This window comes from Runella sp. R0.1_18 (genome assembly GCF_057652155.1).
Window position 1 is genome coordinate 1 of record NZ_JBYFCK010000008.1, and the last position, 57,671, is coordinate 57,671.

Consider the following 57,671-nt stretch of genomic DNA (forward strand, 5'->3'; position numbering starts at 1 on the left):
GAACAGAGAAGTTAAGCCCCACTCCGCCGATGATACTGCAATAAAATGTGGGAAAGTAGGTAGCCGCCACAATATTAATCCGAGAGGAGCTCAAAAACGAGCTCCTCTTTTTTTGCTATACGTTACTCCCCGCCAGTGCCTCGGGTGCCGTTTGTAAGAGCCAGGGGGGGGACACTCAATGAAGATCCATTGTTGTACTGGTCAGCGCCAATATCTATTTTAGCACCCCGCGCTTTGCCGTCATAATCCTTTTCTACTAAGCTTTGCAGTATTTTCCCCGCTCCGATGCACGGGCTACCGTCGGCTAAATGATAAGAATTATCAAGTTTAGGGTTGGTAAGAAAACTGTTACTATCAAATTTACTTTTATTCTTCCAGTTATCGAACCCTAAAAACTCTTCATATTCGTCGTCATTTTTATCTATGCGATACGAAACTTGGCTGGCTTTGTAATAAACATTGTAGCCTAATTCATTTACCCCTTCGGGCAAACCTCGTAAACGCGCCATGTGTCCTTGAGCCGAAGCGGCTTGCACAAAAATATTATTAGCCACTTTGATGTCCTTAGACTTTGGAAATTTATCACCTTTTGGAGTGCCGTATATCTCACCCCGTGCAATCAGCAATGCCGCACTGGCATTTTGTGCTACATTGATAAACGTGTTATTATATACCTGCGCATTTTGGGCAGCATAAAGCCCCACTCCTTCCCATTTTGTATTCACAACAATGTTATTTCGGATGATTATATTGATACTTTCGTAATAATTGGGGTTACTATCGGTGTCAAACCACTCGGCGTCAGTGTCGAGATAACCTGCAACTAAACCTCCTTCGCCACAATTCATGAGTAAATTTTGCTCAAAAACACAATCTTTGGCGCCTCCTTTGGCATAAAGACCGTTGGTGGCAATATCATGAATGTAGCAATTACGGACGGTCATATTAGATCCATTAACGTTATCTATTCCTTCCGCATTTTGAGCCGAAATATTGGCAGGCCCAATTCCCGAGCGATAGATTTCGCAATTAAGAACTTGAATGTATTGGCAGCCTGGCGCAATTTTAATGCAGTCCCGACCTGTGTCGTGGATTTTACAATTCAAAATTTTTACATTTCGTACGCCTCTTCGTTTGGTGAAAGGTATGCTACGGTCGTCTTCCCAATTGCTTTCAAACTTTACCCCATAAAGATAACCACCAACTATTTCGAGGTTTTCGATGGTGATATTTTCAGTGGTCGGTTCGCGAAACCACAAACAGCTTGTGATGTCTTCAACGGTCGTGGATGCTTTAATGACGGCCCATTCGCCAGGATAGGAGTGAAGATAAATATTGGACGTACGGAATTTAATTTCTTTGCTTTCGTGTGTTCCGCCTCTCAGAACGATTTCTAAGGCTTTGGAAGGGTCAGCTTCGTCTGCGGCTTTTTGAATCGTTTTAAACGGCTTATTTTCGCTTCCGTCGTTTGAGTCGTTGCCCGATGGGGAAACGTAAACAATGCCACTAAGTGCGCCACTGCTACCATCACAATTGGGCGGAGCTTGGGAACACCCACAGGATGTAGGGTCAGTGTCGCATTCATCGGTTTCGATGTTTTCTTTGTTGCATCCAAAAATACCTAGCAACAAAAAAATGGTGATGTAAAAACAGGGGCGATTCATTAATGTATGAATTAAAATGAGTGTCGATGTATGAAAAATAAAGACAAAAGCAATCCTAACGAAGCCAAAAACAGCTTCGCAATCGATAAAAAATGTCCTTAAAAAGGGATTATTGGGGAGTTCGGCTCAGAGTAGTGGCTACTTTTTTAGAATGGCGTGGGTCAGAACTTCGCCAAGTACTGGAACCATCGGTATTGTGATACGCAAATGAGAGTGTCAGGGTCATACCATCTTCTTGCCAATTTCCCTTGTTAGCTTCTACTAAGGTAAAATTAGGAAGAACGCGTTTTTTCTCATCTTCAGGGCGGAAATTAAAGTGAAGATGATGGAAATCATCTTTTTCTACGGCTCCATAAATCTCGTATGTTTCGGTACCTAATCGGCTTTTAGCAATGGCTTTGCCGTCAAAAGCACGTTTGTTGTCTCTTCTTCGGCTACTACGTTTCCGAGCTGCGCTACGTTCACGTTCTTCTTCCGTTACAGGTTCATAAATTTCGATTTCGAGCGTTTTTTTTACATTATCGGGGTCGATAAAGCTTCCTTGCCATTTGCCAACCAATAATTTTGCGTTTTCATCAGAACTGTAAGCCCACGGTCGGTCGAAAGTATCAAACCAGTAGCTTGTATAGTACTTACATTCATAAACAAGCCAACTAAGGAGTACCAACGAACCAAGGGCGAGCACTATTTTTCTTTTGTTCATAATCTCAAAATTAGAAAACCTGAAAAAGTACCATTCAGATTGTTTGCAAGTAAAATTACGCTTCTTTCCGAAATTATATCTTCTTAAAGTTTTGCATGAGTGTCATTTCTGGATACGTCGATAGCTTAGTGACATCGACGACCAAGGCCATAAAGTTAGGGGTTGTAGAAATTTGTAAGGTAAGGTCACCCGACTGGCCAATGGATTGGGCTAACTCTTTTTGCTCTTTTCCAATCTGGATAAGTTGACCTTCTAAAATCCCATTAGCGTCAGATTTATTTACTTTCAGTGTCCAGCGAATTTCGGTAGTGGTGTTTCTTTGCCCATCGGTCACTACTAATCGCCCATCGCTAAAAAATTCATACACGATATTGATACCTCTAGGCTCGGTATCGAAGGTATCGTTGACTTTTGAGCCGTCAGATTTTGTGATATAATACCCTGTTTTGATTAGTTTCCATTTTCCGACGATTTCAGGGGAGTTCTCGGGTTGTGGGTCAGTGGTTTGAGAGCTGCAACCCGCGCCCATATTTACGCAGAATACAACCAACAAAATGCCGTAAATGAGGAGTTTTTTCATGGTTTGAGAGATTTGTTTTAATCCTTTTTATAGATGATTTTTATTGATTTTGCCCCTTTGGGTACATACTTTTCTTGTGGACTATACGCGTGTGTAGTGGTCATGGTGTTGCCAGAGATGCTCACTTGATCGGTATTTGTAAGATCTTTCATGCGAGTAGTGAGGGTGGAGCCGTTGAGCTTCCAAGTAGAAAGTACAGCGGGGATGGGGCAGCCTTTCGGGACGCGCATACTCAAATTTCCGTTGGCTTCAAAAACATACACAATATCGGCCGTACAAGGCATTGCTTTGGTAAGTTCTGCCATATCGTCGGTGGTTTTACCGTCCGAATAGATAGTAATGATGGCGGTTCTCTTCCATTCTCCCACTATGCTTTGGGCTGATAGCGAGTGATAGAGGGTCATTAAAACCAGTAGTGTAAGCAAATACTGGGCGGGTAGTTTTTTCATGTGACGATTTTATTATTTGACAAGTTGGGTGGAAATTCCAGTAATAGGGCCTGTGGCAGTGGTATTGTACATTTCGTCGTTGTTTCGATAAATAAATACCCTACCTGGCTGAAGAATTACGGTTTGAAACCGCTGTATGGCCTGCTTGCCCGTTACAGTTTCAAAGTAGCTGTCATTAAAGTTGTCTTTTTTAATGATGATATAATTTCCAGCATAGGGGTAGTTCCACTTGACATTTTCCATTTTACTGGCTTTAGATACATCCGATTGCTCCATGTTTGAGGCCGTCCATTCGTCGGGAGCCCCCGTTAGATTTTTAAATGTAAGTGTTTGGTTGTTAGGGTTATAGTCGAATTTGAGTACGTTTTTATTGGTTTGAGTAATCGTAATTACGTTGTCTTCACCCAAAATCCAAGTGCCTCCCGATTCGCCCAACGCTTCATAAAACTTAAAAACGCCATTGGGCAAAAAAGAGACGGCAAAACACTGCGAGAGCACCAACTGTCTGTTGTCGTTTTCTCGAACGGGTTTATATTTGAAAAAGCCCGTCCAAATACTGTTTGTGAGTTGTTCAGCAGGGGCTATTTCTGCTTTTTTGCAACCCGTTACCAATAAGATGGTTATTCCAAAAATGAGTAGTTTTTTCATGTTGTTTGGCGGAGATACTTTTTAACCAACGTTTTTTTTCGACGCGACACTTCTACTTGCTGTCCATTGTTTAAAACAAGCGACAGGTATTTTCGGGTATCGGATTTATGAACCGATACCTCGCTGATTCGGATTAAAAAAGAACGATTTACCCTTACAAAAACTTCATTGGGGAGTTCGCGAGCAAAAAGCGCTAGGGTTTTAGAAGTGAGAATGCTCTTCCCGTTCCGAAAATGAATGGTGGTATAATTACCTATGCCTTCCAGCCACGCAATTTCTTCAATGTAAAAAGGCTGTTTCAACTGTAATTTTGGACAGAGTTCAATGGTTTCTTTCATGGTGTTTTGCGATAAAAGCTCTTCATTTATTTCCGCAGCCATCTAAAAAGGCGCTAAAAACAGCCCCTTTTTGCACTTCAAAACCTGCTTTAAGTAGCACATACGTACCAGCATCATACGTGGCTTTTCCCGTAGGAAGTACTTTGTTGGTAGCCGTAATAGGCCCGTTGGTTTCGAAACGTTGGTTGTTGGTAATAGTAGAGGGTAAATCGGTAGGTGAAATGTTGGATACGCAGGGGATAATGCGTAACCCCGTCCCGATAATTCCTACAGGTGGGGGAACCGTAAGCGAATTATCACCCCATTCATCCGCTCCTATATCAAGTGGAAATGTACGGTTGGTGCCATCATAATCTAAGTTCACGCTTTGTAGCGGCTTCCCTGTATTGATACATATACTATTGGAGTTGAGGTGGTATTGGGGAGTAAGAGTAGGGTTTCCTTCGCTGCTATGGGCATCAAATCCCGAGGAATTACGCCATTGGGTAAAGGTGAGATTGGATGCTTGAAGATAGGTGTAAGTCGGGGAGTTGGTATTTCGAAAATACCGATTGTAATCTATCTCGTTGTTTGTCCCCGAAATGCCACTCGCTTGGTAATCTTGGTGGAAACGAATGCGCACCATCGGTAAAGTGCTGGCTTCGTTTTCAACAAAAATATTGTTGATGACTTTTACATCAACACAAGGCGATGCAATGGTCGTGGTTTCACTGACCCATACTTCATTGGGGCCAATGTACAAGGGGGCTAAAGCTTCGCTCCCTACGTTGGCAAAGGTATTGTTAAGTACCTGAGGGCGTACCGCTGCGATAAGCCCGACGCCGCCATGTTTAGTATTGGCAACGATGTTGTTGCGAATAACCCCATCGAAATTTTCGTAATAATAGGTTTGATTATCGGGGTCAAAAAGGTCGTTGTCGGTGCCTCCTACGCCCAACATTACCCCAAATTCACCACAATTGACAATAAGATTATTCTCAATAACTGTATTTTTGGCTCCTCCTTTTGCGTAAAGCCCCGTCGTTGAAATGTCGTGAATATAGCATCCTCGAACAAGCATCTGGTCGCCGTTGACGTTATCAATTCCCTCGGCGTTTTGGGCAGAGACATTGGCAATGCCTACACCCGAATGGTGGATTTCACAATTGAGAATAGCGATGTTATCGCAGTAAGGAACCAGCTTAATACAATCGCGGCCTGTGTGATGAATTTTGCAGTTTCTGACGGTAATGTTACTCGTGCCGTGCACAATCGGCTCGTCCCAGCCTAAATTATTTTCAAATTTAAGGCCATAATAATAACCACCAATAATTTCTAGGTTCTCTATCATCCCTCCCATAACGCAGGGTTCGCTGTACCAAATCGTACTGCTAATGTCTTCGATATGCGTGGGGGCTTGGATAATGGCCCATTCGCTGGCATACGACCGTAGGGTGAGGTTTGATGTCCTGATTCTGAGTTCATTGTTAAGGATATACGTACCTCCTCGCAATTCAATCGTATCGTTGGGGCGGGCGGTATCAATGGCTTTTTGGATATTCCGAAAAGGCTGTAAAACAGTTCCTGCGTTGGCATCGCTACCATTGGTGGCCACGTACCAAGTCGTAGGAGTTGCGTTAGGCGTTTTATCACATTGCGCCTTGAGCAAGGTGGGAAAAACCAATAACAAAAGCCATGTTCTCATACGCTGTGAAAGTTTATTTTCCTGTACCCGTAGGCAAATTTAAAGCAGCTTCAATGGCGCTAAGGCGGGCTTCTAATTGCTCATTTTTTAGTTTGAGCGACTGTGTAGTACTTGATTGTACTTCGTTTTTCTCTTGAAGTTCTTTGATGGCTTCCAACAAATGAGGAATCAAACCCGTGTAATTGACGCTCAAAAAGCCTTCTTGGTCGGTTTCGACCAATTCAGGAAAAATTTTCTGGACTTCTTGGGCAATGAACCCCGTTTGGAGCGATGTCTCTGGGTGTTTTTTCCAGTGATAGTTAACGCCGTTTAGTGCCTGAATTCTGGTAAGAGAACCTTGAATGGGCGAAATGTCGGTTTTGAGGCGTATATCGGAGCAGTTAGTGATGGTAGAATAAGAGCAAATGCTACCTACATTGACGTTAAACCGCATGAGCCATTGCGCCATACCTTGGCTATAAATACCAAACTCATTGTCGTCACGCATTCCAATAAACGCACGTAATTGGTTGTTGAGGTTGTTGTTGAACCATACTCCCGCGCTGGTTTCATTGCTTCCACCACTACGAAGACGAGCTCTCCCGCCGACATCCAGCGTGAAATCTGGAATATTTCCACTGATTCCTATTCCAAGGCGCTCAGAAATAGTGACATTTCCCAAAAAAGATCCAGCAAACCCAACCCCATAACTAATTCCTTGTACCCCAATTCCTCCTGTATTCGAAATTCCAAGGACACCCGTGTGCCCGTCGCCATAGACACCGAAGCCAAACGATTCGCTGGATTTTCCAAAAAGCCCATGTTTTCCAGAACCAAAAACACCGACGTTGTATGCGCCATTTCCACCAAGGGAAGGGGCGTTTTTTCCTAGTCCGACTACTCCTATAAATTGATTTTTTGGGTTGCTTGCGTCAGGCGTAATTTCTCCGTGCAGTCCTTCTTGGGAATAAACGCCCGTACCAGATGCCTGTGAAAAAATGGGAATGTAAGGAGAGGTGGTATAAAGTGCGTGAAGTGAGGCTTTGGAGGTAATGGCGGTACTGCCCGAAGTGCGTATCTCTACGACGGGGTTTTGGGCATGCAACATTCCGTAGCCAATCGAACAAAATATTAAAAATAGCTTTTTCATAAAAGAAATTGTAGGGTTTATCGTCCTGCGTTGTAAATGCTCATTAACAGCGCTTTGCTGATGCGTTGTCCTGCTTTTTTGCCAATGTGGCCTTGGCCATCAGACGTATCCACGCCGTTTACGTCGCTTGGGTCAGAAGAGGTGTTTCGGTTGTCGGGACAGATACGCCATACGTTGCTTTGTTGGCAGCTACCGTCGTTGGCTTCTAAAGCTTGCAAATCAAAAATGACATCAGTACTCTTGAACGTATCTTTCATCCATTGCCCTACTTTCATTTTGGCGGCGTTGCCTTCGTACGATGAAGTGGAATACACCAACGGCGGGGTTACGTGGACAAAACGTAGCGAAGGCGATTGGGTACGAAGGGCATCAATCATGGCTTTGTACTCAGTTTGTACTTTTTCGTAGTTATCGTCCATGATGTCGGCGTAGCCAAACTTAAAAACCATGATTTGGAGTACATCCTTGTTACGAGTTGCATTTTCACGAAATACCCTGATTTTTTCGGAAGGGTTTCCGTTTGGAATACCACCCACATCTACAAAAATCCCGCCTTTTAGCCCTTTACCCGAGGCGGCACCGTCGGTTTTGTCGCCTTTGCCGTAATAATCAAAAGGATAGCCGTTGGCTTTGCAGCCTTCTTCCAAATCTTGCCCGACGGATTGGTGTAAAAACAGGGCGTTCCAGCCCATGATGCGGCCTTTTTCGGAAGTCGAAAGTTTGTCCCAGTCGGCAACGCCCGCCGTACCAACTACGCCAGGTTGACCTTTGCCCATGACATTGCCTCCTGTGGGGTTAGAGGGATTACTTGTGTTATCGGGGTCGGGCGTTTCGGAGGTGCTGGAGCAAGATAGCATTCCCATCAATGCCCCTAAAAGCAGTATTTTTTTCATCACTCAATGTTGTTTTAGTAAAGCAGCTTCTAATTTTTCGATACGTGCCGAAAGGCTTTTGTTGGCTTCTATCAAGTGGGGAATAAGCCCTACGTAATCCACCGAGAGCATACCTTCATAGTCGGTTTTGACCAATTCAGGAAAGATTTTTTGCACTTCTTGGGCAATAAGACCTGTCTGTAAATCAGGGCTTTTTTCGTTTTTCCAGTAGTACTGATACCCTTGCAGTTGATTGAGTTTTTGGGAGGAGTGGGTAAGCGGGCGAAAATCTTTTTTGAGGCGTATATCCGAACAAACAGTAGGAGTCGTAGCATAGCAAATACTTCCTGTATTGATGTTCCAACGTTGGATATAATTATTGTAGCCATATCCGTAAACAGCTAACTCAGTTGTTCCACGCATACCGATGAAGCCCAGACTACCTTTAGCAACATCATCTCGAAACTCTATTCCACCCTCCAAGGAACTATTGGCACTTTTACCTATAATCATTCTTCCACCAAACAAAGCACTGTACCCCCCATCACGTGTTTTTGCAGAAAGAGCATAACTATTTGATGAATAAGCATCAATGGCAGTTTTAACTGCTTCAATAAAAACTCCCTTATCTTTTGATGCAACTCCTAATCCAAAATCGGATTCATTTCCAATATTGTATATGCCCACTGTAGATGTGAAAAAAATATTATCAGGTACCGCTATCCGTATTTTCGTTCCAGTATTTTCTATTAAATTAGAGCTTACCCAATTGCTGCCATCATATCGGAGGGTTTGATGAAGTGCCCCAGCAGGAGGGAGGGAGGATAGATTGCGCCAAGCACTACCATCCGAATATTGATGCGTGCCGTTGGTGGAGTTGAAAAGCATAGTGCCTATTCCAACGGTATTAGGCGCAGGGCGAGTTGCCGCTGAAAAGCGCGGAACCTCAACTCCATAAGGGCTTAATAGCCCCATTTGAGCGTAAAGGTTATGGACAAACAGGAAAAACAATAGTAACTTTTTCATCTCTCATTCACTATTTTAATCCATACTGCTTTACAATAGCTGCCCGTTCTTCGCCTGAGTTGGCACCATAAAAAAGCCCAAACTTTTCATTGAGAACATCACGCTCCCGACTCAATGCCGCCGAACCACGCGGAAAACCGTTTTCGGGGGTGAGTTGGTGGAAGATTTTTTCTAAAAACTCCTCAAAAGGCTGGTTGAAGTACATATCTACGAAGCGAAGTGGCTTGTCGGAGGCATTAAAAAAGGTGTGCTTAATCATGCGTGGGCGCAGATGCCACCCGCCTGCTTCTACTTGAACTACTTCATCACCTATCAATACGCTGGCTGTGCCTTCAAGAACAAACATCAACTCGTCGAGTTCTTTGTGCCAATGTGGGGCGGGGCCCATGGTTTTGGGAGCTACGGCACATTCCACGCTCGAAAATAGCCCGTTGGTCATCGAAGTCCGAATCCAAACCCGTATGTCTGAGCTGCCTTTGTGGTCGAGTGGAGGTAAAGATGGTAGCAAAACGGGCTTGATACCATCTGGTAAAATTCCATTGTTGCTTTCTCCAAAAGCCGTTTGTGATAATCCAGTAAAGGCAGTCAAAAGGGCTGAATTGAGTAAAAAATCTCGTCGTTCCATGGTATCGTTCGTTTTGAATAATTGCTTTGTGAACTAAGCAAGTCAAAACTATACAGAAGAAGGTGGGGTATCAATCGGTACTCGACCAACAACAGTTTTAATAGACAAAAGACAGAATGGAAGGGAAAATCAAGCGTACCGAAAAGTAAATAAATCCTGATAGACGCATACTTCTATCCCAAAAGCATCTATCTTTAACTGGTCAAGTGCTACTATTACATGAACCTGGATACTACTTATAGCTGTGTTATCATTGACGATAATGAAATCGATCGTCTGACGGCACTGATGTATGCCAAAAAATACCCGATGCTGCGCGTGGTTGGGGTTTTTGAATCGCCCCAAGCGGCGATTCCCGTGTTGCAACAAGGACAAATAGACGTGTTAATCAGTGATATTGACATGCCCGAAACCTCTGGGCTAGCGCTTCGAGCGCAGTTTAGGGCGATTCCCGTGTGCATTTTTATCACGGCCTATCCCGATTATGCCGCCGAGAGTTTTGACGTCGATGCGTTTGATTTTTTGGTAAAACCATTGAAAGCCGACCGTTTTGACCACAGCATGATGCGTTTGCAGAGTTACCTGTCGCTCAAGCGAAAAGCCGAACTTTTTGAATACAGTTTGGGAGGAAATACGGTTTTTATCAAAGATGGTCACCAGCAAGTCAAGCTGAACTTGCACGAGATTTTGTACTTGGAAGCCCTCAAAGACTACACGCGGATTGTGACGCCTACCAAAAAATACAGCGTGTTGGCCTCGATTGGGCTGCTACTGCAAGAACAAGCCTTTCGGTCGTTTGTCAGAATTCACCGTAGCTATGCCGTGCAAAAACACTACATCGAGCGGGTATCGGCGCAGCAGGTACAGATTCGGGAATATGCGTTGCCCGTGGGAAGAAGTTACAAAGAGGCTTTACTGAACTTAAAATGAAGACGTTAAAAAAGGGGTGCGGGATTATTTTGTTTCTATTGGGACTAATCAACGTCACGCACGCCCAAAAACAAGGACAGGCCCTGGCTGATTCGTTGGTGAAAGTTTTGCCTACGATTAAAAACGATACCCTAAAAGCCCGTACGTATAAACGCATTGCGGAAGAATACTTCTTTATTAACTCAGACAAAGCCCTTTATTACAGTCAATTGGGGCTAAAGCACGCGCAAAAAATGCCGTGGAAGCGGGGAATTGGTGTGTTTACGGGGGCAATAGGGCGGGCTTATAGTGACAAGGGGATGTACGATTCTTGCCAATTGTACCTTCAACGGGCACTGGCAGTGTACCGCGAAATAGACGATAAATGGAATATGACCTCGATTCTGAACAATCTGGGGGCAGCAGAACAAAACATTGCGTCTAATTATCCAAAAGCCATCGACTATTACTTAAAAGCATTAAAAATCTCCGAAGAATTGGGGGATGCTTACCTGAAAACGGTGGCATTGGGCAATGTTTCTACCACATTTTTAGCCCAAAAAAACTACGAAAAAGCACTAGCCTATGCGCTTAAAGGGCTACAGGAAGCAAAAAAACAGACCAAGGAGTCGGAAGGCGAGGCCCAACGGGAAGTAGGGCAGTCGATGATGAAGGTAATTGCGGTTTATATCGCCAAAGAAGACTACACAAATGCCAAAAAATACCTCTTTCAAGCCATTCCTCTCTTTGAAAAAACGGGAAATTTGGAAGGTTTAGCAAATGCGTATGGTAGCTTAGGTACGATTTCGGACAAGGACATAGATAGTAAAATTCGCTATAACCTCAAGGCATTTGAGGCGTGGTCGAAAGTGAATCCCATGCAGTCGGATGCAATTCAGAACGTGGGAAATCTTGGTGAAGCCTACATTGAAAAAGCCAAAAGCTATCCTAGCCAACAGAAAGAACTGCTACAACAAGCCGAAAAATACCTTCAAATCGCCATCAACCGAAGCAAACAGAAGGGGGAGGTGAGTAGTCAATCGTACTGGACGGGCATTTTGGCAGAATTACAGGCGGAACGAGGAGATTATAAAAACGCATACATCAACTTCAGAGAGTTTCAGTCGGGTCAAGATTCCATTTTTTCCCAAGAAAATAAAAACAAAATAGCCGAAGTAGAAGGCAAACGTGAAATAGAGCTGCGAGACAAACAGCTTGAAATCAATCGGTTGGAGTTGGAAAGTCAGAAAAAACAGCGAGTAGGTTTTGTGATTGGGCTGGTGCTGTTGGGAGTGATTGGGGCGTTGCTGTACTGGCAAAACCAGACGCGGAAGCGTACCAATACGACGCTGTTGCACCTCAACAACGAATTGGACGAAGCCAACAAAGTAAAAGCTAAGTTTTTTGCCATTTTGAGCCATGACTTACGAAGTCCCGTATCGAACCTTATCAGTTTTTTGAACCTCCAAAAAGAAGCCCCAGATTTGCTTTCGCCCGAATTGGCCGCCGCGCACCAGCAACGCATCACAACCGCTGCCGAAGGACTGCTCGATACGATGGAGTCGATGCTGTTGTGGAGCAAAAGCCAAATGGAGAACTTTCGGCCACAGGTAAAGGAAGTGGCAGTAAATGAGTTGTTTGAGTATTTGCAGAAGTTCTTTTCAGGAAATACAGGGGTGGTGTTTCAGTTTGAAAACCCCAATCATCTAAACGTAATAACGGACGAAGATTACCTCAAAGTAATCATGCAAAACTTGACTGGAAACGCCTTGAAAGCGCTCAAAAACGTCCCCAATGGCAACATTCATTGGGCAGCGCGTGAGGAAAAAGGGCAGGTTATCTTGGCCATTACGGACAATGCAGGTGGGGTTTCGGAGCAGCAATTGAGTGCACTTTACTCCGAAACGGCCAATGTAGGTGGAAAATCGGGTCTTGGCTTGCACCTAATTCGCGACTTAGCCAAAGCGATTTCCTGCAAAATTACGGTGAACCCCACGCCTAACGTTGGAACGGAGTTTCGGTTGGCGTTTGGGTAAGTCAGTAAGACCGATGCACCCCCAACAACTTCCCTTCCACGGCTTCCCACGTGTAACGTTGGCTTAGATTTTGGTCAAAAACAAAGGTTTTCTTTCGTGAAATCAATGCTTCTAGCAGCTTTTGGGTATCAGTTACGTAGTATGAATCCGTGACGTAGCCCAAATTTTCCTTTTCGACAAAGGAAGCGACTTTAATTTCGGCATTGATGATGACGGGAGTTTGTGCCTGCACCGCATCGTAGATTTTGTTGGGGCTGGCGTTGAGGTTGTTGTCGTTGATGGGTTCATAGACCGACAAAATATAGTCACATGCTGAGGCCAACCGCATGGTTTCTTGCTGGGTTTTTACCCCCAAAAACGTCACTTGAGGATGTTGACACAGTTGACGGGTAGGTTCGTCATACACCCAACCAATGGCCCAAACGCGTACTTTGGGAGAAAATGTCACCAAGTCGTTCAGCAGTTGGGTTCCGCGCGTTACGCCCAACGAACCGCTGTACAAAACCAGTAATTCGTCATCGCTGGCGGCTTTGGGCTGGACGTCAGTAAAGGCATAAGGATAATTTTCTACGACGACTGTTTTCTTCCGAAAGCCTTCGGGTACTAGCTGTAAACGATTGTCGTCGGTAACAATGATGGCCGAAGGAAGGCGGTACACCCACGATTGTAACGAGCGTACCAAAGCACTGCTGGAGCGCAAAAAGATAGAATCAAAAATATCGGCCACCAAGCGACGGCGACTCCACCACAACAATGGATAAAAAATCACCAAAAGCTGTTCGTTGATAACGTGGATGCTGTCGTATGATTGGGTAAAGTATAATTTTAGAAACGCTCCTACGTACCGAATCAACGTTCCGATGGACTTATGATGGCCTTTGATCAAATGAAACTTGTGGCAAAGCGGTTTCACAAAAGATTGAGATTCATCACGGCCAATGCCCAAATAGATAATATCAAAGTGTTTCGATAACGTTTTGATTTCTTTGTTAATTCTAGTATCTGAGCCGTCGTTGATACAGAGATAAAGCAAATAGGGCATTGGTGCGTTTTATAAAAGTGTTTTTACTGCAAACTAAATTTAGATTGCCTTAAATTGCTACTAACACCCTCTAAGTTTTTGAATGGCCTTGTTACTTATGTCGTTTGTTACTTCATCAACGGACAAACTCTGTACGATTTCGGACACTGATTCTTGAAAATAACTTCAACAAAGGTGGTTTTTGTTGTGGCACGATTATTTCATCTAAAAAATTGTATCTAATTAATCCCCGACCATTTTATGAGAAAAACAATACTGGGAGAACTTGAAGAATTGGTGCTACTGGTGGTTGCCGCTTGCAATGAAGACGTATATGGCGTACCCGTTATGGAGGAGCTTCAGCAGCAAACGGGCCGCGATTTTACCATCAGCGCGGTACACACTACGCTGTATCGTTTGGAGGAAAAAGGCTTTTTGTCGTCCTCGGTGGGAGGGGCAACGGCCGAACGAGGGGGGAGGCGCAAGCGATTATTTGCGCTGACTGCTGCAGGTGGTGAAGTATTGCTGGAAATCCAACAAACCCGCACCCGACTTTGGCAGTCGATTCCGCAAGCTAAACTTGAACTCATGGGTTTATCAGCCAATCCGTTTTAAATGCCCGCATGAAAAAGTCAACCAACCCTTTACCAAACCAACCTCCCCGCTGGGCCGATCAGCTTTTGGAGTGGTTTGTTGCACCGCATTTACTGGAGTATATTCAGGGTGACCTGCACGAAAACTTCCATAAGCGAGTAGCAAAAGTAGGCATTGCTCGCGCCCGCCGAGAGTATCTGTGGGCTGTATTCCATTGCCTTACTCCCTTTTTTACCAAACGACAGACCGTCCAATCCAGTTATTCCAATCAACCCTCTACAGTCATGCTATCCAATTATTTAACCATCGCTTTCCGCAACTTGTGGCGACAAAAGGCATTTACGGCCATCAACATTGTCGGTTTATCGGTAGGACTTGCATCTTGCCTGCTGATTGTACTCTATGTTTTGCACGAATTGAGCTACGACAGCTACCATGCGCACGCCGAGCGTATCTATCGAATGACCATGCACGCTCGAATGGACGATAAGGATATTGATTTGGCTTACTCAAGTGGCCCCGCAGGGGAAGCCCTCCTTCGCGAATCGCCTGGTGTAGAGGCCCTTACTCGACTGCGTAAAGAAGGGGCGTTTCTAGTAAAACATGGTCAAGACATCATAAAAGAAGAAAAAGTTGCTTTTGTTGATTCCAACTTTTTTTCCGTTTTTACCATTCCAATGGTCAAAGGAAATCCCAAAACGGCACTTGTTGAGCCCAATACGCTGATCCTTACAAAAACAATTGCTCATAAGTATTTTGGCACACAAGACCCAGTTGGTCAATCGCTTTCGCTGGGAAATTTAGGGCTTTTTCGGATAACGGGGGTTTGTGAAGATGTTCCCTACAACACCCATTTTCAATACAACATGTTTGGGTCGTTTGCGTCCGTCAAAACGGGAAGCAAATGGCTGGCGAGTGGCGCTTACACGTACGTACGACTTCGGGAAGGACATTCCCTTGCAGAGGTAGAAACCATCAGTCGGGGGTTTGTTAGTAAATACATTGCCCCCGAAATCAAAGAGTTTTTCGGCATGGATTTTACCGCATTTCAGAAAAAAGGCAACCGATTTGGGTTTAAGTTTCAACCTGTCACCGATATTCACTTACATTCTGATTTGGGGGATGAATTGGAGGCCAACAGCGACGCGAAGTATGTCTATATCTTTTCGGTCATTGCGTTTTTTATTCTGTTACTGGCCTGCATCAATTTTACGAATTTATCGACGGCAGGTTCGGCCAGCCGTTCCAAAGAAGTCGGAATACGTAAAGTATTGGGCTCGGTACGGACGCAATTGGTCAGCCAATTTTTGACCGAATCGGTCTTGCTTACTTTTTTTGCATTGGTACTGGCACTGGTTTTGGTCTTTTTGCTTTTACCCAGTTTCAATGTGTTATCGGGCAAACAGTTTACCGTTAGCGACCTGTCCAATGGACGGCTCCTGATGGGAGCTGTAGGGTGTTCATTGGTGATTGGTTTGTTGGCAGGAAGTTATCCCGCGTTTGTACTGGCCTCTTTCAAGCCCATTACGGTGTTAAAAGGCAAGCTACAAATTGGTGGGCGGGGTGGTTGGTTGCGCAATGCCTTAGTAACCACGCAGTTTGTGGTTTCCATTGGGATGATTGTTGCGACCATTGTGGCCAATCGTCAAATACAATTTATGCAAAACAAAAAAGTGGGGTTTGACCGAGAGCAAGTACTGGTGCTGCACGATACGCAAGTGTTAGGTGCCAAAGCTGAGGCATTTAAAGTCGAACTGGCGAAACTATCGTCGGTTGTAAAGGTGGCATCTGCTGGTTTCTTGCCAGCGGGACACAGCAGTCAAAGTGTTGACGGAATTCAATTCCGAGACGGAACACGCACGGGAACCCATCGCACAAAAGGTTACTACATCGACGAAGATTACTTACCTACCTTGGGGATTGACTTGGCGCAGGGGCGTAATTTTTCCAAAGCTTTTTCCACCGAAAACTCTTCGGTTTTGCTCAACGAGGCCGCCGTTCGGACTTATGGCTTCAAAAATCCGATTGGTCAGCAAATTTCTACCGTAGGCGACGGCTCAGAGGGCAGTAAACATACCTACACGGTGGTAGGCGTGGTTAAAGATTTTCATTTTGAATCTATGCACCAGCACATTGCTCCCTTGGTTATTTTCTACGGTAAAGACAACGATCAACTTGCATTACGCATTCAGACCAGCGATATTCCGACACTTCTACAAAAGATAGAACAACAATGGAAAGCTACTACCGATAATCCGTTTGCGTATTCGTTCTTAAATGAACGTTTTAGCAAAATGTACCAGTCAGAGCAGCATATCAGCCAGTTATTTGCCGTTTTTGCAGGATTAGCCGTACTAATTGCCTGTTTGGGGTTGTTTGGTTTGGCTGCCTTCACCACCCATCAGCGCACCAAAGAAATTGGGGTTCGCAAAGTACTGGGTTCTTCCGTGACGGGTATCGTGACCTTGTTATTGACCGATTACCTCAAATTAATTCTTATTGCTACCCTCATTGCATCGCCGATTGCGGGTTATACCATGAGTCAATGGCTACGAGACTTTGCCTACCGAATCGACCTGCCGTGGTGGGCTTTTGCGCTGGCGGGGGTGCTAGCTACGGTCGTAGCGGTCTTGACGGTCAGTTATTTGGCGATTAAGGCGGCTTTGGTAAACCCCGTGAAGAGTTTAAGGGCAGAGTAATGAGGCGATAGACCTTCCAAGTTCCAGAAACTTGGAAGGTCTTTTTTTATCGACGGATAGACTTTCCAAGTTTCAAAAACGATAACACCCAAACTTGGAAAGTTTTTGGTCACCAGCGGACAAACTCTGTACGATTTCGGACACTGATTTTTGAAAACAGCTCTTTTTGGGGCTGTTTTTTTCATGGCATGGTTATTTGTTTAGCAAATAATAATGAAATACTAAAACACGCTAACATACCCATGGGGCGCTCTTATTTAGGTGAATTTGAAGAATTGGTTTTACTCACCGTTGCTGTGCTGGAAGGAACGGCTTACGGCGTCACGATTGCGGCGGAATTAAAACAGCGCATGAACAACCGCCTCATCAGTTTGAGCGGCGTCCACATTGCATTGTATCGCTTGGAGGAAAAAGGCTTTGTTGTTTCTGAATTGGGCGGAGCTACTTCCGAGCGTGGCGGGCGTCGAAAGCGCTTTTTTCGCATCACGGCCTTGGGCAAACGTACTTTGGCCGAAATGCGACAAGTGCGCAACGAGCTTTGGGATGCCATTCCAAACCCTTCATTTTCTTGAGTGATGGAAAAACAACCCAATCCACCCCGCTGGGCCGACCGATTTTTGGGTTGGCTTCTCCCCTCAGAACTTTACGAAGAGCTATTGGGGGATTTGCACGAGCAGTTTGCCTTTCAGGCCGAGGAGTTTGGAGCGCAGCGAGCCCGTTGGATGTATTTCTTTGAAGTCTTACGCTTTTGTCGTCCTTATTTTCTGAAACGTCGTTTCCGTGCTCAATCCAAGTATTCAACCTCTTACACATACAGCCTCACTATGATACGCAATTATTTTAAAATCGCTTTCCGTAACCTGTTGAAATACAAAGGTTACTCGTTCATCAATATCTTCGGCTTGGCAACGGGAATGGCCGTGGCGATGCTCATTGGGCTTTGGGTGTGGGATGAATTGAGTTTTAACAAAAACTTCAAAAATTACGATCACATTGCTCAGGTTTACAATCACGTAACGGAGCCATTAGATCAAAAACAGGTAGAAGGCAGTAGTCAGCCACAACCAATGGCGAAAGTGTTACGAGAAAAATACGGGCATATTTTCAAGCACGTACTATTGGTGCAGTGGGACGGAGAAACTACCTTAAGTGTGGGTAATGAAAATCACATCAGGAAAGGGCAGTTTTTTGAAAACGGAGTGATAGATATGTTTTCCTTAAAAATGCTCAAAGGCAGTAAAGAAAGCCTAAATGACCCCCAAGGTCTGATTATATCAGCATCAACGGCTACGTCTATTTTTGGTGATAAAGACCCCATAGGAGAAGCCATAAAATTAGACAACAAGTTTTATTGCAAAGTGAGCGGTGTATATGAAGATACTCCCCCAAATTCTACGCTGGGCGGCATCCATTTTATCGGCAACTTTGAGCATCTCCGTAGCAATGAGAAGTGGATAAAAAACAACGAGGAGAGGTGGGACGCTAGCTCGCAACGAATTTTTGTACAAACTGCCGATAAGGTAACGATGGCGCAAGCCAATGCTGCCGTTAGAGATTTTTATCTGAAAGATGCACCTGACAATTTTAAGGAACTTGCCCCTAAATATAAGGCAATACTTTATCTAAACCCCATGGAAAACTGGTATTTGTATTCGGAATTCAAAGACGGATACCCAGCTACGGGGCGCATTACTTTTGTGTGGTTGTTTAGCATAGTGGGGGTATTTGTGTTGCTTTTGGCTTGCATCAATTTTATGAATTTAAGCACGGCCCGAAGCGAAAAAAGAGCCAAAGAGGTAGGTATCCGCAAGGCCGTTGGTTCGGTAAAATCACAGTTGGTCAACCAATTTTTAGGAGAATCGTTTTTGGTGGTAGGTTTGGCCTTTATCGTCATGTTGGGTATCGTTGGGGTATCTATTGGCTGGTTTAATGAGCTCGCTGATAAGAAAATAAGCATTCCTTTCACTAATCCATATTTTTTAGGAATCAGTTTTGCATTTCTTACTATTACAGCTTTATTATCAGGATTTTATCCTGCCTTTTATTTGTCTTCGTTTGAACCTGTAAAAGTACTGAAAGGTACGATTCGCTTAGGAAAATACGCCTCTTTGCCACGTAAAGTATTGGTCGTAGTACAATTTACGGTTTCGGTGGTGTTGATTATCGGTACTATCGTAGTATATCAGCAAATCCAATATGCCCAAAACCGTCCTGTGGGATATGAGAGAAGTAGTTTGGTGCGGATTTCGATGGACGACCCCAACTTTGAAAACAGTAAATTGGTGATGAAAGACAATTTACTGCGCAATGGCATAGCGTCAAATGTCGCTTTTTCCAATATGCCCGTTACTTCCATTTGGGACAATTGGGGTGGTTTTGATTGGAAAGGCAAAAACCCAGATGCCGAGTCCAGTTTTTCAGTTACCCAATTAGACGAAAATTTTGGTGCTACCATTCAATGGAAAGTGAAACAGGGACGTAATTTTTCCAAAGAGTTTGGAATGGATACTGCCGCTGTTATTATCAATGAATCGGCGGCCAAGTACCTGGCGTTGAAAAATCCAATAGGAGAGTATATAACTTCGACAGACGGTAAGCGCCGCTGGCAAATCATCGGTGTCATCGAAGATTTAGTGGCTGAGTCACCCTACGAACCTGTAAAAATGGGTTTGTACATGTACCAACGAAATGTTCGTTCATTGGGGCAAATGCAAATAAAAATAAGTCCTAACTTGCCTATGTCAGAGGCACTTGCCAAAATTGAGGCTACTCAGAAAAAACTTGTTCCTTCTGCTTCTTTCCGCTATTTTTTTGTGGATGAGGAGTACAGTAAAAAATTCACGTCGGAGCAGCGTATCGGCAAATTAGCGCTCCTTTTTGCCATTTTAGCCATTACGATTTCCTGCTTAGGTTTATTTGGCTTGGCTTCCTTTATTGCAGAGCAGCGTACCAAAGAAATCGGAATAAGAAAGGTATTAGGAGCCAGTATAACCAATTTGTGGAGCCTACTTTCGAAGGAGTTTGTGCTGTTGGTGGTTATCTCGCTTTTTATTGCTTCGCCAGTTGCGTATTACTTTATGAATAACTGGATTCAAAAATACAGTTACCATACCGATATTTCATGGTGGGTTTTTGTGGTGGCGGGTGTGGGAGCATTGACAATTACCCTGTTGACGGTCAGTTTTCAAGCCATTAAGGCGTCGTTAGTGAACCCCGTAAAGAGCTTAAAATCAGAATAAAAGAGTCATGCACCACCACCCACCCAAATGGCTTGACTCCTTGGTCAAATGCTTTCTCCCTTCAGAACTTTACGAAGAGCTATTGGGAGATTTGCACGAGCAGTTTGCCTTTCAAGCCGAAGAGCATGGAGCGCAGCGAGCCCGTTGGATGTATTTCTTTGAAGTGTTACGCTTTTGTCGTCCTTATTTTCTGAAACGTCGTTTTCGTGCTCAATCCAAGTATTCAACCTCTTACACATACAGCCCCGCTATGATACGCAATTATTTTAAAATCGCCTTCCGTAACCTGTTGAAATACAAAGGTTACTCGTTCATCAACATCTTCGGCTTGGCAACGGGAATGGCCGTTGCGATGCTGATTGGACTTTGGGTGTGGGATGAGTTGTCCTACAACAAGTCCTTTAAAAATTACGACCATATTGCGCAAGTGATGCAACGGGGCGTTTTTAACGGAGATTTTGGCGCAGGGGCTCATATGCCGCTTCCCTTGGGCAACGAACTCCGTACGATGTATGCTGCGGATTTTAAACATGTCGTGATGTCTTCATGGACGTATGAGCATATTTTGGCATACGGAGATAAAAAGTTCACGAAACAGGGCAATTATTTAAGTCCCAATGCTCCCGATATGCTGTCACTCAATATGCTCAAAGGCATGCGAGCAGGATTGAAAGACCCGTCTTCGATTTTATTGTCAGAGTCGGTCGCAAAGGCTTTGTTTGGCGACGAAGAGCCTGTTGGTAAGCTGATGAAAATTGACAATAAATTGAACGTAAAGGTAACGGGCGTTTACGAAGACCTGCCCTACAATAGCAATTTCAAAGATATGACTTTTATTGCTCCGTGGGATTTGTACGTATCGTCGGAGTCGTGGGTGAAGCGGGCACAAGACAATGTAGAATGGAACAATAATTCTTGGGAAATGTTGGTGCAGCTTTCGCCTACTGCCGATTTTGACGCCGTTACACAAAAAATCAAAGGCATTAAAATGAAGCATGTGCCAGAATTAGTTTCCTTTAAAAATGAAGTGTTTCTTCACCCAATGAGTAAGTGGCACTTATACACGGGCTGGGACAAAACAGGAAAGCCAGAGGGCCGTATTCAGTACGTTTGGTTGTTTGGTATCATTGGTGGTTTTGTGTTGTTGCTGGCCTGTATCAACTTTATGAATTTGAGTACCGCCCGTTCCGAAAAGCGGGCCAAAGAAGTAGGCATTCGCAAGGCCGTTGGTTCGGTACGTTCGCAGCTCATCAGTCAGTTTTTCAGCGAATCGCTGCTGGTAGTGGCTTGTGCTTTTGTAATCTCTTTATTGTTAGTGATTCTACTCCTTCCGATTTTCAATGAAGTAGCCGATAAACAACTGTCTTTGTTGTGGACAAATCCCATTTTTTGGCTAATGGGAGTTAGTTTTAGCATCCTGACGGGCTTGATTGCGGGAAGCTACCCTTCGTTGTATTTATCTTCTTTCCAACCAGTAAAAGTGCTAAAAGGTACATTCAGGGCAGGGCGTTTTGCTGCCGTTCCTCGTAAAATACTCGTTGTAATCCAGTTTACGGTATCCGTTACGCTTATTATTGGCACAACAATCGTACTTCGCCAAATCCAACATGCCAAAAATCGCCCGATTGGATACGACCGCAACGGTTTGATTACGGTGACAATGAATACCCCAGAGTTGTACCAAAACTATAATGCGTTGCGAGATGCCCTTTTAAAAAGTGGAGGAGCTGTCGAAATGTCCACCTCTTCTACGCCAGCTACAAACCTAAATTCACAAAATGGCGGCTTTGACTGGGAAGGCAAAGACCCCAACTTTAAGGATAGTTTTGGAACCATTGCGGTAACGCACGATTTTGGGAAAACAGTCGGGTGGCAATTTGTACAAGGGAGGGATTTTTCTCGAAAATTCTCGACTGACTCATCGGGCATAGTTCTTAACGAAACTGCCGTGCGTTACATGGGACTAAAGAACCCAGTAGGTAAAATTATGAAGTGGAATGGAAAGCCTTTTCAAATTGTGGGCGTTGTGAAGGATATGGTCATGGGTTCTCCTTTTGAACCCGTTTATCAGACTGTTTTTATGATGGACTACAATTGGGCGGGGATTATCAATATCAAGTTGGATCCAGCACTAAGTGCCACCGAATCCCTCAAAAGGATAGAAGCTGTATTTCAAAAATTTAATCCTGCCAGTCCGTTTGACTATAAATTTTCGGACCAAGAATACGAGCGGAAATTTGCGACCGAAACCCGCATTGGTCAATTAGCGGGGATTTTTGCGGCATTGGCTATTTTTATTTCCTGCCTAGGTTTGTTTGGGTTGGCGTCGTTTGTGGCTGAGCAACGTACCAAAGAAATCGGCATCCGAAAAGTACTTGGGGCTACTGTTCCCAATCTTTGGGGCTTATTGTCCAAGGATTTCGTCGTGTTAGTGATTATATCCTGCCTTATTTCTACGCCGATTGCGTGGTATTCCCTCAACGGTTGGCTGCACAAATACGAATACCGCACCGAGATTTCATGGTGGATTTTTGCGTTGGCCGCAGTTGGTGCTTTGATAATCACCCTACTAACCGTCAGCTTTCAAGCCATCAAAGCGGCCCTGATGAATCCTGTAAAGAGCTTAAAATCAGAATAAACGAGCCAATGCAAAACAAACCACCCAAATGGCTTGACTCCTTGGTCAAATGCTTTCTCCCCTCAGAGCTTTACGAAGAGCTATTGGGGGATTTGCATGAGCAATTTGCCTTTCAGGCCGAGGAGTTTGGAGCGCAGCGAGCCCGTTGGATGTATTTCTTTGAAGTCTTACGCTTTTGTCGTCCTTATTTTCTGAAACGTCGTTTTCGTGCTCAATCCAAGTATTCAACCTCTTACACCTACAGCCCCACTATGATACGCAATTATTTTAAAATCGCTTTTCGTAACCTGTTGAAACACAAAGGTTACTCATTCATCAATATTTTTGGTCTGGCTACTGGAATGGCCGTGGCGATGCTGATCGGGCTTTGGGTGTGGGATGAGCTAAGTTTTAATAAAAACTTCAAAAACTACGACCGCATTGGGCGAATAGTGGTGCATAATGGGGAAGGAACGTACATGACAAACCCCATTCCGTTGGCCGCTGAGCTGCGCGCTTCGTATGGTTCTGATTTTAAATATATCGCCATGACTACCTCCACGCAGAAGTATGCGATACTATCGGGGGATAAAAAGTTCTTTCAATCAGGTAGTTTTATGCAGCCCGATGCCCCCGAACTGTTTGGGTTGGACATGGTGTATGGTACCCGTGCCGCGCTCAAAGACCCACATTCGATTTTACTTTCTGAATCGCTTGCCAAAAAGCTTTTTGGTGATGAAAATCCGTTGGATAAAATCGTAAAGATAAAAAATCGGATGGAGGCAAAAGTAGCGGGTGTGTATAAGGATTTGCCCAAAAATTCGGAATTTCAAGACCTGACCTTTATCGGGCCGTGGGATTTACTGGCTTCTTTTATGAGTTTTATGAAAGAGCAAGAAAACGATTGGAACGATAACTCCTACAAAATTTATGTTCAGCTTGCTCCTAACGTTGATTTTGCGGGTGTTTCGGCCAAAATTAAAGACATAAAGCGGAAGCATTTGGATGCAAAACGCGTCGCGTACAATCCCGAATTGTTTGTCCATCCGATGAGCCAATGGCGCTTGTATTCCAAGTTTGCCAACCGAAAAAGCGTGATGAGCGACCAACTTGAATTTATTTGGTTGTATGGCATCATTGGGGTGTTTGTACTGCTGTTGGCTTGCATCAATTTTACGAACCTGAGCACAGCACGTTCCGAAAAGCGCGCCAAAGAAGTTGGGATTCGGAAGTCGATGGGATCGCTTCGCCAGCAATTGATTGCGCAGTTTTTCGGCGAATCGTTTTTGGTGGTTTTTATTGCATTGGGTTTTGCGTTGCTTTTGGTGCAATTGGCTTTGCCTTTTTTCAATGAGTTGGCCGACAAAAAAATAACGATTTTATGGTTAAACCCTGTTTTTTGGCTGTCGGTACTGGGCTTTAGTGTATTTACGGGCTTATTGGCGGGGAGTTATCCTGCGTTTTACTTGTCTTCTTTTCAGCCGATAAAAGTGCTCAAAGGAATCGGTTTCCCGTCGTCGCGTTGGCGGAGAGGAGCCTTTGCACCGACGCCACGGAAAATTTTGGTAGTGATACAGTTTACGGTTTCCATTGTGCTAATCATTGGCACGAGTGTTATTTATCTCCAAATCCAGCACGCCAAAAACCGAAACGTGGGTTATGATAAAGAAGGGCTAATGGCCATCTATATGATTACGCCCGACCTTTACCAAAACTACGAAGTGATTAAAAATGAGCTCCTTCAGTCGGGCGCGGTGACTAATTTGGCGATTTCTTCTTCTCCCATCACCGATGTGTGGGAAAACCAAAGTGGGTTTGAATGGGAAGGTAAAGCCCCAGGCTTTGAAGATAATTTTGCGACTTTCCGAGTGACGCACGATTACAGTAAAATCGTAGGGTGGCGGTTTCGGGAGGGACGCGATTTTTCCAAAAAGTTTTCAACAGACTCTTCAGCTATTGTCATCAATGAGACGGCCGTAAAGTACATGGGCTTGAAAAACCCCATCAATGAAACGGTAAAGTGGAACGGGAAAAGCTACGAGGTGATTGGTGTTATCAAAGACATTGTGATGGGTTCGCCCTTTGAGCCGATATTGCCTACGGTGTTTTTGTTGGATTACAACAACCAATACACGATTAACATCAAACTAAATCAAACAATGGCCACTTCTACCGCCGTTGGCAAAATAGCGGAGGTATTTCAAAAGTACAATCCAGCGGTGCCGTTTGATTACAAATTTGTGGATGAAGAATACGCCAAAAAATTTGCCAATGAAGAACGTTTGGGCAAAATAGCCTCCATTTTTGCCATTTTAGCGATATTCATCAGTTGTTTGGGCTTGTTTGGGTTGGCGTCGTTTGTGGCCGAACAACGTACCAAAGAAATGGGGGTACGTAAGGTACTTGGGGCAACGACCGCCAATTTGTGGGGATTATTGTCGAAAGACTTTGTGGGGTTGGTCGTTCTTTCGTTGTTTATTGCGTCGCCTATTGCGTATTATTTTATGGGTCAATGGTTACAGAAATACACCTATCACACCGAGATTTCGTGGTGGGTTTTTGCCTTGACGGGCGCAGGTGCTTTGGCGATTGCCTTGCTGACAGTCAGTTTTCAGACCATCAAAGCGGCGCTGATGAATCCTGTGAAGAGTTTAAAATCAGAATAAAAACAAGCAGATACGATGAAAATGTTTGTAGCAGTGCTGCTTCTTGGCTTGGCCACAATGCCGTATTTTCACGCCTTTGGCCAAACCAAAGCACAACAGAAACCTCAAATTGCCTTTTCATTTGACGACGGGCAAACCAATGATGTGGCAGGATACCCACTTGCTACTTGGAATCAGTTATTGCTTGACCACCTAAAAAAACATCAAGTAAAAGCGGTTCTGTTTTCATCGGGTGCCAACAAAAAAACGGCCAAAGGAAAATACCTGTTAAGTTCATGGAACGATGCGGGGCATTTGATTGGGAATCACACGTTTACCCACCCCAACTTTAACAGTAAAAATACCAGCCTGCAAGATTTTGAATGGGAGCTCATGGTCAATGATTCCATTATCAGAAAGTACGCCAATTTCTACCCTTATTTCAGGTTTCCGTACCTGAAAGAGGGAAATACCAAAGAAAAGGTGGAAGGATTTAGGGCTTTTATGAAGGAAAAAGGCTATACAAATGGGCACGTCACTATTGATGCCTCCGATTGGTACATTGATAGCCGTTTGGTAAAGCGTCTCAGAGAAAATCCGAAAGCCGATGTTTCTGGGTTTAGGGACTATTACAAAACCCACCTGATGAATCGTGCCATGTACTACGACTCTTTGGCGAATCAGCTCACTGATAGACCTGTTAGTCATGTCATTCTTTTACATCATAACCTTGCTGCGGCTTTATTTTTGGGTGATTTGATTCAGCACTTTAAAGATAACGGTTGGGAGGTAATCAGTCCCGACATCGCTTACCAACACCCCATTTATAAAGAGGTTCCCAATACTATTCCTGCTGGCGAAAGCCTCATTTGGGCCTTGGCAAAACAAACGGGAATGTTTGATAATGTATTGCGATACCCCGCCGAAGATGGGGCTTATGAGAAAGAAAAGATGGATAAACAAGGGTTATAAATAGACTTTCCAAGTTTTGAAGCGAGGACGCCCAGTCTTGGAAAGTCTAATATTCTATCCCCTATTGCGAGGCTTTTACCCGCGTATAAATTTCACGGAAGTTTTTCGCACTTTCGGCTATTTCGGGGCCATTGTTCTCCCAATGATACTCGTATTCGGCCGAAATCGGTCCTTTGAATTTTTGGCGTTTTAATTCACCAAGTACCGCTTCCACTTTACAATCGCCTGTTCCCCAAATCACGTCGTGATACTTGCCGTCGGGCGTATCTTTTTTCACGTCTTTGAAGTGCATACCAATCACGTGGCCATCTAATTTTTTCAAACACTCGACGGGGTCAAGTCCTGAACGTACCCAGTGGCCAATGTCGGCACAAGCGCCGATGTATTTGCTACCCGCAATGGCCGCAATCACCGTGTCGGGGTGCCAATAGCGTGAAGGTTTTGGGTGGTTGTGCAACGCTACGTTGATTTTGTATTCTTCCGCTAGTTTCCGAATCATGGGCATTTGGGCTGGTGCAGGCTCCGAATTGATATTGAGCACGCCCATGTCTTTGGCAAACTCAAACAACGCTTTCCATTCTTCTTCGGTTTTGGCATTCACCACCCCGAAGGCCACAATGGTGATGCCCTTGTCTTTGATGAGTTTTTTTACTTGTTGGCGCTTGGCAGCGTCCATCGTAAAATCCATTTTTCCCTCAATACCGCCCCCGATGGTCTGCCCTGGAAACGCCTCGACGTATTTCAGGCCGCAGCTGTCGATTTTGCGCAGTGCGTCGGCAAAGGAAAACAAACGAAAAGAGTACGATTGAGCGCCTAAACGCCAGCCTGCTTTATCCTCAGGATTTTTTTGTGCTTGAACAGAAAATGCGCCTAGCGAAAGCAACAGTCCGCACAAGAAGTATTTGGCAGTATGTTTCATAAAATCAATGATTTGTTTTTTGGACAAAAGTAAAGAGGCGACTCTCTTTACCCTTTAGGTAGGGGTTTTATCCGTGAGTCCAAAGGAATCTGAGTTATCCGTGCCTCTCTTTAAAAGCAATAAAGGCAAGCATCACTGTCCTAACGCGTACAAACGTGTCCGATTATGGACAAATAATTATTTTAAAACAAAAACTTAAACTATTGATTATCAATATATTAGTTATTTGTTGAGCCACTGGCAAATTATTTGCTCAGCAAAAATAGAAATAATCAACATCGAATGAAACGGACGTACTTAGGAGAATTTGAAGAAATCGTTTTACTCGCGGTAGCCGTTCTAAACGGCCAAGCCTACGGGGTATTGCTGATGCACGAAATCATTGAACAAACCGACCGAAGTGTCCGTCTGAATCAAGTGCATTCGGCCTTGCAACGGCTCGAAGAAAAAGGGATGGTTCGCTCGGAAATGGGAGAGCCTACCAACGAGCGCGGCGGACGTCGCAAACGTTTGTTTTCGGTGACGGCCTTTGGTCAGCGAACGCTGCATGAAATCCAAGAGGTAAGAGCGAGTTTTTGGCAGCGTCTAACGCCTACGCTCAAATTTTCTGTCTAAACTTTAGATGTCTCCTATCATCGTGATGACAAAATAATTAACTCTATGCAGCACCAGCCACCTCGCCTTGCCGACCGCTTTTTGCATTTTTTCTGTGCGCCTCACCTGTTGGAGGAAGTTCAGGGAGACTTGCACGAAGAATTTGAGTACCAAGTTGAGCGCGTAGGAATACGGCGTGCGCGATGGCGCTATTGGCGCGATGTGCTGGGCTTTTTTCAGCCACGTTATATCAAACGTAAACCTTCTCAATACCCTCAAACCTATTTATTCAGCCTCAATATGCTACGCAACTATTTTAAAATCGCCTACCGAAATCTCCAACGCAACAAAGCTTACGCTTTTATTAATGTGTTAGGCTTGGCTTTGAGCATGACATGTGGAATCCTCATTTTTACGTTGGTCAACTATCATCTGAGTTTTGACAATTTTCACAAAAACTCAGATAGAATATACCGTATTGTCACTGAAATGCACAGGGAGAATGTTTCCTATGATCGAAGTGTACCAGCTCCTTTGGGACAGGTTTTTAGAAATGAGCACTCTTTTGGTGAGAAAACAGCCCGAATAGCTACTTTTACCGACCGTCTCATTATTTTAAAAAAAGGGAGAGAACTAATAAAGTTAAAAGAGCCAGAAGGAATCGCTTTTACCGAGCCAAGTTTCTTTGATATTTTCAATTATCCTTTGCTTCAGGGAAACAAAAACACCGTATTAGTTGAACCCAATACCGCTATTTTGACCCAAAAAATGGCCAAAAAGTATTTTGGAGACGAGAATCCGATTGGTAAGGAGTTTTGGTTGGAAAATAGAATCGTGTTTACCGTAACTGGAATTCTAAAAGATTTACCTCCCAACACGGATAGAAAAACCGAGATCTATGTTTCTTATCCTACCCTAAAATCATACAATTCGTGGTTGGCAAGTGATGATTCATGGGGAGGGGTGGATGATGCGATGCAGTGTTTTACGCTACTTCGCCCTAACGTTTCGGCAACACAAGCAGAAAATGCGATGGCTCCTTATCCCAAAAAGTACCGTCCCAGTAGCAAAAATGTCCACCACTATAAATTACAGCCTTTATCTGACATCCATTTCAGCACACTTTATGATGGGCCAATGGATAAACAAAATCTCTGGATACTATCCATCATCGGCTTTTTTTTAATCATAACCGCCTGTGTAAATTTCATCAATTTAGCCACCGCCCAAGCACTTAAAAGGTCAAAAGAAGTAGGAGTACGGAAAGTATTGGGAGGGTTTAAAGGGCAGCTTTTCGGGCAATTTATTACAGAAACCGCCATTATTTCAGCGATTAGCGTTGTCATTGCAATTTTGCTTTCGTTTTTAATCTTGCCTTATGCTAACGATTTTTTTGACGCTCAAATGTCACTCAATTTGTTCTCGGACAGCCAATTACCCCTTTTTATTATAGCTTTGGGAGTGATTGTTACCTTTTTTGCGGGTTCTTATCCCGGGCTTATTCTGGCGGGTTTCCAACCAGTTATTGCCTTAAAAGGGAAATTGTCTCATCGAACCATTGGCGGTTTCAACACACGACGTGCATTGATCGTTACCCAATTCGCTATTTCACAGGTACTGATTATTGGTATGGTGGTAATTATCAGGCAGATGCAATATGCCAAGCAATCAGATTTGGGGTTTGACAAAGACGCCATTGTTATGGTTCGGGTAGGCGCCGACTCAACGGATATAAAAATGAAGTCATTGAAACATGACCTTTCAACCATTGCTGGTGTGGAAAAAATATCACTTTGTCGGGCGGCACCTTCTTCTGGTAATGTCTGGACAAATACTATCCGATTTGATAATCAGACCGAACAGGTAAATTTCGGAACAAATATGAAAGCGGGCGATGAGGCTTATCTGTCCACTTTTGACTTGGAATTGGTTGCTGGCAGAAATCTTTTTCCATCTGATTCAGTAAAGGAATTTTTGGTCAATGAGACTTTTACTCGAAAACTCAACTTCAGTTCTCCTCAAGAAGCTATTGGGAAAGTGATTGCAGCTAATGGAGGCTCAATGAGGGGGCCTATTGTCGGTATTATCAAAGACTTCCACGATCTGTCTTTTCACGTAGAAATCAATGCGGTAGCCCTCACCACTAACAAAGACGATTATTCAAACTATGCCATTAAATTAACTATGGCAACAGCTAAAACCACCTTAAACGCTATCGAAAAAGCATGGACAGCAAAATTTCCCGACCAGATTTTTGAGTATGAGTTTTTAGATGAAAGCATCGCTCAATTTTATGAAACAGAAGAACGGTTTTTGAAATTGATGACTCTGTTTTCGCTCATTGCCATCTTTATTGGCTGCTTGGGGCTTTATGGATTAGTGAGTTTCATGGCAGCGCAGAAAACCAAGGAAATTGGGATTCGGAAAGTATTGGGTAGTAGCCTTGCACAGATTTTATGGATTTTTGGAAAAGAGTTTGCCCGTTTGATTGTCGTGGCCTTTCTGGTTGCGGCGCCCATTGCGTGGTGGTTTATGAATCAATGGCTGCAAGATTTTAAGTTTCACATCACAATTCAGCCTTGGATATTCGTAGTAACCATTGCCATCACGCTGCTTGTCGCTACCCTGACAGTAATTTATGAAGCGACCAAAGCCGCCTTGGTGAATCCCGTGAAATCGTTGAAATCGGAATAAATACCACGCGTAGGGACGTTGCATGCAACATCCCTACCAACTATCCTTATGCAGCATCATCCCCCTCACCTCGCCGACCGCTTTTTGCAGTTTTTCTGTGCGCCTCACCTGTTGGAGGAAGTGCAGGGAGATTTGCACGAAGAGTTTGAGTACCAAGTCGAGCGCGTAGGAATACGGCGTGCGCGATGGCGCTATTGGCGCGATGTGCTAGGCTTTTTTCAACCACGCTATATCAAACGAAAACCTTCTCAATACCCTCAAACCTATTTATTCAGCCTCAATATGATACGCAACTATTTTAAAATCGCCGTTCGGAACTTGTTAAAAAACAAGGGTTATTCTTTTATCAATATCGGTGGCTTGGCTGTAGGCATGGCCGTGGCTATCCTCAGTGGGCTTTGGGTTTGGGATGAATTGAGTTTCAACCAATATCACCAAAATTATGCGCGGATTGCACAGATAGTACAAAATCAGGTAATAAACGGAGAGATAAAAACGAGTAAATCCGTGCCTTATCCTTTCATCCATGAGCTGAAAACCAATTATAGCGAAAGTTTTAAGCACATTATTGCGTCAACGTATAAAAATGAATTCATTTTAACGTCTGGCGAAACAAAACTTTCCAGCCAAGGACAATTCATGGAAGCGAAAGCCCCCGAACTATTCACGTTTGAAATGCAGAAAGGTTCTTGGGAAGGATTGACCGATCCACAATCCGTTTTGCTTTCTGCTTCCGTTGCCAAGGCATTGTTTGGTGATATCGATCCCATGAATAAGCCGCTCAAAATCAACACTGATCTGAACGTAAAAGTAACGGGTATTTACGAGGATTTTCCGCAGAATTCTGTGTTTTACGGAGTACAATTCGTGGCTTCCTGGGACTATTTTTTGGCTACGAATCGGTACATGAAAGAAAAGAAATGGGATAATCACGCGCTGATCATGTACGTGGAGATCAAACCCGAAACAACCTTTGAAAAGGCTACGGCGGCGATCAAAGATTCCGAATTGAACGTCATCAAGCAATTGGATGATATGAAGGAAGAGGCCGCTACACACCCGCAAATGTGGTTGCACCCGATGAAGGATTGGCATTTATACGCCCGTTTTAAAAACGGTTTGGTCGATAACGGCCCCGTTCAATACGTTTGGTTAGTGGGCATGATTGGCTTTTTCGTATTGCTGTTGGCCTGTATCAATTTCATGAATCTAAGTACGGCCCGCAGTGAAAAACGCGCCAAAGAAGTAGGAATTCGCAAAGCGGTCGGCTCATTGCGGGCGCAATTGATCGGGCAGTTTTTCGGTGAATCGTTTTTGGTCGTTATCATCGCTTTTGTGGTTGCCCAAACAATGGTTCTGTTGGCATTGCCGGGCTTCAATGAACTGGTCGACAAGCAAATGGCACTGCCATTGACCAATCTATATTTTTGGCTGTTCAGTTTGGGCTTTATTCTCCTGACCGGGCTGCTGGCTGGCAGCTACCCAGCATTTTATTTGACTTCTTTTCAACCCGTTAAAGTATTGAAAGGAACGGCTGTTCAATGGGGACGAATGGCCTCTTTGCCCCGTAAAGCATTGATAATCTTACAATTCACCGTTTCCATCACATTGGGTGTTTGTACTATTGTTATCTATCAGCAGGTACAATTTGCCAAAAATCGCCCTATTGGTTACTCTCGCGACCGATTATTGATGGTTCAAATGAAATCGAACGATTTCTACGGAAAAACGGACGTATTACGCAGTGAATTGAAAAACACGGGTGCTGTGGTGGAAATGGCCGAATCGCAAAGCCCAATCACCGGCGTATGGAGCGCCAACACCGGTTTCAGTCGGAAAGGCTTAGCCTTAGAAAATGAAAATTTTGCCACACTTTCCATTGCTCCCGAATATGCCCAAACAGTAGGTTGGGAATTTGTGGCCGGTCGCAACTTTTCCAAAGCTTTTGCCTCCGACTCGGTGGGTTTTATTATCAATGAGACCGCCGCTCGGTTGATGGGTTTTCCTGAGAATATACCCAGTGCTGCTCTCGGAGAAACCGTCCATTGGAAAAGCAAATTTATGACCAACGACGTAGAAAAACCGTTCAAAATCATAGGCGTTGTAAAAGACATGGTCATGGAATCTCCGTTTGAACAAGTGAAGCCTACGGTCTTTTTGATGACCGGAAACCCTAATTGGTTGAATATCAAAATTAATCCAGGAGTCAGCGCGGCAGCAGCACTTCCCAAGATTGAAGCAGTCTTTAAAAAGCTCATTCCTGCTGCACCGTTTGATTACAAATTTGTCGATGACGAATACAACGCCAAGTTCGGTGCCGAAGAACGGGTCGGAAAGCTGTCGAGTTTATTTGCGGTGTTGGCGATTTTCATTTCCTGTCTGGGCTTGTTCGGGTTGGCGTCTTTTGTGGCCGAACGACGCACCAAAGAAATCGGCATCCGTAAAGTATTGGGCGCTTCCGTGTCTGGTTTATGGCAAATGCTGTCCAAAGAATTTGTCCTGTTGGTGTTGATCTCCTTCCTCATCGCTGCTCCTGTTTCGTGGTACGCCATGCAGGAATGGTTGGATAAGTATAGCTACCGCACTTCGATTTCGTGGCAGGTGTTTGCCGCTACGGGTACTGGTGCTTTGCTCGTCACGTTAGCAACTGTCAGCTTCCAAGCCATCAAAGCCGCCTTGGTGAATCCCGTGAAATCGTTGAAATCGGAATAAATACCACGCGTAGGGACGTTGCATGCAACGTCCCTACCAATCATCCCCATGCAGAATCCCCCCCACCTCGCCGACCGCTTTTTGCAGTTTTTCTGCGCCCCTCATTTATTAGAAGAAGTGCAAGGAGACTTGCACGAAGAATTTGAGTACCAAGTCAAACGCGTAGGTGTGCGGCGCGCTCGTTGGCGTTACTGGCGCGATGTGCTGGGCTTTTTACAGCCACGGTATATCAAACGAAAACCCTCTCCGTATCCTCAAACCTACTTATTTAGCCTCAATATGCTACGCAATTATCTCAAAATCGCCGTTAGGAACCTGTTGAAGCACCCTACTTTTTCGCTCATTAATATCGCAGGCTTGGCCATGGGGCTGGTTTGTTGTATGGCCATCGGCTTATATGTATGGGACGAATACCAATACGACCGTGCCGTGCCTCAGTTTGAGCACACTTATCGAATCACTGAAAGGCAAAAACAAGCCACAGGACTTTACAACGTTGCCGTAACGCCTGGGCCGCTGGCGCCTGCGCTCAAAAATGACTTTCCAGAAATTACCGAAACAGTTCGCGTTGGGGCGTGGTCGGGGCTACTTCAGTACGGACAAAAGACGGTCGAGCCCGAAGCGATGCGGGTAGTTGATGCTTCTTTTTTGCCTTTTTTCGGCTTTAAACTTTTGAAAGGAAATCCACAAACCGTTTTATTATCGCCCGATGAAGTCGTCATCAGTGAATCTGTCGCCGAACGTTTTTTTGGAAAAGACTGGTCTTCTCAGCCTATTTTGGGGAAGATGATTCATTATAGCCAAAAACGGCACCTTCGTTTGACGGGCGTCATTGAAAATACGCCTGCCCGTTCGCATCTTCAATACGATGTGTTGTTGCCTTTTATCTATTTTCAATTGAACGACAAATGGAGCTACAATTGGAACAGTAATAACTATCATACCTACCTCAAAATCAGACCCGATGCCAATGCCGCCGTTTTTGCTCAAAAATTGGTAGGACAGCTAAAAAAATACAAAGAAGACAGCGAAACGCGCCTTTTGCTGCAACCTTTACAAGACATTCATTTGTATTCTGACTTCGATTTTGGGACGGATTGGGGACAACGCGGCAACATCCGTTACGTTCAGATTTTCATGGCCGTGGGGTTGATTGTGCTGATTATTGCCTTGTTTAATTTTATCAATTTATCCACCGCTCGTGCTACCCAACGAGCGCGGGAAGTAGGGGTGCGCAAAAGCGTAGGTGCGTTGCGTTCCAGTCTTATCGTTCAATTTTGGGGAGAATCGTTGCTAATGACCAGTTTGGCACTGGGAGTCGGGTTTGTACTATTGAATTTGTTGCTGCCTTTTTTTAGTGAATTGTCGGGTAAACCTATGACATTGCCGTTTCACGAGCCTTTATTTTGGGCTTCCATGGCGGTTGTTTTGGTGTTTATTAGTTTTTTGACGGGACTTTATCCCGCATTTTACCTTTCCTCTTTTCGCCCAGTGAGCGTGTTGAAAGGAGTTTTTAACAAAAAATCAGGTGTGGGTTTTCGGAAAGTCTTGGTGGTGACGCAATTTGTAATGTCAGTCGTTTTGATTATTGGTACGGTGGGGTTATACCAACAACTGAAATTTATGCAAAACAAAGAACTGGGTTTTGATAAAGAACAGTTACTCTATGTGCGTCTCAAAGGTGACCTGCGCGAAAAATCATTAACGATGAAGGAGTTACTGACTAAACAAGGCAGTATTGCTTCGGTCTCGGCTACGACCAATACGTTGGTAGATGTCCAAAACACTTCTTATATTGAATGGGCAGGAAAGGCGCCAAAAGATGAAGTATTGATTAGCCAAATCAACGTAGATGCCGACTTCCTGAAAACTACGGGTATGAAATTAGCCGCTGGACGCAACTTTTCGTCGAACATAGCGAGCGATACGAGTAACAAATTTGGAACGTACCTCATCAACGAAACTGCCGCCCGTCGTATGGGTTGGACGCCTCAGCAGGCTTTGGGAAAAAAAGTAAATTTCTGGGGTTTGGACGGAGCCATTGTGGGGGTGTTACGCGATTTCCACTTTCGCCCGATGAGTGTGAAAATTGACCCTTTTATTGTTCGTTTTCGACCCAAAGAATCTTATTTCAACCTGCTGGTTAAGACACAGCCTGGGCAGGCTCAACAAGCCTTGGCCGAGATTGCTCGAATCTATAAAAAAATTGAGCCGAATCACCCTTTCAATTATGGCTTTGTGAACCAGGACTTAGAACGGCAATATGCCCTTGAGCAACGTACGGGGCAACTACTTTTGATTTTTTCCATTCTCGCCATTTTGATTGCTTGCTTAGGTCTGTTTGGATTGGCCACGTTCACCACCGAGCAACGCATCAAAGAAATTGGTATTCGCAAAGTACTGGGAGCTTCCATTGCCAATATCACGGGGTTGTTGTCCAAAGATTTTATCAAATTGGTAGTGATTGCCAACGTCATTGCGTTTCCATTGGCTCACTATGGGCTAAGTCAATGGCTCCAAAACTTTGAGTACCGTATCGGTATCGAATGGTGGATATTTTTGGTTACGGCCTTGTTAGCCATCGGTATCACGTTGGCAACCGTCAGCGTCCAAGCCATCAAGGCGGCACTGGCCAATCCTGTGAAATCGTTGAAAATGGAGTAGAGACGTTGCATTGCAACGTCTCTACCGCATGCAACGTCTCTACGTGTCCGATAATACACGGAATACTGTCCAAAAGCGGACAATCGTTTTGTTTGAAAAACCTAAAAAAAGCCCCCAAAAGGGGCTTTTTTGTTTTGGCATGGTATTTTATCGACATTATCGGAGGAAATAAATTAATCCAATGAAACGAACCTTTTTGGGAGAATTTGAAGAAATCGTTTTGCTCACGGTGGCCATTCTGGGCGAGGAAGCCTACGGTGTGACTGTTACGCAAGAATTGGAGCAAAAAACGGGCCGCTCGGTGGGGTTTAGTACCGTGCACACAACCCTCCAACGCCTAGAAGAGAAGGGGTTTCTGGCTTCTCAGATGGGCGGAGCGACGGCCGAGCGGGGTGGACGCCGCAAACGGTTTTTTACGGTGACAGCCGCAGGAAGAAAAGCACTGGTAGAAGTCAAACAAGTGCGAGAAGAGCTTTGGGGAGCTTTGCCCCCTCAAACCTTGCAGTTAATGGGCGGCTAATGAGCTTACGTAACGCAACTCCCACGCCACCGCGCTGGGTCAGGACACTGCTAAGATGGTGGGCCGACCCCAACACTTCGGAAGAAGTAGAAGGTGATTTATTGGAATTATACAACTATTGGGTGCAAACCGTTGGCGAGGGCAAAGCCAATTGGAAATTCGCCTTGAATGCGTTGAAACTATTACGCCCGTTTGCCAAGGATAAACGGGCTCATTATCCAAGAACCTATTTATACAGTCCAACGATGATACGCAATTATTTTAAAATCGCTTTTCGCAACCTCCTCAAACACAAGGGGTATTCGTTTATAAATGTCGCAGGCTTGGCCATGGGGATGGCGGTGGCAATGCTTATTGGGCTTTGGGTTTGGGATGAGGTATCATATAACAAACAGTTTGAAAATTATGACCGCATCGTTCAAGTAATGCAACATCAAACGTTTGATGGCCAAGTGAATACCCAAACCGCGAACCCCTATTTGATGGGAGAAGAAATTCGGAATAAGTATGGCAATGATTTTAAACACATTGTGATGTCGTCGTGGATAAACGGCCATATTGTGGCCTACGGTGATAAAAAATTGACCAAAACGGGCAATTACTTTGAGCCTGAAATCACCGAAATGTTGAGTCTCCAAATGCTGAAGGGCTCTCGGGCAGGCTTGAATGATGTCAATTCCATTCTTTTGTCGGAGTCGGCGGCCAAAACGTATTTCGGCAGCGAAGACCCGATGGGTAAAGTGATGAAGATAGATAACAAAAACGACGTTAAAGTTACGGGCGTTTACAAAGATTTGCCTTATAACTCCGACTTCAAAGATTTGACATTCCTCTTGCCTTGGTCGTTGTACCTTAGCAGTCAGCCTTGGATCAAAGAAATGACCAACCCGTGGCGTAGCAATTTTACCCAAACCTACGCCATGTTGGCCGACCACGCTGATATTGACCAAGTTTCGGCCAAAATCAAAGATGTGAAACTCCACAAAGTGCGTCCCGAAGAACGGGCCTTTAAGCCCGTGGTGTTTTTGCATCCGATGAATAAATGGCATTTGTTTTCAGAATTCAAAGATGGAATTAACATCGGCGGTCGCATTGAATTTATTTGGTTGTTTGGCATTATTGGCGGTTTTGTGCTGCTGTTGGCCTGCATCAATTTTATGAACCTCAGCACGGCCCGTTCCGAAAAACGCGCCAAAGAAGTGGGCGTGCGAAAAGCGGTTGGTTCGGTACGCGGGCAGTTAATCAACCAGTTTTTGAGTGAATCTTTGTTAGTAACGCTTATTTCCTTGGGCGTGGCTATTTTGTTGGTACAGCTTGCTTTGCCCATGTTTAATGAAGTGGCAGGCAAAAAAATGACCATATTGTGGCAGGAACCGTTGTTTTGGCTGTCGGCAATTGGTTTTACGGTGCTCACGGGCATCATTGCGGGGAGTTATCCCGCGTTTTATCTATCGTCGTTTCGGCCTGTACAGGTTTTGAAGGGTACATTCCGAGTGGGACGTTTTGCGTCGGTGCCGCGTAAAGTACTGGTAACGGTTCAGTTTACGGTATCAGTGGCCTTGATGATTGGAACGATAGTCGTTTTTCAGCAGATAGATTTTGCCAAAAAACGTCCCGCAGGTTATGCTGTGGATAAACTTCTTTTTGTGCCTATTTCAACCCCCGATTTGGCCAACAAATACGAAGTAGTGCGCAATGATTTACTAAAAACAGGTGCTATCGCCGAGGTATCCGAATCTTCAAACCCAATCACGAGCGTTTGGGCAATTAATAACGGTTACAGTTGGAAAGGAAAAGATCCTGGCATTCAAGGCAATTTTGCGGCGGTGTCGGCAACGCACGAATTCGGAAAAACCATTGGGTGGGAGTTGAAAGAAGGCCGCGATTTTTCGCGGGATTTTCCCACCGATTCTACCGCGATGATTCTCAATGAAACTGCCGTAAAGTTTATGGGGTTGAAAAAGCCTATTGGAGAAATTGTGAAAATCGACGACAAAGTGTTTCACGTCATTGGAGTGGTCAAAGACATGGTGATGCAGTCGCCATACCAGCCCGTTTTTCGTACCAGTTTTGTGTTGGACTACAAAGACGTTAGTATCATCAACATCAAAATCAATGCTACGACCAGTACGAGCGATGCTCTGGCCAAAATCGAAACCGTTTTTCGTAAGCACAATCCTGCCGCACCGTTTGAGTATCAATTTATTGATGAGGAATACGCCAAAAAATTCACCGATGAAGTTCGCATCGGCAAGCTAGCCACATTCTTCGCCATTTTGGCCATATTTATTTCTTGCTTGGGATTGTTTGGGTTAGCGAGCTTTGTAGCCGAGCAGCGCACGAAGGAGATTGGTGTTCGGAAAGTATTGGGCGCTTCGGTATCCAACTTATGGGGACTTTTGTCGAAAGAATTTGTGGTTTTGGTCGTGGTGGCCTGTGGTATTGCTGGGCCAATAACGTGGTATGGGATGAGCAGCTGGATACAAAAATTTGACTACCATACCGAAATTTCATGGTGGGTATTTGTGGCTACGGCCATGTTGGCCGTTGGTATTGCTCTCCTAACGGTGAGTTATCAAGCCATCAAAGCCGCGATGGTTAACCCCGTAAAATCATTAAAATCGGAGTAGAGACGTTGCATGCAACGTCTCCACTGCATGCAACGTCTCCACCGTATGCAACGTCTCCACCATCTACTGTATTTATGCAACACACCCCTCCCCGCTGGGCCACGACCTTGCTACGTTGGTGGGCCGACCCCAACACTTCGGAAGAAGTAGAAGGTGATTTATTGGAATTATACAACTCTTGGGTGCAAACCGTTGGCGAGGGCAAAGCCAATTGGAAATTCGCCTTGAATGCATTGAAACTATTACGCCCGTTTGCCAGAAACAAACGAGCCCATTATCCCACAACCTATTTATACAGTCCAACGATGTTACGTAATTATTTTAAAATCGCTTTTCGTAACCTTTTGAAATACAAAGGTTATTCATTTATCAATGTTTTCGGGTTAGCCGTCGGTATGGCCGTCGCTATGCTGATAGGAGTTTGGATTTATGATGAATTGAGTTTTAACCAGTATCATCGAAATTATGAAAGAATAGGGCAAATACGTTCTATTTCGACCGAACCCAGCACTGGTATAAGCGAAGGTAGCCCACACATGCCTATCCCGATGGGGGCGGCATTGAAAGAAAACTACAAGCATTTGTTTTCTAAGGTGCTGATTTCTTGGGCAGTAAGCGACTATACATTAAAGCTTAACGAGAAAAATCTAACGGGGAAGGGTCACTTTGTAGAATCTGGTATATTGGAAATGCTTTCGTTGAAGATGCTCAATGGAAGTTATGGAAGCCTGAAAGACCCTCATTCCATAGTATTGTCAAAATCAATGGCGGAAGCTATTTTTGGGAGCACTGACCCAATCAATCAATCCCTTAAAATTGATAATGCCATTGATGTCAAAGTAACTGGGATTTATGAAGACATTCCTAAAAACTCCCGTTTTGGCGAAGTGCAATTTTTCACTCCGTGGGATTTATTTGTCTCTTCAAACGCATGGGTAAAAGGAAATGTAACGAATTGGGATAACACCTCGTTTGGTATCTATGTTGAGCTTCAACCCAATGTCAGTTTAGAAACCGCACAAGCAGGTCTCAAAGGTTTTTATGCCAAAAATGTTCCAACTGATTATATGAAGCTGTTGGAAAGCTATAAGCCAGAAATATTTGTCTATCCGATGAAACAATGGCATTTATATTCGGATTTTACCGACGGCAGACCTGCGGGCGGGCGCGTTACGTTTGTTTGGCTCTTTGGTGTTATCGGTGTTTCTGTGCTGTTGTTGGCCTCTATCAATTTCATAAATCTAAGCACAGCTCGGTCTGAAAAACGGGCAAAAGAAGTTGGTATTCGCAAGGCAGTCGGTTCGTTACGTACACAATTGATAGGACAGTTTTTTAGTGAATCATTCTTGGTAGTACTTCTGTCGTTTGTGATTTCCTGTGGGTTAATACTCCTCACTTTGCGTTGGTTCAATGGATTGGCCGACAAAGCCATTTCTTTACCATTTACAAATGTGTATTTCTGGGCTGGAAGCGGTGCTTTCGTTCTGCTAACGGGTCTTCTGACAGGCATTTACCCCGCATTATACCTGTCTTCTTTTCAACCCCTCAAAGTGTTGAAGGGGACATTTAAAGTAGGTCGTTTTGCGGCGCTTCCGCGCAAAGCATTGGTAGTGGTTCAATTTACAGTTTCGATAGTAATTATTATCGGAACCATGGTGGTTTACCAGCAAATTCAACACGCCAAAAATCGTCCAGTTGGTTACAATCAAGAAAGCCTGATTACGATTGCACTGAACGACCCTAATTACAAAGACAAATTCGACGTCCTTAAAAGCGAATTATTGGCGACAAGCGTAGTCACAAACGTAGCACTTTCAAATAGCCCGTTGACATCTATCTGGAACCGATCGGGCGGATTTACTTGGAAAGGCAAAGCTCCCGAAACTCCGTCTGGTTTTAATAAAATCAGAATAACTACTGACTTTGGGAAAACGATTGACTGGAAAGTAATCGCTGGGCGTGATTTTTCAGATGAATACAAGTCGGATTCGGCAGGGGTGATTCTGAATGAAGCGGCAGCCAAATACATAGGGCTGAAAAACCCAATCGGCGAATATATCAAAACAGAAGATGGGAAATTTGTTTGGCAAATTGTGGGTGTTACAAAAGACATGGTCATTCAGTCGCCTTATGAACCAATCAATGGTACATTTTATTTTTTAGATTCTCGCAAAGTTTCAAGTCAAATGACCATCAGAATCAAACCGACGGTTGGCTCAACCGAGGCTTTGGCTAAAATTGAAGCGGTGTTCAAAAAGTTAGTCCCCTCTGCATCATTTGATTATAAATTTGTAGATGACGTTTATAACCAGAAGTTTAGCCAAGAGCAACGTGTTGGCCAGTTATCGGCGCTTTTTGCCGTTTTGGCTATTTTTATTTCTTGCTTGGGTTTGTTCGGTTTGGCATCATTTGTAGCCGAGCAACGTACTAAAGAAATCGGAGTTCGTAAAGTTTTGGGTGCTTCTGTCGCTAATCTATGGCAAATGCTCTCCAAAGAATTCGTGATTTTAGTGGTTATTTCGTGCGTGATTGCCGCCCCAGTGGCTTACTATTTCATGAGCGATTGGCTACAAAAATATACTTATCGCACCGATATCTCGTGGTGGGTATTTGCGATGGCAGGTGGGGGAGCGTTGATAATTACCCTCCTAACGGTGAGTTATCAAGCCATCAAAGCCGCGATGGTCAACCCCGTAAAATCATTGAAATCGGAGTAGAGACGTTGCATGCAACGTCTCCACCGTATGCAACGTCTCCACCATCTACTGTATTTATGCAACACACCCCTCCCCGCTGGGCCAGGACACTGCTAAGATGGTGGGCTGACCCCAACACTTCGGAAGAAGTAGAAGGTGATTTATTGGAATTATACAACTCTTGGGTGCAAACCGTTGGCGAGCGCAAAGCCAATTGGAAATTCGCCTTGAATGCGTTGAAACTATTACGCCCGTTTGCCAAAGACAAGCGGGCTCATTATCCAAGAACCTATTTATACAGTCCAACGATGATACGTAATTATTTTAAAATCGCCTGGCGAAATTTGATTGCTGGAAAGAGCGTTTCGGTCATCAACATTACTGGCTTAGCCATCGGAATGGCGAGTACCTGCCTCATTACATTATGGTTACAAAATGAGCTAAGTTTTGATGCTTTTCACTCGCATAAAGACCGCATTTACCAAATATATGGTTTAACCGACAACGTGGAAGGCGAAGCGTACGCCATTCCTGTAACGTCGCAACCACTAGGGCCAACCCTAAAAAAAGAATACCCCGAAGTTGAAGCCTTTACCCGCGTGAGAAGTGTTAACAATTTTTTGATGAAGGCCAACGATAAAAGCCTCACGGGGATTGAAGGCAATATAGTGGACACCGATTTTCTTCAACTATTTAGCTTTCCCCTAACGCAAGGTGGAGAAATGAAGCAGTTAGTTGACCCTAACTCCATTGTCATTACTGAAAAATTGGCAAAAAAGCTCTTTGGGGATGAAAATGCCTTGAATAAAACCATTCAAATCGATGCCACCGATAACTTTACTGTGACGGGCGTCTTAAAGGATTTACCTTCCAATACCGATTTCCATTTTGAGTATTTACTGCCTTGGGATTACCTAAAAAAACGCAATGACGGGTCTATCAATGAAAGTTGGCTCAGTAACAATACCCCGACGTATTTGCTCTTAAAGCCTAATACAAATGTATTGGCCTTTGACGCAAAAATCAAAGACGTGACGCGTCGCTACGCAGGGCGCAATGATGTGTGGACCCATTTTACTTTTCCGCTGCATAAATGGCATTTATACGACGAGTTTAAAAATGGAAAATCGGTCGGCGGACGCATCGACATAGTTCGAATGTTTGGGTTAATAGGGGTTTTTATTTTGTTGATTGCTTGTATCAATTTTATGAACCTAAGCACGGCTCGTTCCGAAAAACGCGCCAAAGAAGTAGGCATCAGAAAAGCCGCAGGCGCAGGAAAAGGCTTGCTTGTAGGGCAATTTATGATGGAAGCGTTGATGACAGCAGGCATTGCTGGCTTCCTTGCACTGCTGATTGTGCAGTTGGCGCTTCCATCGTTCAATACACTCATCAATACTCAACTGGTCATTCCTTATGCCAATGTATCTTATTGGCTATGGACAGTGGTATTTTTGTTGTTCACCAGTCTGTTGGCGGGAAGTTATCCTGCTTTCTACCTGTCGTCTTTTAATCCGATTGGGATTTTTAAAAAGCAATTCAAAAAAACGCAAGCCGCGCTTTCTCCCCGCAAAGTGCTGGTAGTAACCCAGTTTACCTTTGCTATTTTACTTATCATTTCTACGATGGTGGTACGGAATCAGATACAACACGCACAAGATAGAGCCGTTGGGTATTCAAAAAACAACTTAATACACGTCAATTTTGTGGGTGATATTGGCAAAAACTATTCACTCCTTAAACAAGAATTGCTCTATTCGGGGAGTGCCAGCTCTGTCACCAAAACAATGAACCCAATCACGGAAAGTGGTTCTAAGACATGGGGGTTGCGATGGGCGGGCGAAGCTCCTAAAGACACGAATACGGCTCTTACGTTGTTCAGTGCCGATGCTGACTTTGTAAAAACAGCAGGACTACAGTTGGTCGAAGGACGAGACATTGATATTACTAAGTATCCTACTGACAGCTTTTCGGTGCTTTTGAATGAAACGGCTGTCAAACTGATGGGGTTCAAAAACCCGATAGGCCAGCTCTTGTTTAGTAAATCCAAAAAAACAACGTGGAAGGTAGTCGGAGTCGTAAAGGATTACCTAACGGGTTCACCCTACGAAGCGATTCCTCCTACGGTGATTGAAGGCCCTGGGGCATGGTTTAACACAATGCACATCAAATTAAATTCTGCTCATTCTACAGCCGACAATCTGGCCAAAGTCGAGCAAATTTTTAAAAAATACAATGCAAACTATCCATTTGATTATCAATTCATAGACCAAGAATACGCCAATCAGTTTGAAAACGAACAAAGGCTTAAAACACTCTCGGGGCTCTTTGCGATTTTGGCCATTTTTATTTCTTGTTTGGGGCTATTTGGGTTGGCAAGTTTTGTGGCCGAGCAGCGCACCAAAGAAATCGGGATTCGTAAAGTACTCGGTGCTTCTGTTCCTACCCTTTGGGGACTATTGTCGAAAGAATTTATCACATTGGTTGTTATTTCCTTCTTTATTGCGTCACCTATAGCCTACTATTTTGCGAATGGTTGGTTGCAACAGTACAGCTACCGAACTGAGGTGTCATGGTGGATTTTTGTGGTAACCAGCCTATTGGCTGTTGGCATCGCCCTCCTAACAGTGAGCTATCAAGCCATCAAAGCCGCGATGGTCAACCCCGTCAAATCATTGAAATCGGAATAATACCATTTATGCAACATACCCCTCCCCGCTGGGCCACGACCTTACTACGTTGGTGGGCCGACCCCAATACTTCGGAAGAAGTGGAGGGCGATTTGTTAGAATTATATAACCATTGGGTACAAACCGTTGGCAAGCGCAAGGCCGATTGGAAATACGCCTTGAATGCTCTGAAACTACTACGCCCCTTTGCCAGAGACAAACGGGCTCATTATCTCACAACCTATTTATACAGTCCAACTATGTTACGTAATTATTTTAAAATTGCTTTTCGGAATGCGCTGAAATACAAATTGTTTTCTTTTATCAACTTGCTTGGACTGAGTCTTGCTTTGCCGTCGGCACTAATGGCGTTGATTCAAATCGTTTCCTATTACGAATACGACAATTTTCACCAAGACAGCGACCGCATCGTCCGAATCATCACCGATGAAAAGCAAGAAGATGGAGAAATGACGCATTGGGCGTCAAGCCCCGTAGCGTTGGGGAAATACATGAAGGGAAAATGGGTGGGTGTCGAACAATCCACGACGCTTGTGCGTGATTCTAAATGGGTATTGAGTAGCGGAATCAAAACCAAAAATATACGTGCGATTTACGCCGATGCGGCTTTTTTTCAAGTCTTTCATTTTCCTTTGGAAAAAGGTAGCTATCCCGTAGAAGCCAATACCATGGTACTTACCCACGAAACCGCAGAGTGGTTTTTTAAAGAAGTAAATCCAATCGGTCGTATTTTGGAACACCCTACCTACGGTGGTTTTAAAGTAGTGGGCGTTCTCAAGCCTTTTAACCAGCAAAAAACGCAGTTCAGAACCGATGTACTGGTGCCTTTAGCGGGGTATTCGAACGGTAGTGACAAAGCAAAAGAATGGGCGGAATTAAATGCCCATACCTTTGTCAAACTATCGAAAGGGCGGAGCATCGCGTCATTTAACAAACAATTGGGCGCAACTTCGAGCGAAGTCAACAAATTACTGGACGCGGCGGCGGGAAAAGGGTTGGCTTTTCAGGCACAGGCCTTGGGTGACATTTCTCCGTCGGATAATGAGTTGAAAAATGACCCGTACGTTCAAGACGTCCGAAGCATTTACATCAATTTTGGGTTTCAGCTAATTATTCTTGTTCTCGCAGCCTTGAACTACATCAACCTTACACTGGCTCGTTCTATGAACCGAAGCCGTGAAGTAGGTGTGAGAAAAGTAGCGGGAGCTACCAAGTCACAAATCATTTTTCAGTTTTTGACCGAATCGGTGTTGATTTCGTACCTCGCACTGGGTATGGGGTTGTTTTTGCTGTGGATGATAAAAACGTTTATTCACGTTTCGTGGCTTACGTGGGAGATTGACCACTGGGAATACCTTATTTTGCTGTTTTTATCCTTTAACTTCATTTTGGGAATTGTTGCAGGAGCTTCTCCTAGCCTTGTATTGTCGTCTTACCAGCCTGTCAAAGTACTAAAAGGTACTGTTTCACCCGCGAGTTTTGGAAAAATAGGTTTCCGTAAATCACTCATAATTGTTCAGTTTACGATTGCACTGGTGTATATCTTCTTCATTGGGCACGCATACCACCAAATAGAGTACATGGCGAATGACAATGTAAATTACCAGCGCGAAAATAGGTTGAACATTCACCTAACAGGAACGTCAAATGAGCGTTTTGCGGCGGAGGTAAGCACCGTAAAAGAGGTGGAAAAAATCGGCTACACGTCGCTGAGTTTTGGTAATACGCCTCCTTACATCGGCATAAAAAATGCCAAAAACGACGCCCCGAAACCCGCGTTTTTTTACGCGGTTGACCGCCAGTTTATCGACAACATGGGGTTAAAAATAGTAGCTGGCAAAAATTTGCCCGAAAGCAAGTCCGAAACGGTTTTACCCATGGTGATAGTGAATCAAAAAGCGATAGAGTATTTGCACTTAGGTGCTGACCAAGAGGCGATTGGCAAGCTCATCATTTTGAACGATACCGTTTCGGCAACGATTGTTGGAGTGGTCGCCAATTTTTGTCACTACGATTATGAGCATAAAATTGAGCCCGTTGTGTTTCAGTACCAGCCTACTGCGTTCAGGGTTATGTGCCTGAAAACTTCGCCTGCTACCGACCGAGCATTTTTGGAAGCTACCTTGGCCTCGCTTTGGAAAAAACACCATCCGTACGTCGAAATGAATGCGTCGTGGCTCGATACTGACATGTATGAACGTTATTATCCCTACGAAGACATGCAGTTTGCGGGTATGCAGAGCATTGTCATTTTTGTGATAGCCATTCTGGGGCTGATTGGCATTCTGACGTACAGTTTAGAAAAACGAACCAAAGAAATTGGGATTCGGAAAGTAATCGGGGCTACTGCGGAAGAAGTGATGAAGCTGTTGGCCGCTGATTTCATCAAACTTCTTAGCATTGCGGCTGTTGTGGCAGTTCCGCTGGGAGTTGCGGTAGGGCAGTACATGAATACTTACCTTGTATTTCATAACGGCGTCAGTTATTTCACGATGGCAGCTGTTCTTTTATTTGTTTTGGGCATTTCGTTGGCAATTGTGGGTTATTTTGCCTGGCGAGCGGTACAAACCAACCCCGTAAAATCATTAAAATCGGAGTAGAGACGTTGCATGCAACGTCTCCACCGCATGCAACGTCTCCACCTGTCCTTTGGCGTACAATGGTGTACGAAAACGGACAATTATGTTCCGAAAATTCAGCTATAAAACACTGAAAAGCAAATCGTTAGGCATCTTAAAAACTCCTGGCAAGCTATTTGACGTTTTTTTTAGAAAGCATTCTGTACTAACGTTGCTATACACCTATGCTAAAAAACTACTTTAAAATCGCCTGGAGAAGCCTTTCTAAAAATCGCGTCTATTCGGTTATCAACATCGCTGGATTAGCCATTGGAATTGCGGCAGCTGTTTTGCTTTTCTCATTGATTTACTTTGAGTTAAGCTACGATACATTTCACGAAAAGCACGAACGCATCTATCGTGTCGTTCGCAAAAATACCTATGCTGATGGCAATGTAGAACACACCTCGGGAGCGCCCTTGGCCATGGTGGATGCCTTACCCCAAGACATCCCTCAGTTTGAAAAAGTAGTGCCTTTGTGCGGCACGATTGAACCGCAGATTACGGTGCTCGGCAACGACCCCAAAAGCACCAATACCTCCGTGAAGTTCAACGAGGAGAAACAGGGGGTTTGTGCAGGCCCTGAGTTTTTCGACGTATTTGATTATCAATGGCTTATCGGAACTCCTCAGGTGCTCAAAGAACCTAATGTGGTGGTATTGACAAAAAAATACGCCAATAAGTACTTTGGAAATTATACGGATGCCGTAGGGAAATACGTAAAAGTCAACAACGTCGTTACGATGCGCGTGGCGGGAGTGTTGGAGGATGCCCCGCTCAACACCGACTTCCCCGTAAACATCCTTTTCTCGTACGAAACAAAGCGAAAAAATCCTGCGACTTTCGGCTTTGGTACGTTTGGCGATTGGGGTTCGACCAGCAGTATGGACAATATTTATGTGTTGTTGCCCAGAGGGTTTTCAGCCGATAATGCCAATAAATTGCTCAAAACTTTTGGCCAAAAACATTATACCGACGATACCAACGATAAAAAAGAACATTCAGTGGTGGCGTTATCAACGGTGCATTACGACGACCGTTATGGCAATTTCAGCGACCGGGTTGTTTCCAAAAACAAGCTTATCGGGGTGGCACTTGTGGGCGTATTGATTATTTTGATGGCCTGCATCAATTTTATCAACATCTCTACGGCCATTGCCAGCAAGCGCGCCAAAGAAGTAGGCGTCCGCAAAACCATCGGCAGTGCCAATCGTCAGTTGGTAAGTCAATTTATGATTGAAACCGTGGTAGTGGTCGGCATTGCAATAGGGTTGGGGCTAGCCTTGGCGTCGATGGCGTTGCCCTTGCTTACGCAATTGTTCGATTTCCCGAGCGAAGCCAGACCTTTTTCAGAACCCATTCTTTGGGTGTTTGTGGGGGCGTTGTTCTTTGTGATTAATATTTTGTCAGGCATTTATCCTGCGTCCATTCTTTCGTCATTTTCACCGTTGGATGCGTTTCGGCAGAAAGCCAAAACCAATTGGACAGGGCGGGTTTCGTTGCGTCAGGGACTGATTGTTTTCCAATTTACGATTGCCTTGGTGATGATTTTTGGAACAATTGTCAACTTTCAGCAAATGGAGTTTATCAGTAAAATGGATTTGGGCTTTAAAAAAACGGGCGTATATACCTTGGCGATGGATGCCGAGTACCGCAACCGTTATGAGACGTTTCGCAACCGACTCAAACAACTTCCTGAGGTAGAAGCGGTGTCATTTTCGAGCGATGAGCCTTCGTCGCAAAACAACTGGCAGGTCAACTTTTCGTACGATAATTCGCCCAAGGATGCACCGTTCAATTCCGATTTAAAACTTGCCGATGGCGATTACGTGGCTACCTATGGGCTAAAAATCCTTGCGGGTAGTCCTTATTTGGTAAGCGATACGTTACGAAAAATCATCGTAAATGAGACGATTTTGAAAAAACTGAACGTCAAAAATCCTGAACTAGCCATTGGAAAAATGGTGAGAGTAGGCGGCTGGGAACCTGCACCGATTGTAGCAGTAGTCAAAGACTTTCAGGTAGGTAGTGCGCGCGATGCGATTCGCCCCGTGATGATTGCCAAATTGGAGAAATACCATTGGAGAAGTGGAATCAAGATAACGTCGGCTAACCTCACCCAAACCGTCGCCAAAATCGAAAAAATTTACAGCGAGGTCTTTCCAGAAGTAATATTTAACGGCAACTTCTACGAGGATAAACTGGAGAAATACTATAAAACTGAGCAACAACTGGGTTTGTTATACCGCATTGCTTCGATGCTTTCTGTTTTTATTGCCTGTTTGGGTGTATTTGGATTGGTGACATTTGTGGCCGAACAGCGCGTTAAAGAAATTGGTATCCGTAAAGTGTTGGGAGCTACCGTGAGCCACATCACCCTGATGATTTCTAAAGACTTTATCAAACTGGTAGTGGTTTCGATGTTTATTGCCTTCCCTGTTGCGTACTATTTGATGAAACAATGGCTCGATGATTTTGTATATCGAACATCCATCGAATGGTGGTATTTTATGGCCACGGGTATCATTGCGCTCCTCATTACGTTTGCGTCGGTGAGTTACCAGTCCATTCGGGCGGCCTTGGCGAATCCCGTCAAGAGTTTGAAGTCGGAATAAAAAATAATCCTATTTGGGCTATACCCACTTGTTACCGAAGAAATAAAAATTCTTCGGTAACTTTTTTTTGAATCATGCAACGAATACTCTCCGAAATTCATCTTTACCCCAACAGCCATTTTTAAGATTCTTTAACAGCCCCCTCAATAAAGTTTGAAGTAGCTTTGTGTACTTAATTTTTACAGCCATTCTCGTTACCTAAACAGTCGATGAAAAAGACATTTATGCTTTGTTGTGTGTTTGCGTTTGTGCAAACCTCTCTCCTCATGGGTCAAGTAATTTCAAAAAAACTGCCCGCCCAACGCACTACCCTGCCCGTATTGATTGATGGAAAACTAAACGACCCTGCGTGGAAGGAAGCCGCTAAAGCCGACGATTACACCGAATTTCGCCCCGTAATTGGCCGAAAAGAAGAACAAGGCAACCATACCGAAACCTTCTTGATGTACAATGACGAGGGGATTTATTTTGGTGGAACTTGTTACGAACGCAGCCTCGACAGCATTTCAAAAGAACTGAAAGGCCGAGACGGATTTGGAATGAATGATTACATCGGCATCATCTTCGACACCTACAACGATAAACTCAATGGCTTTGAGTATTTTGTGACGCCACTGGGCGAACAGTGGGACGCCAAAATGACCTCCAACACTGACAGCGACAACGGCGGCGAAGATTTTAGCTGGAACGCCGTTTGGCAGAGTGCCGTGGTGATGCACGACAAAGGGTGGTCGTTTGAGGTATTTTTACCCTATTCGGCCATTCGTTTTAGTAAAACAAACGTACAAGATTGGGGGCTGAATATCACTCGTCGCCGCCGAAAAACCGAACAGCAATATACTTGGAATGCCATTAACCCCAACGTCAACGGCTTTTTGACCCAAGAAGGATTATGGACGGGCATTACGGACATAAAACCGCCGTTGCGTTTGCAATTTTCGCCTTATTTTTCGGTATATGCCAACCATTTTCCCGCCAATAAAACAGACCAAAAAAACTGGACGCACCAAGTGTCGGGTGGGATGGACGTAAAAGTAGGATTGAGCCAAGCATTTACGCTAGACGCTACGCTAATTCCTGATTTTGGGCAAGTTCAAAGCGACAACCAAGTATTGAATTTGAGTCCGTTTGAGGTAAAATTCAATGAAAATCGCACTTTTTTTACCGAAGGAACGGAGTTGTTCAACAAAGGGAATTTGTTTTATTCGCGCCGAATTGGCGGAACACCAATTCATTTGGGAAAAGCGTATGACGATTTGGAAGCGGGAGAACGGGTGACAAAAAATCCGACGGAATCGAAGCTGCTTAATGCCACTAAAATTTCGGGACGTACCAAAAGCGGACTTGGAATCGGGATTTTGAACGCGATTACTCGTACTCAGTATGCCGTGATTGAAAATACCGAAACGGGCGAAACGCGCCGCTTTGAAACCGACCCGACTACCAATTATAACATTGCAGTACTAGATCAGACGTTCAAACACAACTCAAGCGTAAGTTTTGTCAACACCAGCGTGATTCGAGCAAATAGCAACTACAACGCCAACGTGAGTGCGGGTTTGTTTAGCTTTTTTGATAAAACCAATACCTACAACTTGGCGGGAAGCGCGGCCATTAGTCGCCTAAATTTTAAAAGTGCAGCCGATAACAGTACAGGTTACAGCCACACCATTTCGTTTGCCAAAACCAGTGGCCGTTTTACGTTCAATGCGGCCCAAGAGTTGACCGATACCAAGTTTACAAGCAATGATTTGGGGTATTTTACCAACAATAACTTCATCAACCACCGCATGTATGTCGGCTACCGCTACACTGAGCCCAAAGGGTGGTACAATCGTATTTTTTTAAATCTTAATGCCAACATAAGTTCATTGTATTCGCCCATCGGCGACATCAAGTCGAAGTACCAGCAATCGCGGGTGCAGTTTAATTTTAATGCCCAAACCAAAAAATTGATTTGGTTTGGCCTGATGCTTAATTTCCGCCCGAAAGAGAACGATTTCTACGAGCCACGCAAAACGGGCTACATGTACACGCGTGGCAACAGCGTGACCATAGGAGGCTGGATAGAAAGCAATCCTGCTAAAAAATACTCCTATTCGGTGGAGGCATTTGAGCGTGCTTTCGTCAATTTCTACCAGCTAAACGGCTTGGATTTGTACATAAACCAGACCTACCGTTTCAATAGTAAATTATCGGTGAGCCACATGCTAGGGCTCGAACCTCGGCCGCGAAGCATAGGCTTTACCACGATTTTGGACGATAATAGCATCGTGATGGCGCTGCGTAAAGTCAACACCATCAACAACGTTGTGAACCTCAAATATAGCTTTACCAACAAAATGTGGTTGACATTTAGAGCGCGGCATTATTCGAGTGTGGTCAACAACAAAGCGTTTTTTACGCTGCAGAAAGACGGTTCGCTGGAGTCGCGTGCCCAATTGAGCGACCCACTCAATCGAAATGTTAATTTTTTCAACGTGGACATGGTCTATACGTGGCAATTTGCGCCTGGTAGTTTCTTCAATGCCGTTTGGAAAAACGCTACTTTCCATAGCTCTAACCTCGTGGACGAACGCTATTTTGACAACCTCCAAAACACCATCCAAGCCGACCAAAACAACAACATCTCGGTAAAAGTGATTTACTTTTTGGATTATTTGCAGCTGAAGAAGAGACGGTAGTCTTAATCAGGTTTGAAGCTCAACCATCAGTAATTAACTTCGACCAGTGATACTATTCGAGGTTGGTTATTAAACAAAAACGTTGACATTTGACTAAACAAAATCTACCAAAAAAATGACAATAGCCTTCATTATTTCAGGAATAGTATTGCTTTGGTACGTTGCCAGAGAAAGTAAAAAAAGTAATCCGAGCTGGGCACGGGCTTTCAATTTGGCATTTTTTTGGCCACTTTCTTTGTTTTTTAAGGTATCCGCAGAAAAGGAAGAGAAGCCAGATAGTCGTTAATAGATAAGTTTTTCGAAATCATCGACTAAAACAAACCGTTAGCAGATTGGAAGCATTGAGGCATTAAACCATGGGAGGCATTGTTGTTCTAAGAATCGTAAACCAATTAATTACGACACATTTTAAAACAACAGCAACCATGAAAAAGACAATCTTAGCCATCGCCACTTTCGCCATTTTGAGCATCGCCAACGTAAACGCTCAACGCGATTATCGTCCAGCTCCAGCAGCTCCTCAGGCAGCCAATCCTCGTGTTGATAACGCCTTAGAAGAATTGAACATCAATAGGCTCGACAACGTGGTGAAACTATCTCGTAAGCAGGAAAATGAAATCAAACGTATTGAAGACCGCTACGACCGTTTGTTCAGAAACCGTCGGTTGAGTCAGTTTGAATACCAACGGTTGCAACGCGAAAAGCAGCAAGATATTTGGTCGGTGTTGACGCCAGCCCAACGCGATCGCTGGACGGCCTATCATCACTCACAGCGTTTTGACAACCGCCCTTACCGCAGAGGCTAGTCCATACAACAAAAGGCGACCCGATGGGCCGCCTTTTGACTATTTACCAAGCTAGGAGCTTACTTCGCAGGTTTCTTAAAAATAGACTCATCAACGGGAGGATTGATGGTTACTTTGGTAGTAGCAAACGAAAGAGCACCCATTTGGCTTGTCATTTCCATGGTATTGGCAAACGGAATGCCGTCCACCGCCTTATAATCAGAGAAGGCAATTTCGCTGTCTTGTCCACCCGCCGATACTTTGATTTTAACAATCATGTACGAGTTAGCATCGAGGTACTCATCCACAGTTTGGCCGTCTTTGGTCGTAACTTTAAGGTGGTACGCATCTTTTTTATCCACTTTCTCAGAGCCAATCAACTCTACTTTATTGCCTTTTTCTTTGTAGTTGACCAATCCACCAAACGGATCTAGCTGTCCTGCTTGTTGTTTTACCATTTCGGCAGGCATATCCTCAGGTTCTCCTGTTCCTCCCATCATTGTTGGGCGAACCATCCATCCCGACGTACCATCAAATACTTGCACCATGGTGTTTCCCATTACCGACGATTCAGAACGCGCGGCTTTGCCGACAACCAAAATCGTTTTGTTAGGAATTTCCATGCCTTGTACGGCAAGCGAACGCTCAATAATGAGGCTTTTTACGCTGTTCAGTTTGTCTTTGCCACCCAAGGCAGCTACGTGTTTATCGACAATTTCATCTACGGTTTGGGCATAAGCACCTACTGATACGAAGGCAACGAAGGCTGCGGCAAGGAATTTGTTAGTTTTCATTTTAGTTATGGTTGTTTGTGTATAGACGAAAGTTTTGTTAAAAAGTGACTATCGGTTGCGTTGTTGGGTTCCTCCAGGAGCACCGCCTGTTTGGCCTGCACCGTCCGATTTTACGTCGTCGTTGTTGACCGAGCGTGCTTTTTTCTTCGGAGCGTCGGTACTCATTTTTCCGAGTTTGTACGTGAAGGTCAAACGCACCCCACGGTTGTAAAGATACACATTACTTACTTGATTAAACACAGGTGATTTGAGCTCCGAGTGAATATTGAAGCGGTTGCTGAAGAAGTTTTCTCCCGCCAGCCCAAGGCTTCCCTTTTTGTTCTTGAAATCTTTCTTAACCCCGAAGGTGTAGAAAGCAAATCCACCCTGAAACCCTTGAAGCTGCACTTGGCGGCCTTGCATAAACCCAAAGGCTTGTACGCCCCAACCATTTTTAAATTGAGCTTGCGAAAACAATCCACCGCTTACATTGACGCCATCGTTGGTAAAGTCTTGAGTGACCCCGTTGGCACCGAGGGCTTGTCCTGTCATTTTAGTGTAAAAAATGTTGGAGAACAATCCGATGTTAAACTTAGAGGTAAATGCAATATTGGCAAAAATGTTTGTTCCATACGCTTGCTGGCGACCGATATTCTCGAAAGTAGTGATGATGGCTCCCGATAAGGTATCGGAAGGACGACGAACTTGCGTGATGGCGTTGTCGGTATAACGTCCAAAAAACGAGGCATTGATGAATACTTTCTTGATGGTTTTGCTCAAACCTAACTCAATGTTATCAGTCAACTCGGGACGTAATTCTGGGTTACCGACGCTGATGTTTTGGGGGTTGGCAGAGTTAAAGTTAGGGTTTAGCTGCTGCAAACCTGGACGTTGAATACGACGGTTGTAGCCCAATTTGAGCGTAGTCCCTTTAATGGTTTTTGAGGCATTCAAACTAGGAACCAATATGCCATAATCTGCGACCCCAATTGGCCCCCCTTCGCGAGTAGAGGCGTCGATAAACGTATGCTCATAACGCAAACCTCCTTTGAAGGTATAGCGCTTTTTGGTGGTATAAGTATAAGATGTATATCCTGCGGCAATGTTTTGGTGGTAAAGCAACTCACCCGCAGGCTGACCTGTTTGGGTCGTAAAATCTCCCGTTGAGCCAGCGGCCAAAAAGCGGTAGTCGCTGTTTACTTGACGGAAGATGCCTTTTCCCCCAAACTCAATCATTTGGTTTTTCTTGATGGGTGTTTGGTAGTCAGTTTGAAACGTAAACTCTTGGTTTAAGTTCGAGTTCAAGTTGCGCTGACGGCTCAACAAGTTTCCTTCACCGCTCAAAATGTTGGCGTCGAAATTGTTGGTCAAATCATTACGACTGTACAGCGTTGACATGCTCCATTCTTGTTGTGGTTTTTTGAAGGTATGAAGATAATCCAAGTTAACATCAACCGTTCCCGACAAGTTTTTGACGTCCACGTCGCGGCGAGAGCCTGTGCCTGCTACGCCGTTGTTGTAAAGCTCGGTAATCAAATCTTGCTGGCTTTTCATGTTACGAGCACCATAACGAATCCCCGCCGTTAGGCTTTGGTTTTTGGCCAAATCATAATCAAAACCTAAGTTGTATTGGCCAAACAAAAACTCACTGTATCCGTCTCCTTTTTGGCGAATAAGCGTCGAAACCCCATTTGAAATACTGGTTTGGTCCATGCTGGTTTTGGTGATGGTGTTGTAGTTGGCACGACCAAAACCTCCCAACGTGAGTCCCGCTTTCCCTTTGCGGTAGTTACCATTGAGCGATAGTGACGAACCACGGTTACCTACCCCTGCATCCACGTTGAGGTTCAATCCTTGTAAACTGTTTTTCTTAGTGATGATGTTGATAATTCCGCCTGAGCCTTCGGCGTCGTATTTGGCCGATGGGCTGGTGATAACTTCGACGGTTTTGATTTGGTCGGCAGGAATTTGTTTCAACGCGTCCGAAATGCTGCTGGCGATGATGGTACTTGGTTTGTTGTTAATCAAGACGCGAATATTTGAACTACCACGAAGTGATACGTTTCCGTCCAAATCGACGGTCAACAAAGGTACTTTACGCAATACGTCGGTGGCGTCACCGCCTTTGGCTGCGATGTCTTTATCGGCGTTATAGACCAAACGGTCCACTTTTTCTTCGATAATGGCTGCTTGACCTGTGACGACTACCTCGCTGAGTGTCTGCACACTAGGCGAAAGTTTGATAACGCCCAAGTCGAGGTCTTGGCCTTTGGCTAAGGTGATATTGTCGATGGTTTTGTTCTTAAAACCAAGGAATGAAATCAAAATTTGATAGTTTCCTTCGGCCAATTTATTAAGGATAAACTTCCCTTTTTCGTCAGCAATGGTGCCGTCAACGGCCTTGCCTGTTGTTTTGTTATAAAGCGCAATGCTGGCAAATTCAACGGCTTTGGTTACTGAGGAATCAACAACGAAGCCTGTGATTTTGGCACTGCCTTTGGGCGTTTGGTCACCTGCTGTGCCAGGGAGTGCTTTGACAGGAGCAGCTCCACCCATTGGAAATTGGGCGTGTACTGAACCAGAAAAAGCAGCAATACAAAGTGTAATGGCGAGAAGTAAAGATTTTTGTTTCATGGCCGAATTGGTTTTAACGTTACAAAGTTGAAACACAAAAAGGCATTCGTGAAACAAAAAAGGATAAAGCCTGAAATCGAAAGGATAAAATGCCGTTATGGACTGATGAAAAGTTTTTTGGGGCAGATAAACACGCAGGAAAATGGATGAATGGGGCTATTATCTAATTTTATAAACTATTATTTAGTATTTGTTAACTATCTTTGGTTTTTTAGACGCAGTTTTTGAAACCATATAAGAATTATAAGCTCATATAGGGCAACCATTTCCATGAAAAGAAGAAATTTTGTCAGGAACTTTCCTTTAGCCATAACTGCTGCTGCGGGGGTCAATTCGTCGATTAATCCTCCTACAGCGTCTGCTCCTAAACCAGCTCTGACGATTGCTCACATTACTGACGTTCATATTCGCCCCGAAAATGGCATTCCTGCGCGGTTTAGAAAATGTTTGGAGGAAGTTAAAACCAGAAAAGTTGACTTTTTTCTGAATACAGGTGACTCTATCCATGCTGCTGATTATAAAGATATTACTCGTGAGCGCGTGCTGGAACAATGGGCTGCTTGGGATGAATGCAAGTCGAGTTTTGATGGCTATGAGCTTTACACCTGTATCGGAAATCATGACCCTTGGTGGGCCGCTCCTTCCAAAGATGACGCAATGTATGGCATCAATTATGTCGTAAAAAGGGCGAATATGCCACACCGCTATTATAGTTTCAGCAAAAAGAATTGGCACTTTATGGTGTTGGATGGCAATAACCCAGGCATTTCGCTCGACGACGAGCAGATGGCCTGGCTCCGCAAAGAACTCCAAGCTGTTCCTAAAGGGCATTTTGTATTGCTCATGTCGCATTATCCCATCTTGACCGTCACTGCATCGTGGGAAGGCGGACAGCACAAAGATCATAAAGAACTCAAAGCGTTATTTTATGAGCATAAAGACAAGGTTCGAGTATGTTTGAGTGGACACCAGCATTTGCTGGATGAGGCCGTT

General features: G+C 44.3%; 39 protein-coding genes (1 of these 39 running past the window's edge). 23 read left to right on the top strand and 16 right to left on the bottom strand.

Annotated elements, in window-relative coordinates; translation table 11 throughout:
• Window positions 1–122: 122 nt before the first annotated feature.
• The 11 genes from AC23P2_RS15405 to AC23P2_RS15455 all read right to left on the bottom strand — a co-directional run bounded on the left by AC23P2_RS15405 (window position 123) and on the right by AC23P2_RS15455 (window position 9,718).
• Window positions 123–1,664 carry a right-handed parallel beta-helix repeat-containing protein gene (locus AC23P2_RS15405; protein WP_487774037.1) on the bottom strand — a complete coding sequence of 514 codons (1,542 nt, stop codon included), beginning with the start codon at window positions 1,662–1,664 and terminating at the stop codon, window positions 123–125.
• Window positions 1,665–1,773: 109 nt separating this feature from the next.
• Entirely contained in the window at window positions 1,774–2,367 is a 594-nt protein-coding gene (locus tag AC23P2_RS15410; RefSeq protein WP_487774038.1) for a hypothetical protein, read from the bottom strand.
• A gap of 73 nt (window positions 2,368–2,440) precedes the next feature.
• A complete protein-coding gene (locus AC23P2_RS15415) occupies window positions 2,441–2,947 on the bottom strand; it encodes a hypothetical protein (RefSeq protein ID WP_487774039.1) in 507 nt (168 codons plus the stop codon).
• A 17-nt stretch (window positions 2,948–2,964) separates the two neighbouring features.
• On the bottom strand, window positions 2,965–3,396 hold the full coding sequence (locus AC23P2_RS15420) for a lipocalin-like domain-containing protein (RefSeq protein ID WP_487774040.1): 432 nt from the start codon (window positions 3,394–3,396) through the stop codon (window positions 2,965–2,967).
• A gap of 12 nt (window positions 3,397–3,408) precedes the next feature.
• Entirely contained in the window at window positions 3,409–4,044 is a 636-nt protein-coding gene (locus AC23P2_RS15425; RefSeq protein ID WP_487774041.1) for a hypothetical protein, read from the bottom strand.
• The gene (locus AC23P2_RS15430; RefSeq protein ID WP_487774042.1) at window positions 4,041–4,382 is read right to left on the bottom strand and encodes a LytR/AlgR family response regulator transcription factor; all 342 of its coding nucleotides are present in this window, start codon (window positions 4,380–4,382) and stop codon (window positions 4,041–4,043) included. Before AC23P2_RS15430 ends, AC23P2_RS15425 begins: the two co-directional genes overlap by 4 nt.
• Window positions 4,383–4,404: 22 nt before the next feature.
• Entirely contained in the window at window positions 4,405–6,066 is a 1,662-nt protein-coding gene (locus tag AC23P2_RS15435; RefSeq protein WP_487774043.1) for a right-handed parallel beta-helix repeat-containing protein, read from the bottom strand.
• A 13-nt stretch (window positions 6,067–6,079) separates the two neighbouring features.
• Complete coding sequence (locus tag AC23P2_RS15440) at window positions 6,080–7,195, bottom strand: tail fiber domain-containing protein (RefSeq protein ID WP_487774044.1); 1,116 nt, start codon at window positions 7,193–7,195, stop codon at window positions 6,080–6,082.
• Between the two features lie 17 nt (window positions 7,196–7,212).
• The gene (locus tag AC23P2_RS15445) at window positions 7,213–8,088 is read right to left on the bottom strand and encodes an SGNH/GDSL hydrolase family protein (RefSeq protein ID WP_487774045.1); all 876 of its coding nucleotides are present in this window, start codon (window positions 8,086–8,088) and stop codon (window positions 7,213–7,215) included.
• A gap of 3 nt (window positions 8,089–8,091) precedes the next feature.
• Entirely contained in the window at window positions 8,092–9,093 is a 1,002-nt protein-coding gene (locus AC23P2_RS15450) for a tail fiber domain-containing protein (RefSeq protein ID WP_472486627.1), read from the bottom strand.
• A gap of 10 nt (window positions 9,094–9,103) precedes the next feature.
• Window positions 9,104–9,718, bottom strand: coding sequence for a cupin domain-containing protein (locus AC23P2_RS15455; protein ID WP_472486628.1), 615 nt, complete (start codon window positions 9,716–9,718; stop codon window positions 9,104–9,106).
• A 219-nt stretch (window positions 9,719–9,937) separates the two neighbouring features.
• Between AC23P2_RS15455 and AC23P2_RS15460 the strand changes: the two genes are divergently transcribed.
• Both AC23P2_RS15460 and AC23P2_RS15465 read left to right on the top strand, forming a co-directional pair.
• A complete protein-coding gene (locus AC23P2_RS15460) occupies window positions 9,938–10,648 on the top strand; it encodes a LytR/AlgR family response regulator transcription factor (protein ID WP_487774046.1) in 711 nt (236 codons plus the stop codon).
• On the top strand, window positions 10,645–12,663 hold the full coding sequence (locus AC23P2_RS15465) for a tetratricopeptide repeat protein (RefSeq protein WP_487774047.1): 2,019 nt from the start codon (window positions 10,645–10,647) through the stop codon (window positions 12,661–12,663). Before AC23P2_RS15460 ends, AC23P2_RS15465 begins: the two co-directional genes overlap by 4 nt.
• A gap of 1 nt (window position 12,664) precedes the next feature.
• Here the strand turns inward: AC23P2_RS15465 and AC23P2_RS15470 are convergent, their stop codons facing one another.
• On the bottom strand, window positions 12,665–13,705 hold the full coding sequence (locus AC23P2_RS15470; protein ID WP_487774048.1) for a glycosyltransferase family protein: 1,041 nt from the start codon (window positions 13,703–13,705) through the stop codon (window positions 12,665–12,667).
• Window positions 13,706–13,945: 240 nt separating this feature from the next.
• On the opposite strand from AC23P2_RS15470, the gene AC23P2_RS15475 reads away from it, so the two are divergent.
• Together AC23P2_RS15475 and AC23P2_RS15480 are read left to right on the top strand one after the other, a co-directional pair.
• On the top strand, window positions 13,946–14,299 hold the full coding sequence (locus AC23P2_RS15475; RefSeq protein ID WP_487774049.1) for a PadR family transcriptional regulator: 354 nt from the start codon (window positions 13,946–13,948) through the stop codon (window positions 14,297–14,299).
• Window positions 14,300–14,307: 8 nt separating this feature from the next.
• Window positions 14,308–16,977 carry an ABC transporter permease gene (locus AC23P2_RS15480; protein ID WP_487774050.1) on the top strand — a complete coding sequence of 890 codons (2,670 nt, stop codon included), beginning with the start codon at window positions 14,308–14,310 and terminating at the stop codon, window positions 16,975–16,977.
• Here AC23P2_RS15480 and AC23P2_RS15485 read toward each other — a convergent pair.
• Complete coding sequence (locus tag AC23P2_RS15485) at window positions 16,920–17,162, bottom strand: hypothetical protein (RefSeq protein ID WP_487774051.1); 243 nt, start codon at window positions 17,160–17,162, stop codon at window positions 16,920–16,922. The genes AC23P2_RS15480 and AC23P2_RS15485 overlap by 58 nt on opposite strands.
• Before the next feature lie 57 nt (window positions 17,163–17,219).
• Between AC23P2_RS15485 and AC23P2_RS15490 the strand changes: the two genes are divergently transcribed.
• From AC23P2_RS15490 to AC23P2_RS15510, 5 genes are read left to right on the top strand one after another with little or no spacing between them, the layout of a single operon-like run.
• A complete protein-coding gene (locus tag AC23P2_RS15490; RefSeq protein WP_028523458.1) occupies window positions 17,220–17,549 on the top strand; it encodes a helix-turn-helix transcriptional regulator in 330 nt (109 codons plus the stop codon).
• A 3-nt stretch (window positions 17,550–17,552) separates the two neighbouring features.
• Window positions 17,553–20,216: an ABC transporter permease gene (locus AC23P2_RS15495; protein WP_487774052.1), complete on the top strand. Its 2,664-nt coding sequence runs from the start codon at window positions 17,553–17,555 to the stop codon at window positions 20,214–20,216.
• A 7-nt stretch (window positions 20,217–20,223) separates the two neighbouring features.
• Window positions 20,224–22,854 carry an ABC transporter permease gene (locus AC23P2_RS15500; RefSeq protein ID WP_487774053.1) on the top strand — a complete coding sequence of 877 codons (2,631 nt, stop codon included), beginning with the start codon at window positions 20,224–20,226 and terminating at the stop codon, window positions 22,852–22,854.
• 8 nt (window positions 22,855–22,862) lie between these two features.
• Window positions 22,863–25,499, top strand: a complete 2,637-nt coding sequence (locus AC23P2_RS15505; RefSeq protein ID WP_487774054.1) for an ABC transporter permease — start codon at window positions 22,863–22,865, stop codon at window positions 25,497–25,499.
• A gap of 15 nt (window positions 25,500–25,514) precedes the next feature.
• Window positions 25,515–26,450 (top strand): polysaccharide deacetylase family protein, encoded by a 936-nt coding sequence (locus AC23P2_RS15510; protein WP_472486638.1) that lies wholly within the window; start codon window positions 25,515–25,517, stop codon window positions 26,448–26,450.
• Between the two features lie 61 nt (window positions 26,451–26,511).
• On the opposite strand, the gene AC23P2_RS15515 is transcribed toward AC23P2_RS15510, so the two are convergent.
• Window positions 26,512–27,369: a sugar phosphate isomerase/epimerase family protein gene (locus AC23P2_RS15515; RefSeq protein WP_487774055.1), complete on the bottom strand. Its 858-nt coding sequence runs from the start codon at window positions 27,367–27,369 to the stop codon at window positions 26,512–26,514.
• Between the two features lie 282 nt (window positions 27,370–27,651).
• Between AC23P2_RS15515 and AC23P2_RS15520 the strand changes: the two genes are divergently transcribed.
• The 13 genes from AC23P2_RS15520 to AC23P2_RS15580 all read left to right on the top strand — a co-directional run bounded on the left by AC23P2_RS15520 (window position 27,652) and on the right by AC23P2_RS15580 (window position 53,292).
• Window positions 27,652–27,984 carry a PadR family transcriptional regulator gene (locus AC23P2_RS15520; protein WP_028523464.1) on the top strand — a complete coding sequence of 111 codons (333 nt, stop codon included), beginning with the start codon at window positions 27,652–27,654 and terminating at the stop codon, window positions 27,982–27,984.
• Window positions 27,985–28,029: 45 nt separating this feature from the next.
• Window positions 28,030–30,657, top strand: coding sequence for an ABC transporter permease (locus tag AC23P2_RS15525; protein ID WP_487774056.1), 2,628 nt, complete (start codon window positions 28,030–28,032; stop codon window positions 30,655–30,657).
• Window positions 30,658–30,705: 48 nt separating this feature from the next.
• Window positions 30,706–33,369, top strand: a complete 2,664-nt coding sequence (locus tag AC23P2_RS15530) for an ABC transporter permease (protein ID WP_487774057.1) — start codon at window positions 30,706–30,708, stop codon at window positions 33,367–33,369.
• Window positions 33,370–33,417: 48 nt separating this feature from the next.
• Window positions 33,418–36,033: an ABC transporter permease gene (locus tag AC23P2_RS15535; protein WP_487774058.1), complete on the top strand. Its 2,616-nt coding sequence runs from the start codon at window positions 33,418–33,420 to the stop codon at window positions 36,031–36,033.
• A 181-nt stretch (window positions 36,034–36,214) separates the two neighbouring features.
• Window positions 36,215–36,553, top strand: a complete 339-nt coding sequence (locus AC23P2_RS15540) for a PadR family transcriptional regulator (protein ID WP_183977096.1) — start codon at window positions 36,215–36,217, stop codon at window positions 36,551–36,553.
• Window positions 36,553–39,183, top strand: a complete 2,631-nt coding sequence (locus AC23P2_RS15545; RefSeq protein ID WP_487774059.1) for an ABC transporter permease — start codon at window positions 36,553–36,555, stop codon at window positions 39,181–39,183. The genes AC23P2_RS15540 and AC23P2_RS15545 overlap by 1 nt, the downstream gene beginning before the upstream one ends.
• Before the next feature lie 74 nt (window positions 39,184–39,257).
• A complete protein-coding gene (locus tag AC23P2_RS15550; RefSeq protein ID WP_487774060.1) occupies window positions 39,258–41,900 on the top strand; it encodes an ABC transporter permease in 2,643 nt (880 codons plus the stop codon).
• A gap of 56 nt (window positions 41,901–41,956) precedes the next feature.
• On the top strand, window positions 41,957–44,569 hold the full coding sequence (locus tag AC23P2_RS15555) for an ABC transporter permease (protein WP_487774061.1): 2,613 nt from the start codon (window positions 41,957–41,959) through the stop codon (window positions 44,567–44,569).
• Between the two features lie 8 nt (window positions 44,570–44,577).
• Window positions 44,578–47,169 (top strand): permease prefix domain 2-containing transporter, encoded by a 2,592-nt coding sequence (locus AC23P2_RS15560; RefSeq protein ID WP_487774062.1) that lies wholly within the window; start codon window positions 44,578–44,580, stop codon window positions 47,167–47,169.
• A gap of 203 nt (window positions 47,170–47,372) precedes the next feature.
• On the top strand, window positions 47,373–49,802 hold the full coding sequence (locus tag AC23P2_RS15565) for an ABC transporter permease (protein ID WP_487774063.1): 2,430 nt from the start codon (window positions 47,373–47,375) through the stop codon (window positions 49,800–49,802).
• Window positions 49,803–50,011: 209 nt separating this feature from the next.
• The gene (locus tag AC23P2_RS15570) at window positions 50,012–52,486 is read left to right on the top strand and encodes a DUF5916 domain-containing protein (RefSeq protein ID WP_487774064.1); all 2,475 of its coding nucleotides are present in this window, start codon (window positions 50,012–50,014) and stop codon (window positions 52,484–52,486) included.
• Window positions 52,487–52,601: 115 nt separating this feature from the next.
• The gene (locus tag AC23P2_RS15575) at window positions 52,602–52,772 is read left to right on the top strand and encodes a hypothetical protein (RefSeq protein ID WP_487774065.1); all 171 of its coding nucleotides are present in this window, start codon (window positions 52,602–52,604) and stop codon (window positions 52,770–52,772) included.
• Between the two features lie 139 nt (window positions 52,773–52,911).
• On the top strand, window positions 52,912–53,292 hold the full coding sequence (locus tag AC23P2_RS15580) for a hypothetical protein (protein WP_487774066.1): 381 nt from the start codon (window positions 52,912–52,914) through the stop codon (window positions 53,290–53,292).
• 59 nt (window positions 53,293–53,351) lie between these two features.
• Here the strand turns inward: AC23P2_RS15580 and AC23P2_RS15585 are convergent, their stop codons facing one another.
• Both AC23P2_RS15585 and AC23P2_RS15590 read right to left on the bottom strand, forming a co-directional pair.
• Complete coding sequence (locus AC23P2_RS15585) at window positions 53,352–54,065, bottom strand: outer membrane lipoprotein-sorting protein (protein ID WP_487774067.1); 714 nt, start codon at window positions 54,063–54,065, stop codon at window positions 53,352–53,354.
• Window positions 54,066–54,113: 48 nt separating this feature from the next.
• The gene (locus tag AC23P2_RS15590) at window positions 54,114–56,678 is read right to left on the bottom strand and encodes a TonB-dependent receptor (protein ID WP_487774068.1); all 2,565 of its coding nucleotides are present in this window, start codon (window positions 56,676–56,678) and stop codon (window positions 54,114–54,116) included.
• A gap of 270 nt (window positions 56,679–56,948) precedes the next feature.
• Here AC23P2_RS15590 and AC23P2_RS15595 point away from each other — a divergent pair, with 270 nt between their 5' ends.
• On the top strand, window positions 56,949–57,671 hold the 5' portion of the coding sequence (locus AC23P2_RS15595; protein WP_487774069.1) for a metallophosphoesterase family protein. It continues 174 nt past the right edge of the window; 723 of the gene's 897 nt are visible here — the first part of the coding sequence; its start codon is at window positions 56,949–56,951; the stop codon falls past the right edge of the window.

Bases quoted from the DNA above. Each gene is read 5' to 3' on its own strand.
- AC23P2_RS15405 (WP_487774037.1), bottom strand. From the start codon at position 1,664: ATGAATCGCCCCTGTTTTTACATCACCATTTTTTTGTTGCTAGGTATT.
- AC23P2_RS15410 (WP_487774038.1), bottom strand. From the start codon at position 2,367: ATGAACAAAAGAAAAATAGTGCTCGCCCTTGGTTCGTTGGTACTCCTT.
- AC23P2_RS15415 (WP_487774039.1), bottom strand. From the start codon at position 2,947: ATGAAAAAACTCCTCATTTACGGCATTTTGTTGGTTGTATTCTGCGTA.
- AC23P2_RS15420 (WP_487774040.1), bottom strand. From the start codon at position 3,396: ATGAAAAAACTACCCGCCCAGTATTTGCTTACACTACTGGTTTTAATG.
- AC23P2_RS15425 (WP_487774041.1), bottom strand. From the start codon at position 4,044: ATGAAAAAACTACTCATTTTTGGAATAACCATCTTATTGGTAACGGGT.
- AC23P2_RS15430 (WP_487774042.1), bottom strand. From the start codon at position 4,382: ATGAAAGAAACCATTGAACTCTGTCCAAAATTACAGTTGAAACAGCCT.
- AC23P2_RS15435 (WP_487774043.1), bottom strand. From the start codon at position 6,066: ATGAGAACATGGCTTTTGTTATTGGTTTTTCCCACCTTGCTCAAGGCG.
- AC23P2_RS15440 (WP_487774044.1), bottom strand. From the start codon at position 7,195: ATGAAAAAGCTATTTTTAATATTTTGTTCGATTGGCTACGGAATGTTG.
- AC23P2_RS15445 (WP_487774045.1), bottom strand. From the start codon at position 8,088: ATGAAAAAAATACTGCTTTTAGGGGCATTGATGGGAATGCTATCTTGC.
- AC23P2_RS15450 (WP_472486627.1), bottom strand. From the start codon at position 9,093: ATGAAAAAGTTACTATTGTTTTTCCTGTTTGTCCATAACCTTTACGCT.
- AC23P2_RS15455 (WP_472486628.1), bottom strand. From the start codon at position 9,718: ATGGAACGACGAGATTTTTTACTCAATTCAGCCCTTTTGACTGCCTTT.
- AC23P2_RS15460 (WP_487774046.1), top strand. From the start codon at position 9,938: ATGAACCTGGATACTACTTATAGCTGTGTTATCATTGACGATAATGAA.
- AC23P2_RS15465 (WP_487774047.1), top strand. From the start codon at position 10,645: ATGAAGACGTTAAAAAAGGGGTGCGGGATTATTTTGTTTCTATTGGGA.
- AC23P2_RS15470 (WP_487774048.1), bottom strand. From the start codon at position 13,705: ATGCCCTATTTGCTTTATCTCTGTATCAACGACGGCTCAGATACTAGA.
- AC23P2_RS15475 (WP_487774049.1), top strand. From the start codon at position 13,946: ATGAGAAAAACAATACTGGGAGAACTTGAAGAATTGGTGCTACTGGTG.
- AC23P2_RS15480 (WP_487774050.1), top strand. From the start codon at position 14,308: ATGAAAAAGTCAACCAACCCTTTACCAAACCAACCTCCCCGCTGGGCC.
- AC23P2_RS15485 (WP_487774051.1), bottom strand. From the start codon at position 17,162: ATGAAAAAAACAGCCCCAAAAAGAGCTGTTTTCAAAAATCAGTGTCCG.
- AC23P2_RS15490 (WP_028523458.1), top strand. From the start codon at position 17,220: ATGGGGCGCTCTTATTTAGGTGAATTTGAAGAATTGGTTTTACTCACC.
- AC23P2_RS15495 (WP_487774052.1), top strand. From the start codon at position 17,553: ATGGAAAAACAACCCAATCCACCCCGCTGGGCCGACCGATTTTTGGGT.
- AC23P2_RS15500 (WP_487774053.1), top strand. From the start codon at position 20,224: ATGCACCACCACCCACCCAAATGGCTTGACTCCTTGGTCAAATGCTTT.
- AC23P2_RS15505 (WP_487774054.1), top strand. From the start codon at position 22,863: ATGCAAAACAAACCACCCAAATGGCTTGACTCCTTGGTCAAATGCTTT.
- AC23P2_RS15510 (WP_472486638.1), top strand. From the start codon at position 25,515: ATGAAAATGTTTGTAGCAGTGCTGCTTCTTGGCTTGGCCACAATGCCG.
- AC23P2_RS15515 (WP_487774055.1), bottom strand. From the start codon at position 27,369: ATGAAACATACTGCCAAATACTTCTTGTGCGGACTGTTGCTTTCGCTA.
- AC23P2_RS15520 (WP_028523464.1), top strand. From the start codon at position 27,652: ATGAAACGGACGTACTTAGGAGAATTTGAAGAAATCGTTTTACTCGCG.
- AC23P2_RS15525 (WP_487774056.1), top strand. From the start codon at position 28,030: ATGCAGCACCAGCCACCTCGCCTTGCCGACCGCTTTTTGCATTTTTTC.
- AC23P2_RS15530 (WP_487774057.1), top strand. From the start codon at position 30,706: ATGCAGCATCATCCCCCTCACCTCGCCGACCGCTTTTTGCAGTTTTTC.
- AC23P2_RS15535 (WP_487774058.1), top strand. From the start codon at position 33,418: ATGCAGAATCCCCCCCACCTCGCCGACCGCTTTTTGCAGTTTTTCTGC.
- AC23P2_RS15540 (WP_183977096.1), top strand. From the start codon at position 36,215: ATGAAACGAACCTTTTTGGGAGAATTTGAAGAAATCGTTTTGCTCACG.
- AC23P2_RS15545 (WP_487774059.1), top strand. From the start codon at position 36,553: ATGAGCTTACGTAACGCAACTCCCACGCCACCGCGCTGGGTCAGGACA.
- AC23P2_RS15550 (WP_487774060.1), top strand. From the start codon at position 39,258: ATGCAACACACCCCTCCCCGCTGGGCCACGACCTTGCTACGTTGGTGG.
- AC23P2_RS15555 (WP_487774061.1), top strand. From the start codon at position 41,957: ATGCAACACACCCCTCCCCGCTGGGCCAGGACACTGCTAAGATGGTGG.
- AC23P2_RS15560 (WP_487774062.1), top strand. From the start codon at position 44,578: ATGCAACATACCCCTCCCCGCTGGGCCACGACCTTACTACGTTGGTGG.
- AC23P2_RS15565 (WP_487774063.1), top strand. From the start codon at position 47,373: ATGCTAAAAAACTACTTTAAAATCGCCTGGAGAAGCCTTTCTAAAAAT.
- AC23P2_RS15570 (WP_487774064.1), top strand. From the start codon at position 50,012: ATGAAAAAGACATTTATGCTTTGTTGTGTGTTTGCGTTTGTGCAAACC.
- AC23P2_RS15575 (WP_487774065.1), top strand. From the start codon at position 52,602: ATGACAATAGCCTTCATTATTTCAGGAATAGTATTGCTTTGGTACGTT.
- AC23P2_RS15580 (WP_487774066.1), top strand. From the start codon at position 52,912: ATGAAAAAGACAATCTTAGCCATCGCCACTTTCGCCATTTTGAGCATC.
- AC23P2_RS15585 (WP_487774067.1), bottom strand. From the start codon at position 54,065: ATGAAAACTAACAAATTCCTTGCCGCAGCCTTCGTTGCCTTCGTATCA.
- AC23P2_RS15590 (WP_487774068.1), bottom strand. From the start codon at position 56,678: ATGAAACAAAAATCTTTACTTCTCGCCATTACACTTTGTATTGCTGCT.